Origin of the sequence: Geodermatophilus chilensis, from assembly GCF_002802985.1 — a bacterium.
In the GTDB taxonomy this organism is placed as follows: Bacteria; Actinomycetota; Actinomycetes; order Mycobacteriales; family Geodermatophilaceae; genus Geodermatophilus; species Geodermatophilus chilensis.
This window is the reverse complement of sequence record NZ_NVPT01000007.1, coordinates 1-55,890: the sequence shown is the minus strand read 5'-3', so window position 1 is coordinate 55,890 and position 55,890 is coordinate 1. Positions and strand designations below refer to the sequence as shown.

Genomic DNA, 55,890 nt, shown 5'->3' with positions numbered 1-55,890 from the left:
CAGTCGGTCGATGAACTCGACGAGCTCCTCGGGAAGCCGAACAGCGATCTGCGTGCTCACCGCGCCGACGGTACCGCCTTGGGATCAGAGGTGGTACCGCAGTGGGGGGCTCCGACGGCGGACGCCGGCGCGCCGCGGATGCCGCCCACCCGGCCGTTGGCACAATGGGGCGCACCACACTGCCGTTTGTTCCAACAGAAGGGGTGCCGTGCTCACTGTTGCCCAAGCCGCCGAGCGTCTCGGCGTCGAGCCGGAGCAGGTGCGTCGGCTGATCCGCGCGGGGAAGCTCGCGGCTCGCAGGGTCGGCCGGACGCTCGTGCTCGATGAGGACGCCGTCGACGGCCGGGCCCGTCTGCCTATCACGGCCGGTCGCGCGCTGGCCCCGCGAACGGCGTGGGCCGCGCTGTGGCAGCTGTCCGGGGAGGACGTCGACTGGTTAGCACCGGCGGACCGTTCCCACCTGGTGGCGCGGCTGCGCGGCTACGACGCCGACCGACTGGTCGCCGCGTGCCGAGACCGGGCCGAGCGGTACGAACTGCGCGTCCTGCCGGCCTACCGGCAACACGTGCTCGCCGCCGACGGCGTCGTCTCCTCCGGGCTGACGGCGGCCGCCGCGGTCGGCGCCGACATCGTCGCCACTGAGTCCGCCGACGAGGTGTACTGCGCGGCCGGCACACTGGCCGCCCTGAGCAGCGAGTTCGGCCTCTCCGAGCGCGGTCAGGCGAACCTTGTCGTGCGGGTGCCCCGGTACGACCCGCTGAACCTGAGCCACCGCGCGCACATGCCGCCCGCAGTCGTCGCGGTCGACCTGGCCGAGTCGGCCGAGGTCCGCACCCGGCGAGCCGGGCTCGACATGCTCGCCGCCGCGCTGGGCGGCCTGACCCGGTGACCGCGGCGGGCTCCTTCGAGCCGCGCGTCGAGTTGCCGGCGCTGGCCGGTCCGCTGGACACACTGTGGGACCTGATCGTCGACCTCGCCGGGCAGCTGCCGCCGACCGGCTGGGTGGTCGTCGGCGGGCAGATGGTGATGCTGCACGGGCTGGTGGCCGGCCGCGTCGCCACTCGGGCCAGTCAGGACGTCGACGTCCTCGCCGACCTCCTGACCGACGACGCCGGGCTAGCCCGCTGCGTTCGTGCGATGCGGGAGCTGGACCTGGAAGCGCAGCCGGACAACTCCGGCAAGGTGTACCGCTTCGTCCGGGTCCGCGACAACGCCCGCGCCGACGTCCTGGCCCCTGACCACACGCCGCCGCGGCGACGGTTGCGTACCGTCGGCGGGGACACCATCCGGATCGAGGGCGGCACCCAGGCCCTGCGGCGGGCGACGACGGTGCGGGTGGTCAAGGGCGACCGGGCGGGGCTGGTGCCGGTGCCGGACCTGCTCGGCGCCCTGGTGCTCAAGGCCGCGGCTTGGGCCAGCGACTCCCGCGACCGCGAGCGGCACAGCGGCGACGCCGCGTTCCTGGTCAGCCTGGTCGCCGATCCACTCGCCGAGCGGAACCGGTTCGCCGGTAGCGACCGCAAGCGGCTCCTGCGGCTGAACCAGGTGCTCGACGACCCGGACGCCGCCGAGTGGCGCCGCCTCGGGGAGGCTGCCGACGACGGCCACGCCACGTGGCGGCTGCTCCTGGGCTGAGTCCGGTCCCGGGCTCGCTCCGCGTCGTCGTGTCTCCGAGGCGCGGAGGGACTTCGCCGCGGTCCTCGACCAGGTCCGCTCGATGCATCAGCCGGTCTACCTGGGCCGCCGCGGCCGGCGGGTGGTGGCCGTCATCGCCGCAGACGACCTGGAGCGCCTGCAGGCCCTCGCCGAGGAACCTCGTCTCCCGGGGCGCGGCAACCGGTCGGCGGCGCCCGGGAGTGGCGGATGCGGACCGGCGAGCTCCGCATCATCTACGCCATCCCGAAGGAGGAGCCGATCGCACTCGTCGTCGAGGTCGGCCATCGGAGAGACGTCCACGAGCGGCGAGGACCCCCGGCGGTCGCCGCTCGGCGCCGGATGAGGGCGGACAGCGCAGGACGACGACCCCCACCCCGGCGGGCCGGTCGTCCACCGCCGACGGGCAGGAGGCGGCGCTGCCGGAGCCACTCCTCGGGCCCGCGAGGACGGCGGCGTCGTCACCGAGAACGTCGCGGACTCCCGTGCGTGTTTGGACCCGACGCACAGTGAGCACCGTTCCGCCACAGTGAGCCCAGTTGGAGGAGCCGTGACCCATCCGCGAACCGGGCTGCGGCGGCGCGTCACCGTCCTGGCGACCGCCTTCGTCCTCGCCGTCGCCGGCCTGACCGCCGGGCAGGCCGCGCGGGGGGTCCCGGCACCCGCGGGTGGCCAACTACCGCGTCTCGCGGTCAGCGGCACCTACGTCACCGGCATCTCCTCCGGCGGGTACATGGCCACCCAGCTCCAGGTGGCGTACTCCAGCCGGTTCGACGGCGCGGCCGTCGTCGCTGCCGGCCCCTACTGGTGCGCCATGGGGGACGTCGCCGTCGCGCTCTACGCCTGCGCCGACTCGACGCTGCCGCGTGACCTGTCGCTGCAGTACGCCAAGACCGCCGAGTACGAGCGCGACGGGAAGATCGACCCCACGGCGAACCTGGCCACCATGCCGACCTGGCTCTTCCACGGCAGCCAGGACCCGACGGTCAAGCGCCCGGTCGCCGACGACCTGGCCGCCTACTACCGCCACTACGGGACGCCGCTGACCTACCAGTCGGCCATCGCGGCCGGCCACGGCTGGATCAGCCCGCGCGGACCGGTCGCGTGCGACGCCACCGCAGCGCCCTACATCAACGACTGCTCGCCCTATGACGCGCAGGCCGAGTCGCTGTGGGTCATGTTCGGCTCGGTCAACGCCCCGAACACCGGCAAGCCCCGCGGCACGGTCACCGAGTTCTCCCAGGACCCCTACGCGGTCCCGGCCTCCCCGGGCGTCGGCGACGTCACCCGCACCGGTGCCGCCGCGATCGGCATGGGCTCCACCGGCTACCTGTACACGCCGCGTGACTGCGCCCGGCCGAACGCCGGCTGCACGGTCGTGGTGGCACTGCATGGCTGCCAGCAGACCGCCGAGCAGATCGGCCGCACCTTCGTCGACCGGTCCAACCTCAACGCCTACGCCGACACCAACCGCTTCGTCGTCCTCTACCCGCAGGCCCGCCCGGACGCCACGCTCGGCAACCCCAAGGGGTGCTGGGACTGGTGGGGCTACCTCGGCCCCGGGGACGTCGACTACGCGACCAAGCGCGGCCCGCAGATGGCCACCGTGATGAACATGGTCAGCGCCCTGAGCGGCTGAGTCCCGGCTGCGTGCCGGTCGCCACCCCGCCGCGGTCAGTCGGTGGTGGCGCGCTCGTTCAGCAGCGCGGAGGCGACGAGTGCGTCGTACTCGTCGAGCGGGAGGCCGAGCGCGCGGCGCACGCGCAGCCGGGCCATCAGCAGACCGGCGGCGTCCTCTGCCGCGCGGTCGTCCCCGTCCTCGATCTCGTTGAACGCCCGCCGTGCCCCCATGGTCAGCCAGCGGTGTGCCTCGCGGAGGTCGCCCGCCAGCTCGTGGTTCTCGCCGAGGAACAGGTAGACGTCCCCGTCGACCGGGCGCTCACGGCGCATCTCCTCGGCGATCCGGCGTGCGGCGTCGACGTCGCCCAGCTTCAGCAGCCCGCCGTGCAGGTAACAGCGGACGTCGGGCGGCACGTGCTGCCCGGCCGCGACGGCCCGGCGGAACACGGCCACTGCGGCCTCGACGTCCCCGGCCTCGGTGAGGTGCTCGCCGGCACTCACCAGCAGGGACGCGGGGGAGACGTCCCGGTCGCCCGGATGGGGTTCCTCCGCCCAGGCCGCGAGCCGTTCCGCCGCGGCACGGTGCTGCTCCGGCGTCCTGGCTCGGGTGAACAGCTCCTCGACGTCGTCGGGGGTGAGCGGTCTGCGCACGAGGAGCACCGTACGACCGGGCCGGCGCGCCACGGAACCGGCGCCGGCCGAGGACCCCGGACAGCGACCGACCGCCCACCTCACGGAGTCGCGGCCGTGCGAGGAGCCGCAGACCGGCACGACCACGACCCGAGGTCGTCGACGAGGCAACGACGAGGTCATGGACTCGTACGGGTACGAGCCGGGCTTCCGTCGTCCCACGTCGGGCGCGTGTGCGGCGGCAACCGAAACGCCGTCCCGCCGGACCCGCGCTGCGATGATCGGTGGGTGCGTTCCTCCGTCGCAGACCTGGTCGAGCGCCTGCGTTCCACGCGGTCGCTGCCGATGCTCCGGTTGATCGACGACGCGGCGCTCGAGGGCGCGCCGCCGGGGCTGCCAGAGGCCGGCGTCGTCGAGTCCTACCGCTGGCTGCTGGCGCGCGTCGGCGACGGCGTCCGGTTGACCCAGGCCGGTCACCTGCCGCCGGCCCTGGTCGCCGAGACGCTGCAGCACCTGGGCTGGGCCGACGACTGGATCGGCAAGCCCAACCGGGAGGACCAGACGCTCCCGGTGCTCGACCTGCGCGACTCGGCGCAACGGCTGGGCCTGCTCCGCAAGCACCGCGGCACGCTGCTGCCCACCGTCGCCGGGCGCCGGGTCGCCGACGACCCGGCCGGCCTCTGGCAGCACCTGGCCGCCCGGCTGCCGGTCGCCCGCAACGATCCCGAACGCGACGCCGGGCTGCTCTACCTGCTCACCGTCGCCGCGGCCCGGCCCGAGCCGGGCGAGCTGGTGGCCGCGGGCCTGTCGGTGCTGGGCTGGAGCGAGGGCGGTACCGGGCAGCCACCGACGGCGGGCCACGCGCTCGAGCTGGCCCAGCCGACCAGACGGTGCTCGACCGCCTCGGGCTGCTCGGGCGCCGGCGCTGGCCCGATCCCGTCCCGCCGCCGACGCCCGAGGCGGTCGCGCTGGCCCGCGCCGCGCTGCTCGCCCCGCCCGACGAGCAGCCTGCGCCGGCCGCCGTCCCTCGCCCGCCGACGACGCAGGGGGTGGACGGGCCGGCCGTGGAGCTGAACGTCACCCTGCGGCACACCCGGCCGCGGGTGTGGCGGCGGCTCGCCGTCCCCCCGTCCCTGACGCTGCGCGAGCTGCACGCGGTGCTGCAGACGGCGATGGGCTGGGAGGACTACCACCTGCACCTGTTCGAGATCGACGGCGTCTTCTACGGCGACGTCGAGGACTTCCCCGGTGAGCTGGGCGACGAGGAGACCACCACGGTGGGCGACGTGGCGGCCCGGGCCTCCCGGTTCCGTTACGAGTACGACTTCGGTGACGGCTGGGAGCACGACCTCCGCATCGGGCGCCGGCCGGTCCCGGCCGGTCCGGACCGGCCGCGCTGCCTGGGCGGTGCCCGCGCCTGCCCACCGGAGGACTGCGGCGGCGTCCCCGGCTACCAGCACCTGCTCGAGCTCCTCGCCGACCCCGCGGGCGCCGAGGACGAGGACGCCGAGCTGCTCGAGTGGCTGGGCGACTACGACCCCGACGCCTTCGACGCAACCGGGATCGACGAGCTGCTCGAGCTGTACGACCGGCACACCCGCCAGCGCCGCCGTCGCTGACCGGGACGGCTGCCGGTGGGGCCGGTCAGGACGGCGACCGCACAGGAAGACCCAGCTCGGTCGCTGCGGCGGCCAGCTCATGGTCGTAGGTGACGAAGTCGGTCAGTTCAGGCCGGAAGGGTTCGGCCGTGGCCAGGTGCACGGCGTCCAGCGAGCCCAGCTCGCGAACCCGGTATGCCTTCGCGCGGGCCAGGACGGCGCTGCTGAGGTCCACGAGGTAGAGGCCGCGCACCGCCTGCCCCGTCACATAGGGAACCCGCTGGTGATCCACCCCGGCGCGCAGCAGCGTGCGGCTGATCTCCAGAGCGGCCAGCTCGCTCGTCGCCAGTTCGATACCCGGGGGGAGCTGGCGACGCCAGCTCCGCAACACCTCCGACTCCGCCTCCCGCTTGACGAACTTCACCAGTGCGCTGGCGTCGAAGTAGATCAACGGTCGCGCTCGCGGCGCCGGTCGGCGACCAGCAGCTCCGCCAGGCTCTCGACCTCGGGAGCCAGGTCGGGGATCAGCTCCGGCATGTCCTGGTCGATCGGTGCGGTCGCCTCGCCGGAGGCCACGAGCTCGTGCAACGCGCCCGGCCGTTCGACCTCGGGCACCATGCGCAGGATCGGGCGACCCCGGTCGGTCACGACGACGGTCACGCCGGCACGGACCCGCGCCACCGCTCTCGACGGGTTCTGGTTCAGCTCTCGCAGCCCGATCGTCTCCACAGCGGAAATGTACCTACCCGACCTAGGTACATCAAGGTCGGCCCGCCGGCCGAGGTCCCGAGGCCCCGGCCGACCGTGGGGGCGGCTCAGCCCAGGCGGTCCCGCGCCGCGATGACCTCGGCCCGGGTGGCGGCCGTGAGGTAGTCGGGGGAGCCGAGGGGTGAGAACCCGTAGGCGAAGCCGGACGGATCGACGCCGAGCGCCAACAGGATCGGCTTGGCGCGCTGCGCGGGAGTGGTGGGCCCGACGCCGAACCACCTCGCCAGGTCCTTGACGGCGAGTCCGGTGTCCGAGAAGGCGTCGTTGGCCTTCACCACGATCCAGCAGATGGCCGAGGCCACGCTCTCGGCCTTGCCGCGGCGCACCAGCGCGGGATCGGCCGCCGCGACCGCGGCCAGCAGTCGGCGGGCCGCCGTCCGCAACTCGACACCGAGGAGCTCATCGCTGAAGCGGTCGACGAGCTCCAAGACCTCCGCCACCCGCTCCCGCGCCTGGTCCGGCACGCCGTCCCAGCGGAACCGTTCGTCCGGCAGCGGCGTGTCGTCGAGCCGGTCCAGCGCAGCCCCGCCTCCGACGGCCCGGCCCAACTCCTCCCGCATGAGGGCGGCGAACTCCGCCCTGGGGTCCCCCGGCAACGGCCATGGGCCCTCCGGGTCGAGGGCGCCGACCGCGGCCAGTAGTGCCTCCGGCCCCTGGGGCCGCGGCGTGCGAATCGTCTCTTGATACTCGGGCTCCAGCTCGTCGACGGCGGCCAGCGTCTCCTCGGTCAGCCCCGGGCGGATGCCGCGCTCCGCGTGGCTGAACCGGATCAACCCGCGCAGGACCGCCGGCGCCTTCGCCAGGTACGCGACGTCGGCGACGATCTTCCGGGGGATCCAGTCGGCCAGCAGGATTTCCACGGCCACCGGGCTCCAGCGCAGCGGATCACCGGGCCCGTAGTCGGTGCCGAACCACAGCAGCGTGTCCAGCAGGTCCCGGGAGTCGGGGTCGTCCAGCCCGTCGGCATGCGGGGAGGCGAGGAATCGCTCGGCGAGGGCCTGCCGGTCCGTGTCGCTCCACTGCGGCCGCACGTACCCGCGGCCGCCGGCCGGCAGCAGGCCGACGGCCCACTCCACCAGCGGCCGGCAGGCGGGCCACGTCTCGCTCTCCAGCGGCGGGAACACCATCGCGCCGTGCTCGACCGCCTCGGTGATCCGGGCCCGGACGTCGGCCGGATCGAGCTCGGTAAGCGTGACGTCGGGGTCGTCGGCCTCGCTTTGCAGCAGCTCGACCAGGTCCGGCAGCGCACCGGGGACCACGAAGCCGTCCTTGGCCACCGTGCCGAGGTTGTGGTCGACGTAGACCGCGACCGACAGCTCGGGGCCGCCGGGCAGCGTCACGCCCAGCACGAGGTTCTCGCCGTCCCTCAGCACGTGCGCCATCTCGACGACGCGGTCGTGCGGTCGCGCCCGGCCCAGCTCGGCGAGCCAGCGGGGGAGCACGTGCGCCCGGGCGGCGACCTCCCGCCGGACCCGGGCGCGCAGCACGTCGTCCCCGCTCAGCCCGGCGATCGCGGTCAGCAGTGCCGAGGTCTCCGGCACCGGGATCTCGAAGAACGTCTCGACGATCTCCTCGCGCGGGGGCAGCGAGGGTTCGTCCGGGAGGCCGAAGAGCCGGCGTTCCCGCGGATCGGTGGCGGTCAGGAAGGCGCTCGTCAGCGCAAGCAGGTCGAGGGGCTGCCCGGTGGCGAGTGCCCCGGCGACCTCGTCGATCAGGTCCGGGCTGCGTCGTTCCTGGCGACCGGTGGCACGCCGGGCGGCGGGCCGGCGCCGCGGTCCCTTCGGAGGCTTCCTGCGGTGGTGGCGCTTCGACACGGGGGCGACGCTAGTTGTCGCCTGCCGCCATCGTCAGGACTGTCCTGCGTTCATCCCGGCCGGGCCCCACGGAGCCGCACCCCCGCCCCCCAGCGGACCCGTGTCGGAGCGGTCGCCTGCCAGGGCAGCTCGCCCGCGTCCACAGCAGCGACCTCGCCCCAGCCCGGACCGACCCCGAAGCGGACCACGTCCTCGAGGTCCCCGGTGAGCACGACCGCCCGCGTGACGGTGAGCTCTCCGTCCTCATCGGCTTCGTGGTGCGCCGACACGGTGACGTCGATCCGGTCCCCGGGCACGGTCCCGCGCAGACGGTGCTCCTTGCCGAGCTTGCCCGCCGCCGCCTCGTCCAGCAGGGCGCCGTCCGCGCCGAGGACCTGGACGCGACAGGCGACGCCCTCGGTGATCCCCATGCCCTGCCCGGGGCCGTGCAGCACCCGCAGCGTGCCGCCGACCCCGCTCTCGGCGAACCGCCGGTCGTCACCAGGGGTGTAGTCGTACGGGTACTTCCCGGGCTTGCGTCGTCCCACGCCCGACGAGTGTGCCGCGCACTCGGCTGATGGTGGGACGGCGACCACGCACATGGTCATCGGGGACGTGGGCGCCGCCGACGTGGCCGACCGCCTGCTCGACGGGGACGTCGCGTAGGTCGGTGGGACGGCGTGGTCCCGGCCCGCGGTCCCTCGCTACCGTGCGGTGATGGGTTCCGCGGATGACATGCCGCCCACCATCCGGTGCACCGAGCCGGAGGCGCTGAGCAACGTCGCCGCCGTCCTGCACCTCTGCGCCACCGGACAGCTCCGGTGCAGTGCGACGACCCGCCGTCCGTCGGCCGCCACGGTGCAGGCCGTTGGCGAGATCCTCGTGGCCGGTGACTTCTACCCGGACGAGGCGATCGCCGCCTTCGCCTGGCCGCTGCTCCTGCAGGCCGGCGGGCTCGCGCAGCTGGAGGGGTCCCGGCTCGCGCTGACCACGAGAGGCCGGGCGGCGCTCCGCCGGCCGGCGCACGAGGTGATCCGCGAGCTCTGGCACCGCTGGCCGCGCAAGGCGCCGATCGACGAGTTCAGCCGGATCGAACAGGTCAAGGGGCAGAAGGCAGCTGCGGCGCTGAGCGCGGCCGGGCCCCGCCGGCAGGCCGTGGCGTCGGCACTCGAGCTCTGCCCACCAGGGGAGTGGATCGGGGTGGACGACCTCTTCCGGCAGATGCCCCGGGCGGGTCTGCATCCGACCGTGGCCCGGTCGGAGCGCGGACTGTGGAAGCTCTACCTTGTCGATCCGCAGTACGGCAGCCTCGGATATGACGGCTATCACAGCTGGCCGGTCCTGGAAGGCCGCTACACGCTCGCCGTGCTGTTCGAGTACGCCGCGACGCTCGGGTTGCTCGACGTCGAGTACGTGCCGCCGGCCGGCGCCCGCGACGACTTCCGGCACCAGTGGGGCGCCGACGACCTCGACGCCCTGAGCCGCTACGACGGCCTGCGAGCGGTGCGACTGACCGCGCTCGGCGCCTACGCCGCCGGGAGGACAACCGGCTACGAGCCGCCACCACCGGCGGTGCCCGACCGGGTGCTGCAGGTGCTGTCGAACCACGACGTGGTCGCCGTCGCCGACCTCGCCCCCGCCGACCGGATGGTCCTGGACACCTTCGCCGTCCGCAGCTCCGATCGGGTGTGGACCTTCTCGGCGGCCAGCCTGCTGGCCGCCGTCGACGCCGGCCGCACGCCCGGCGAGTTTGCGGCCTTCCTCGCCGCGCGGTCGGTGCACCCGGTACCGGCGGCCGCCCGCACGCTCTTCGCCGACGTCGAGGCCCGCGCGGAGCAGGTCCGCGACCTCGGCGTGCGCCGCGTTCTGGAGTGCGCCGATGCCAGCGTGGCCACGCTGCTGGAGCGGGACCGGTCGCTGCGCCGGCTGGTCACCAGGGTCGGCGAGCGCCACCTGCTGGTGGACCCGACCGCCGAGCCGAAGGCCCGGGCCGCGCTGCGCGCACTCGGCTACCCGCTCGGCTGACCGCGCCCACCGTCCCGGGTGGTCGGGTCGGCAGAGCGACCCGGTGACGGTCCGGGACCGGGGCTGCTTGACTCGGACCATGGGTGGGGGAGCCGGAGACGAGCTCGAGCGGATCCGTGAGCTGCGGCAGCGCGGGCTGACGCCGAAGCAGATCGCCCGTGCGGTCGGGCTGCCGCCGTCGCGGGTCACGCACCTGGTGCGGAAGATCGCCGCGGCGGAGTCCGTCGATCCCACCCAGCGGCCGGTCGTGGAGTGCTGGGTGAGCCCCGGCTGGAGTGCCGGGCTGACCGTCACCGGCCACCCCGAGTGGCCGGTGGAGCCGGCCGACGACGCAGGGTCGACCGGGCTGGTCGGCGTTCTCCTGGCCCGCGAGGCAGGGCGGGACCGGGTGAGCGTGTGTGCCTGGCTGGTCGACGTCTACTGCCTCGGGGTCAAGAACGACCTGGGCCCGGACGTCGTGTACCGGTCCGAGTTGCCGAGGATCGTGCACGACTTCTTCACCGTGTTTGGGCAGCGACCGGTGGCGGCGCCGCTGGAACTGGCGCAACACCTGGTGCTCGGCGCCGTGGAGTACGCCCACAGCCTGGGCTTCGAGCCCGCAGCGGAGGCTGACTTCGCCGACACGCGGGGGCATCTGGGCCCGTGGGAGGGGCCCGGCGCGATCGGCTTCGGTCGGGACGGCAAGCCCTTCTTCGTCGCCGGCCCGCACGACGACGCCGCTCGGGTCGTCCGGCAACTCGAGCGTTCGGTGGGTGTCGGCAACTTCCACTACATGATCGGCATGCCGGGGTAGTCGGAGCCGCTCCCTCCCGCCGCCGGATGCACGCAGTCCGCCGAGACGTCGGCACCACGGAGGCGCCGGCCACATCGACGTCGCGGCCGCCCGCTCGCGCCGCCCGCCACCCACCCCGAGCGGCCTGCCCCGAGCGCTGAGGTAGGTGGCTTGACCGACCTATCTGTACGACGGATAGTCGTACACATGGCAGTGATCCCGGGTGGCACCGAGGTCTGGCAGGCGCGCATCAGTCGGGACCTGGCAGCCCAACTGCAGGCGGATTCCGAGGTCCTCGGGCTCTCCGGTCGCACGGAGATCGTCAAGGCGGCGTTGCAGTTGCTGCACCAGCGGGCCGCTGAGGAGCGCATGGCGCGCAGCGTGGCCGAGTTCTACGGCGACGAGGAACCGCCCCTGCCCATCGGCGTGGTGGCGGAAGAGCCGGACGACGCGGACGCGTCCTGACCCGTGGTCCTGCCGGAACCGCTGCGCGGTGAGGTGTGGGACGTCGCATTCCCCGGTTTCGGCGCGCACCCGGCCGTCGTTCTCAGCGTCAACGCCCTGAACAGCAGGCTCGGCCACGTCGTCGTCCTACCGGTCACGGGGACCAGTGGGCCATCGCTCACGCACATCCCGCTGGGCGCCGACGCCGGTCTCACCCGATACGACGAGTCGTACGTCGACATCACCGGCGTCCAGGCGGTGGCTCGTGGCCGATGCCGGCGGCGCCGCGGGCTGCTGGCGCCGAGCGAGATGACCCGGATCGAAGGACAGTTGCGGGTCCATCTCGGACTGTGACCGCACTCCCGCCGTCCCACGGTGGGCAGGGTGCCGCGGATCCGGTCGGCCGGTCAGTCCCCGGGGACGACGACGGCGCGGCCGCGGACCGCCCCCTCGTGCAGCCGGCGGTAGACCTCGGGCGCGCCGGTGACGCCGTCCCCGAGCGCGTCGACGACCCCGGCGCCCTCGTGCCCGAGCGTCAGCGGCAGCCCGTAGGCGCACTCGTCGGCGAGCAGGTCCATGACCAACCAGTCCGAGTGGCACAGCCCGGCGGCGGTCACCCGCAGCCGGATCTGCCCCGGTCCCGGTTCCGGGGTCGGGACCTCCACCACCTCCGGCCCGCCGCCGATGGTCCGGTACTGCACTGCGCGCATGGGCTTCCCTCTCGTCACGGGCGTCGGCAGGTCGACGTGCCCCTACCCCGGTAGCCGCTCGGGCGCGCACCTCGGACATCCGGCCATCCCGGCGCATCCGCACACGCTGCTATCGGCCGTCCGCCGAGCTCGGCCATGCCCCACACGAGTGCCGTTGCAGTGCTGGAGCCTGTGTCACGTGGCGAGCCGGTTGTGACCGGTGACGGTGCAGGATGCGGCGAACAGCCGGGCAGGCGAACAGCCGGGCAGAGGGTTCGCGACCGGACCGCTGCTGAGGACGCCTGGACGCACCCTCCGTCCCCTATCCTCGCGTGGGTGCGGCAACCCGATCGCGCGGCCACTGCCTCACGGCGCCGGCGACGCCGATGGGAGATGGCCATAGCAACCACCGCCGCGGCCCTGGGAGTGAGCAGCCTGGTGGCCCTGGCAACAGCCGACGGCGAGCGCCCGACGAGCGCGGCTCCGACCACTGCGGCGACGACCAGCAGTGCGACCTCGACGCAGGCGTCGCGGTCAGTTCCATCCCCCGTCGAAGAGTCGGCGCCGGCCCCGCCGCAGACGGTGGCCGGCCTCATCGCGGACCTGACGGCGCGACCGGACGCTGCCGGGCCGGCCGGCCCGCTGCTGCGGGACGGGCTGCAGGGTCTCGTGTCGGGGGACGAGGGCGTGCGCCAGCGATCGGCCCTGCAGGTGCTGTCGGTCGTGATCAGTGGTGAGGCGCTCGACCCCCGGTACGCCACCGCCAGCCGGCTGGCCTTGTTCCGCACGATGACCGGCCGGGCACCGGCGCCCTCAGCGCCGGCCGGAGCCCCGTCGTGCCTCGAGATCCGGCAGGAGACGCCACCCCCGGTGGTGCAGGGATACGCGCGTCAGATCATCGACCAGCTCCCCGCCTGGCAGGCCGACGGGTTCCCGGCCGACGAGACCGCACGCCTGCAGGTGCTGATCACACCCGTAGCGGTGGGGCAGGGGACCCTCGACCTTCGTCCGTGCCCAGGCCAGTGAACAGGCCGGTTCTGCCTGGGCCCGGTTCCGGGGGCGGGATCTGCACCACCTCGGGCTGGCCGCCGATGGCCGGTACCGCATCGCACGCATCCATGCGGGTCCTCCGTCCGTGGGGGTCGGTAGGACGACGTCCTCGGTACCCCGGTGGCCGACTCCGAGCAGACGCATGGCGATCCCTGTGCAGCGCGGTCACGACTCTGTGCCCCCTGGCCAGCGCCGGGCGCGGGTGTGAGGATTCGGCGGTGCCGGGAGCCTCAAATGCGGCAATGGGGCGAACCAGGCCGGCGACATCGGTGGACGGACCCGAGATGGAGGTCGAAGACGGTGACGTCGGACGATGACTTCTGGATGTACGCGGGCCTTTGCATCCCACTGGTCTGCTGGCTCATCGTCTCGCCGTACGTCTTCTTCGAGCTCTTCGTCGCTCTGCTCGTCTCCGGGATCGTTCTGACAGCGGTGGGCGCAGTGCTCTGGTGGCGGCGTAGCACGGTACGACGGCGTGCCGCGGACGCCCGCCTGCGTGCGGCGGACGGCCAACTGGAACTCGCCCGCTGGGCACTGATGACGCACCTGACCGAGGCCGACGAGCGCTGGCTGGCCGAACGGCACTTCTGGGTCGTCCCGGTGCAGGTGGCTCTCCTGCGCGCGGGGCTCGGACCCAAGCCGGACTCCCGTGAGGTCGAGCTCCCCTCGCTCGAATGGCGCCAACGACGGCAGGTGCGAGCCCGGTCGCGGGCGGCCCGCGCGGACTTCGAGGGCATCCGGCGCGCGCAGGAGTTCGTCGAGTCCGAGTGGGCCGAGGCGAGCTGATCCCCTCTCCGGCTGACGTGCGGGCGCCCCGTGTCAGAGGTCGGCGAGTGTGCGGTCGGCGCGGGAGCTTCGCTGAGGCCGGCGCAGGTGGCAGGGTCGCTCCGGCTCTGCACCACGCACCACGGGGGAACGTTGCTCCACCTCTCCACGCCCGCCATCCACCCGACCGCGGGCTGACGCCGTGTACCGCGTCGACGGGCGGCTGGTCCTCAGCCCCAGTGACCTGACCCGGCACCAGGAGTGCCACCACCTCACTGCGCTCAACCTGCAGGTCGCCGAGCGCCGGCTCGACCCGCCGGCCGAGGGCGCCGGCGACCAGACCGTGCTCGTCGCCGACCTCGGCATCGCGCACGAGCTGCGCTACCTGGAATCGCTGGAGGAGCAGGGGCGCACCGTGGCGCGGCTGGCAGACCGCCGCGAGGCCGCCACGCTCGAGGCGATGCGCGCCGGCGTCGACGTCGTGCACCAGGCGACGCTCTTCGACGGCACCTGGGGCGGCCAGGCCGACTTCCTCCTGAAGACGGCCACGCCGTCGGACCTCGGCGACTGGTCCTACGAGGTCGCCGACGCCAAGCTCGCCCGCCGGATCAAGGTGCCGGCGCTGCTGCAGATGGCCACCTACGCCGACCGGCTCGCCACCCTGCAGGGCCGCGCGCCCGAGCGCATCTGTGTCGTCACCGGCGACGGCGAGACCCGCCCGTGGCGGCTGGTCGACGTCGCCGCCTACGCCCGCCGCGCCCGCGCCCGGCTCGAGGGCTTCATCGAGACCCCGACGCCCACCGCCCCGATCCCGGTCAGCCACTGCGACCAGTGCACCTGGGCCTCCCGCTGCTCCACCGAGCTGCGCGAGAGCGACGACCTCAGCCTCGTCGCCGGCATGCGCCGCGACCAGCGCGCCGCCCTCAACGGCGTCGGCATCGCCACCCTCGAGCAGCTCGCCGACGCACCCGACGACGTCCTCAAGGCCACCGGCATCAGCCGGGGGACCCGTGAGCGGCTGCGCGACCAGGCCCGCGAGCAGCTCCGCGGCCGCGCGGCCGGCCTCCCCACCCGCACGCTGCTTCCCCCGCAGACCGCCCAGGGACTGCTGCGCCTGCCCGAGCCCAGCCCCGGCGACCTCTACCTCGACTTCGAGGGCGACCCGCTCGCCGGCGACGGCGAGGGGCTCGAGTACCTCGCCGGCCTGGGCAACCGCGAAGGCTCCTTCACCGCCCTCTGGGCGCACGACGCCGCCGAGGAACGCCACATGGTCGAGGACCTCGTCGACCGCATCGTCGACGCGTGGCGGGAAGACCCCGGCATGCACGTCTACCACTACGCCGCCTACGAGGTCAGCGCGCTCAAGCGGCTCACCGGGCGGTACGGCGTCCGCGAGGCCGAGCTCGACCAGCTGCTGCGCGCCGAGCGGTTCGTCGACCTCTATCCCGTCGTCCGCCAGTCGATGCGGATCAGCAAGGAGTCCTACTCGATCAAGAAGGTCGAGGCCTTCTACGGGCGTGCGCACACCGGCGACGTCGCCGACGCGATGAGCAGCGTCGTCGAGTACGAGAAGTGGCTGATCGACCGCGACCCGGCCCGCCTGCAGTCGATCGAGGACTACAACAAGGACGACGTCGACTCCACCCGCGAGCTGCACGACTGGCTGGAGACCCAGCGGGCCGAGCTGGAGGCGCTGCACGGTCCGCAGCCGCGCCCGGCGGTGGCCGAGATCGCCGTCCCCGCGCCGCGGTCGGACGCCGAGGTCGCCGAGCTGGCGCTGGTCGAGCAGCTGCAGGACCGCGGGCACGGCCTCCTCGGCGACCTCGTGCAGTGGCACCGCCGCGAGGCCCGGCCCGGCTGGTGGGAGTTCTTCAGCCGCGGCGACCTGGACGACGACCAGCTCGTCGAGGACCGGACGGCGCTCGGCGGGCTGTCCGCCGCGGTCGAGATCGGCACCGAGAAGCGCAGCAAGCTCTACGAGTTCACCTTCCCGCCCCAGGACGCCAAGCTCTCGGTCGGCAAGCCTGCCTTCGACGTCGACAGCCGGGCGCGGGTCGGCGAGGTGCGGGCGCTGGACGCGGTCGCCGGGCGAGTGGTCGTGAAGAGCACCAAGGCGCCGGCGGGTCCGCGCGGGCTCGGCCCGGAGGGACCGCTCGACGACAAGCAGATGCGCGCGGCGATCGCGGCCACCGCGGACGCCGTCCTGGCCGGGCAGTCCTGTCTCGGGCAGCGGCTGCTCGACCGCGTCGTCCCCGCGGACACCCGCCGGCTGCCGGGGGAGCAGGCCGGCGACGCCGTCGTCCGGCTCGGCCTGGCGCTGGACGGTGAGGTGCTGGCCGTGCAGGGGCCGCCCGGCAGCGGCAAGACGCGGGCGGCGTCCCGGCTGATCCGCGCGCTGCTGGACGCCGGCAAGAAGGTCGGCGTCACGGCGCAGTCCCACGCGGTGATCGGCAACGTGCTGAGCGCCGTGGGCCGGCCGGCGCTGCAGAAGTGCGAGGAGTCCCAGGCGTGCGGGGCGCCGGGCGTGGAGTGGTCTCGCGATGCCGGTGATGTGGCCTCGCGACTGCTGGACGGTTCCGCGTCGCTCGTCGGGGGGACGTCGTGGTTCTGGTGCCGGGAGGACCTGGCCGAGGCGGTCGACGTCCTGGTGATCGACGAGGCGGGGCAGTTCTCGCTGGCCAACGCGGTGGCGGTGGCGCGGTCGGCTCGCTCGCTCGTGCTGCTCGGCGACCCGCAGCAGCTGGCGCAGCCGACGCAGGCCGTGCACCCGGGGGAGTCGGGGCTCTCGGCGCTGGAGCACCTGCTCGACGGGCACCCGACCGTGCCCGAGGACCGCGGTGTCTTCCTCGACCGCACCTACCGGATGCACCCGGCGCTGACCGCGTTCGTCTCCGACCTGGCGTACGAGGGCCGGCTGGAGTCGGCGGCCGGCCGCGACCGGATCGCCGTGGACGGCTGGGCCAGCGGGCTCGCCGTCCGGTTCGTCGAGCACGTGCAGCCGTCGATGGCGGCGTCCCCGGACGAGGCTTCCGCGGTGGCCGAGCTGTGGCACTCGCTGCAGGGCGTCGGCTGGGCCGACGCCGCGGGGGAGCGGTTCACGGTCGGGCCGGACGACGTCCTGGTGGTCGCGCCGTACAACAACCAGGTGGCGCTGATCCGGCGGGCGCTGCCGGACGGCGCGCGGGTCGGCACCGTCGACAAGTTCCAGGGGCAGGAGGCGCCGGTCGTCGTCTACTCGATGACGTCGACCTCGGCCGAGGACGCGCCCCGCGGGGTCTCGTTCCTCTACGACCTGCACCGGCTCAACGTGGCGGTGTCGCGGGCCAAGGCGCTGGCCGTCGTGGTGATGAGCGAGGAGCTGCTCGACGCCGCCGTCCGGACGCCGGAGCAGTTGCGTCAGGTGAACGCACTCTGCCGGCTCGTCGAGATGGCGACCGTCGTCGGCTGAGCCGAGTGATGCACTCTCGTCGAGGCCGCGAGACGCCGTCCCACTGCACTCCCGCGTAGCCGCACCCGCGGTACGGACGCTCGTCCCCTGCCCACAGTGCGGGGCAGGGGTTGACCGTGCGGAGGCCGACACCCTCCCGGCCGGACCTCAGCCCCTGCTCACACCTGTGGGCAGGGGCTGAGGTCGCCCGTAGGACCTCGGGTGGCGGGGCACGGCTCTCGTCGTCGTCCGGATCGTCCGGATCGCCGGGGGTGTCGCTGGCTGCTGGACGAGGATGCAGTGTCCGCGACGATGGGCACCGTCAGCTCAGAGCCAGGCCTCGATCGCGTCCAGCTGCTCGTGCGTCAGCCCGACGAACAGGTCCGGCGCGACCACCAGCACGTGCGGGTTCGCGGCCAGCCAGTCGCCGGTGTCGGCGGCCTGCACCGCCAGGTCGTCGTCGACCCACACGATCCGCCGGTCGGGCTCGGCCTCGGCGACCGCCTGCGCGGCGGTCAGCTTCCACCACCCCGACCGGCCGCCGAACACACCGGCGAACCCGGTCGGCGCCGAGTCGGCGCGGGCGTGGGTCACCAGGCCGCGGGGCAGTCCCATCGGCTCGGCGAGCAGCCGGTCGGCGTCCGTCGTCCAGGTGGTTAGCCACTGGATCTCCACCCGGCCGGACTCGTGCAGCTCCCGCAGCCGCGCCGTCACCGTTGGGTCCCAGGTCAGCACGTAGCCGTTGAACGTGCCCCGCTCCCAGCCGTCGGGCAGGTCCGCGCGCGCCGTGTTCAGCACGCCGTCCACGTCCAGCAGCAGGATCGGGACGTCGCCGGTCGAGGCCATGCGCCCTCTCTACACCCGTGCCCGGTCCCTCGGACCCCGTCGCCCGCGGAGGAGCCGCGCCCGCGGACGCACCCACCGCTGGGTCCGGCCGGCGCCGTCGCGCGACGAGACGTTCCACCGCTCGCCTCTGACCGAGTCCCGTGCCATGAGAACCCGACGTGGTACCACATCGATACCATGGCGACATGGCGATGACTCTGCGCACCGATGACGAGCTGGAGCGGGCGCTCACGGCACTGGCCGCTGCCGAAGGCATCTCTCGCCAGGAGGTCGTTCGCCGCGCCGTTCTCGAGCGCTACGAGCGGGAGGGTCACGCCGCCCGGGTCCGGGAGAGCTCGACGCGGCTCATCGACAAGTGGGGCGATGTGCTGCACCGCCTGGGCACCGTGTGAGCGAGGTCGAGTACCTCGACCTCGATGACCTGCTCCGCCTGATACGGGACCTCGGGACGGGCCCGGTGCGGGATGTCGGCTTGCTGGACTCTGCCGTCGCACGTCACCGATCGCACGTCTTCGGGCAGGAGGCCTACCCGACCCTCGCCCTGAAGGCCGCGGCGCTGCTCCACTCGCTGGTCAACAACCACCCACTCGTCGACGGCAACAAGCGACTGGGGTGGCTGGCCACCCTCGTGTTCCTGGACATCAACGCCCATGAACCGGACCTGGACGACGACGATGCCTTCCAGCTCGTCATGGACGTCGCCGCCGGAGCGATGGACGTCGAGGAGATCGCCGAACGGTTGCGCGCGGTGTCGCGCTGAAGCGCGAAGTGTCCGCGTCGAGCACAGTCGACCTCAGCCGGTCAGGAGCACCGGCGGAGTCCTGCCTGCTGCTTCGGCCCGGTCTTCAGTCCGGCGGCTGGCCACCGACCACACCGGCGACGACCGCGGCCGCCGCGTGACCTGTCCGGACGGCGTCCAGCACGGGGACCCCGGCGCGCCAGCCGGCCAGCACGCCGGCCACGAAGGCGTCCCCGCAGCCGGTCGTGTCCCGCAGCGCGCCCTGCGGCAGCGGCTCGACCGACACCTCCCACGCGCCTGCCCGCGTCAGCACGCGGGTCGGCCGGACGCCGGCGTGCACCAGCGCCAATCCCGGCGCCCACTGCGGCAGGTCGCCGTCCAGTCCGAGCACCGCGGCCTCGGCGGCGTTGCAGAACAGAACGTTGGATCGCAGGCCGGCGAGCAGTTCCACGTACGCCTCCGCACCGTGACGCCCGATCCGGGTCGCGGCGGCGACGTCCACGCTGACCGGCACGCCGGTGCCGTGCGCCATCGACGCCGCGGCGAGCACCGCCTCGGGAAAGCGCAGCAGGTCGTAGCCGTCCAGGTGGACGACGGCGGCATCGGTGAGCCACGCGGCGCGGACGTCGGCCGGCTCCAGCCCGCCCTCCCCGCGGTCGGTGAGCAGCGTCCGCTCGCCGTCCGGGTGCACCAGCACCGTCGACAGCGGCGCCCGGCCGCGGCGCACGACCGCCACCTCGACGCCGCGGTCGGCGAGCCCGGTCAACAGCCCGTCCGCGAGCGGGTCCGCACCCGCCCAGCCCGCGAACCGGGCCGGCGCGCCGAGGCGGGCCACACCGGCCGTCACGTTGGCCGGGGCGCCGCCCGCCGTCGTCGTCCGCCCCACCCGCTGCTGGCTCCCGACCACCAGCGGCGCGGACAGCTCGAGCAGCTGGTCGGCCACCAGCTTGCCCACCGCCACCACCGGTCCCCGCCCGGTAGGGCGATCCCACTGCGGACCGTGGAACTCGGACACGGGGACAGAGTGCCCCGGGTGTCGGGGTGGACTGCCGACGGAGGTGCTCTAGACGTCCGAGGCCGTCGACATGGCTGCGGTGTACTCGCCTGCGACCCGGACGCAGAAGTCGAGCAAGGGCCCCGCTCGATCGATGGTGAGCCAGCCCGGCGGCGTGCGGGCCTGCTTCTCCGACCCCTGGCGAGCGTCGGCCACACGGCCCCGTTGGGCGTGCCCGGCTCCGGCGTCCAGTCCGGCGCCAGCACCTCCGCGTACCGCTCGCGGTGCTCGTCGGCCACCGCCTCGAGTGCCATGGGGACGGCGGCCAGCGGGTTCCCGCCGTCGAGCGCCACGCGCAGGAGTTCGTGGAAGACCGCGCAGCCCTCGCCGGCGGCCGGGTCGCCGTGGGTGAGCGCCGAGATGCGGCGGGCGGCGTCCGTGGTGGCCGCGCGCCCCTCGCGGGCGAACCGGATCGCGGCGGGCGTGGTGCGCATCAGCGAGCCGTTGCCGGCGGCCCGTCCGGTGCGGCGGAAGTGCTCGGCCGCCGCGGTGTCCCACGGCAGGCCGGAGCCGAGGACGGCGCGGGTCTGGTTGCCGACGTCCGGCGGGTCCGCGGCCGCCCAGCGCAGGAAGCGGTCGAACAGGTCGGCCTGGTCGAGCCCGCCGCGCTCGACCAGGGACGTCGCGACGAGCAGCGCCATCTGGGTGTCGTCGGTGAACTCACCCGGCTCCCAGCCGAGCGCCCCGCCGCCGCACATCTCGGTGTGCGCGCCGCGGGCCGGGGTGGAGAAGCGGGCGGAGAACCGGCCGGGCGGGCCGAACTCGAACGGCGCGCCGAGCGCGTCGCCGACGGCCGACCCGACCAGTGCGCCGGCGGCGCGGTGCGAACGGTGCATGCGCGGGGTCACCCGAGCATCCTGCTGCGCCGTCCACACGCGCGTCAGGCGCTGACCTCCTCATGCGTGTTCACCCCGGGGATGCGGCGCACCGATCCCCAGCCGAAACGGGCCCACACGACCAGCAACGCAGCGCCGACGAGCGACCCGAGGGTGTCGCGGAACAGGTCGCCGTTGGTGTCGTCGTTGTCCTCCGACAGGGCCGTCCCGAACCAGGCGTCGGACCGCCACTCGAACAGTTCCCAGAGCGCCCCGATGGCGATGCCCAGCGCCGCGGTCACGACGCCGATGCCCACGTAGTGCTGGAGGTGTGTCTCGTCGCGGGGGTCCGGGACGACGTCCAACCGGGCCAGGGCGATGTAGACCACCGGGGCCGTGAGCATCGGCAGCGTGAAGTGCACCAGGTCGTCGAAGCGGAGGAACTGGTCGTACAGGCCGAGCGTCTCGCCGAACCCCTGCAGGGCCATGCCCAGGGTCAGGGCCAGGTCGTAGAGCCGCGGCAGGTTCACCAACCGTGCGACGAGCGTGACGCTCCCCAGCACGGCCAGGAGAGCCGCCGAGCCCCACCTGCCGTCGGCCGCGTACACCCCGGCTCCGACGAAGATGATCAGTCGCAGGATGTCGATGCCGTCCCTGATCACCGGCGTCCAGTCCCCCAGCAGCAGCGTGCGCCTGTCCACGTCGGCCCCGTACCCACCGGTGACCTGACGCTGCACACACGGCGGGGCCTGACGCTGCGTCACCGGGGTCGGTCGTCACCCACGCGAGCGGGGGACGACGGCGTCTCGAGCGCGCGCACCGCGCCGCTCTGGTGCTGTGCTGTCCCCAGCCGGTCGTCAGCGACCGGAGGCACCGCAGGACAGGAGCACCTCGTGACCGATCCGGAGCTCGAGCCGACCGCCGCGAGCACCAGCCGGACGGCCCGTTGCACCAGCCATGCCACCGGGCACGCCGTGCACCCCACCGCGTACTGCTCTGCGACAACAGCCCGGACGACGCGTGGTCCCCGGTCGTCGTCATGGGCGCCGTCGGGGACGTGCTCACCGTCGCCTGTGGCACGGAACTCCGGCGCTACCGCAACCACGACACCGTTCGCCTGCTGGACCTGGCCGGCACCACCGGACCCGACGCGCTGCTCAACGAGCGGTACGGACTGCTCTTCCTGCGCACCTGGCCGCAGGACGCCGCCTCGGTCTTCTCCCTGCAGCCGGCCGACGAGCCGCCGCACCCCTGCCGCCGCGGCTGACCCCATGGGGTGAGGCAGCCCCGCCACGACAGTTCCGGACGAGCAACCCCCCATTAGCGTCCGATCGCCTCCCGTCACCGGGCGTGACCGTCGACCGGTCGACGTCCACCCCGGGAGGTGGGGGACGCCGCACCACAGCCCGTCCCCACGTATGGACGACACGGGGGAGTGGAGCGTGGCCCTGACGGGTGCCCAGCGCATCGACCGTCGATACCGGACCCTCCGCATCCCGTGGAGCACCCGGCTGCGCCTGCGCTGGTACGCCCGCGCCGACCGCCGGGCCGGCCTGCCGGTCGGGGTCAGCGTCGCCTCGACGCCGGTCCTGGCCGAGCTCGTCGCCGAGTACGGCGAGGCCTGCGAGCGCGAGCGCACGGCCTGCCTCATCGACACCGGCTCCGCCGACGTCCGGCTCGGGCAGATCGACGCCGAGCTGTGCACCCTGCGCGCCACCCTCGAGCGCCAGGCCGAGGACGTCGAACGGATGGCGCAGCCGCCCGCGCCCGCGTGGCTCGCCCGCCGCTATCCCGGCGAGGAGAACCTGCCGGATTCCGCGACCCGCGAGCGCCGCGCCATCACCCATCAGCACTCCGTGGCCGCCACCCGCGCCGCGCAGGCCGAGACCCAGCGCCGGCTGGACGACGTCCTCGCCGAACAGGCCCATCTGCGCGCTGCCGTCCAGGCCCGCGCCGACGTGGCCCGCTCGCACGTCGTCCGCGCCCGGGAGCTGACCCACCGCAAGGCCGCCGTCTACCGACGCGCCCTGCTCCGCCGCCACCCGCAGCGCGAGGAGCTCGTCCGCCTCTGGGACACCGAGCTGTGCGATCTGCCGACCTGGGTCGCGCCCGGCATTCCGCTGCCCGCCCCCGCACCGTCTGGAGCCTCCGCATGAGCTGGACCTGGTCGCGCCGCCGCAAGCAGGGAGCGCCGGTCGACGTCCGCCTCCCCTTCCTCGCGCCGCGCAACAACCGGGACGACGTCGTCGCGCAGATCGCCGCGCTGGCCCAGGCCGGGTCGTTGGACGCCGGCAACGGTGACGTCCTCGACGGCTGGCTGGAGGGGCTGCGCACCAAGCGGCGCGCGCACGTCCTCGCCGAGCGCACCGAGCGGATCGCCGCCGCCCAGGCGGAAGTCAGCCGGCTGGAAGCGGCCGAGGTGGTGGCAGAGCAGCGTGCCGAGTCGGCTGCCGCGGAACTGCAGCACACCGAGCGCCTGATCGCCGTCCTCGAGAAGCGCATCGTCGAGCCCGCCGAGGCGGAGCCCGGTGAGCGACGGGAGCGGCGCAGCCGTCCCCGGCCGACCCTGGACCCGCTCGAGGGCCTCGATCGCCCCTGGTACAAGCGGATCGGTCTCTACCTGATGCTCGCGGTGGCGGCAGCCGGTGACGTCGCGACGTTCTACGTCGTCCTGGCCACGTCGTTCCGCGAGGCCGGCGAGCCGGTGGTTCTCGCCCTCACGGCTGCCTTCGCCGTCATCTCGGTGGGGCTCATGCACGGTGTCGGCCGGACCCTCAAGGATCTCCGGGAAGCACGCGGCGGCCTCGGCCGACCGGCTCTCCTGCTCATGATCGTGGGCTGGCTGGTGCTGGGGAGCGTCGCGTTCTACTTCCGGCTGGTCTCCGAGTCGAGTGCCGCCGACGTGACGTCGGCCTTCGGTGTCACCGACCCCGCTGCGGACTCGCAGCACGCACTGCTCTCCGCACTCCTCCTCGCCGGCCTGTACTTCGCCTCCGGGGTGTTCGCCTTCTACACCGGCTTCTCGGAGCACACGCCGCGGATGAGCACCTACGCGGCGCTGCGCAAGAAGCTGCTCAAGCAGCACGAGGTCGTGGCGCGGCGGACCGAGGTCGTCAGCAACATCCGGCATCGGTTGGCACAGGCCCGGGATGCGATCGACCAGGCGGACCGGTCGGCCGAGGACGCCCTCGCCACCACGGACGCGGAGATCGCCGAGCTCAAGGAGCTCGTCCGCGTCGAGGTCGCCGGCCACCTCGGTCTGCCCGAGGCGACCAACGGCCTCACGACGGGACGGCGGGTCGGTGGCCCGGAGGAGCCGCCGCAGCCGGGCGTCCCGGGGCCCCGTGTGGGGGACGGCGGTAGTCCGTCGCGCCCGACGCCGCGCGACCTCGGAGCGCTGATCCGGATCCCCCGCGACGCGTTCCCCCTCCTCGCGCCGAGGTCAGCCAACGGCCACGGCACCCCCAACGGCCACGGCACGCCCAACGGCGTCTACTGACCCGACCGACGCCCCGCGCGTCCGCACCCGCTCGATCGAGAGGCACGTCCTTGCGCACTTCCTCTGTCCCCGGCCGCCTGCTGGCCGCGACCGCATCGCTCGGCCTCGCCGTCGGGCTCGCGGGCTGCGGTGGGGGCGAGGCGGCGGCGGACCCCACCGGTGCCGCGGCCTTCGTGGTCGGCGCCCGCAGCAACATGCCGGCGCCGCAGCTCGGCGGCCGGGCGATGGGGGTGCTCGACCGCGCAGTCGCGAACCAGTCCTTGGCTGCCATCGTCGTCGCGGACGGGGAGCCGTCGGTCCTCGGCACGATGTCGCTCGTCGTAGAGGGAGGGACCAGTCAGGGCCGCGACGCGAGCCGCAACGACAACCGGCGGGCGGTGCTCGACGGGATCGCTGCGGCGCGGGCGGACGACCCGGAGGCGGACGTGCTGACGGGGCTCGACCTCGCCGCGCGCAGCATCCGGTCGGTGGAGACGCTGCCGCACGAGATCGCCGTCATCGACTCGGGTCTGTCGACGGTGGCGCCGCTCGACTTCACGCAGCCCGGCCTGCTGGAGGCCGATCCGCAGGAGGTCGCGGACACCCTGCAGAGGATCGGCGCGCTCCCCGACCTGGAGGGGATGGACGTGACCTTCCAGGGGCTGGGGGACACCGCGGCGCCGCAGGAGCCGCTGGGCATTGCGCAGCGCGACAACCTTGCAGCCATCTGGGAAGCAGTCATCGAGGCTGCCGGTGGCGAGATGGAGGTGGAGCACGCACCTCTCGAAGGCGATTCGCCCTCGGATGGCGGGAGGGCGGCGCTCCCTGAGGTCCGCATCGTCCCCATCCCCGACGGGCCGGCATGCTCCGGGCCCACTGTCGAACTCACGGGCAGCGACGTCGCCTTCCTCCCGGATTCTGCGGAGTTCGCGAACCCGGCCGCGGCGCGCGCCATCCTGGAGCCGATCGCCAAGCAACTGGTCGAGACCGGCGCCACCGCCACGCTGACCGGGACGACGGCCGACGTCGGACCGATCGAGGGACAGCGAGCGCGGGGCCTGAGCCGAGCGCAGGCGGTGCTCGACGAGCTCGTGGAGCTGGGTGTCCCGAGGGAGTCCCTGACCGCCTTCGGTCTCGGCAGTGAGTACTCCGAGTACGTCCCCGACCACGACGCGGACGGCAACCTGCTGCCCGGCCCGGCTGCTGAGAACCGCAAGGTGATCATCACGCTCGACAACGGGGCCACCTGGACTCTCTGCGAGTGACAGGCACGTCCCGACCAGCGGCCTGATGCGTCGGCGACCGGAGTGGCGGGAGGTCACGCAAGAGGCGGCGCCACACCAGTCCTGCCGGGTTCCAGGACTCGTACGTGCCACTGTCCTCGCGTCCAACCCGGGGTTGCGCGATGACGGACGACTGTTGTCGCACTCGCGGGCCTCGATCATCACCGCCCCATGGGGGAACACATGTCGCAGTCGACTCACGTGCCGGCCGACCCGCAGGGGTACGCCCCTCAGCCGCCGGCCCCGGCCAAGAAGCCCTTCTACAAGCGCGCCTGGTTCATCGTCCTTGCGGTGCTCGTCGTGATCGCCATCGCCACCCAGGGCGGCGGCGGCGATGGCGAGTCGACGACCGCGACCGGTGACGCGTCGCCCGGTGACGCGGCCGCTGCTCCGGCCGTGGACACACCCGCGGCCGAGGCGCCGGCTCCCGAGGCGCCTGGCATCGGCGAGCCCGCCGCGGACGGTGACTTCAACTTCGTCGTGAACGGTGTCGACTGCAGTGGCACCGAGATCGGCAACGAGTTCCTGAGCCAGAAGGCCCAGGGCCAGTTCTGCATCGTCGACCTGACCATCACCAACATCGGCGACCAGGCGCAGAGCTTCTTCGGCGACAACGCCACCCTGTTCAACGCGCAGGGCCAGCAGTTCTCGGCCGACGGCGAGGCTGCGATCTACCTGGAGAACTCGTCCTCGCTGTACGAGGAGATCAACCCCGGAAACACCCTGGCCAGCAAGGTCGTCTTCGACGTCCCCGCCGGCACGGTGCCGACCTCGATCGAGCTCCACGACTCCGCTTTCTCCGGGGGCGTCACCGTCTCCCTGCAGTAAGCACCGCCCGACTGAGGGCCTCCCGCTGACATGGCGGGAGGCCTTCAGCGCCTTCTACGAATCGCTCAACCCGGCCGAGGGCGTCCTCGCCTGCGGCTGACCGCCCGGCGAGATCGCCGATCTCGCACGCCTACAGCGTCGTAGCCGTGTGAGACCGGCGATCTCGCCGCAGAAGGGGGTCAGATGACCCGGCGGGCGCCCGAGAAGCTCGGCATGTAGTCCAGCGACGTGACCTGGACCGGCTTGCTGGCGTTCAGGGCGTGCACGATCTGGCCGTTGCCGATGTACATGGCCACGTGGGAGACCGGGCTGTAGAAGAACACGAGGTCACCGGGCCGCAGGTCGGCCTTCGACACCGGCGTGCCGAACGTCGCCTGGGCCTTCGAGGTACGCGGGAGCGAGACGCCGGCCGCCTTGTAGGCGAAGGTGGTCAGCCCCGAGCAGTCGAAGGAGTTGGGGCCGGTGGCGCCGTACACGTACCGGTCACCCACCTGGGCGAGTGCGGTGTCGACGGCGGTCTGCACGGCGCTGCTGGACGCGGCGGCCGAAGCGGCAGGGGCTGCGACGGTGTGCGCCGAGGCCGGTAGGGGGGAGAGAGCGATCCCGGCGCCGGCGATGGCGGCGACGGCGACACCACGGAACGAGCGACGAGCGAAGGACGTGCGGGCAGTCGTCATCGACGACGGTTCTCCTGTTCTCCACGACCGCCTACCGGGTTAGCTGACGGGTTCGGACGGGGGAGTCGCCCGGCGCGACGGATCGCGCTTCACCCCAGTGCTGCGGTGGGTCCCCGGCCTGCGCACCGGTCATCGACCGGTGCGCGGTTCGGCGGCGTCCGGCGGGTGTCACACGATTCGTGACGAAGGGCCCTTGCCGGACGGCGACCGACGTTAGGCGGCCCTGGAGGAGGTGCAAGGCAGGAACGGGGCGTTGCCCGACCCGCCCCGACCGCACCACGACACGCCGCGCTGACCACCGCAGACGCCGAGACGGCCCGATCCTCGGCAACCCGAACCCGCAGGTCGGCGCTTCACCATGAGTTTGACCGAGCCCCGGAGTGCCTGCACGGAAAGTGGCGGGACGACAGCACACGGCTGCTCCCAGCGAGGTGGTTGGGGCCACTCCTGCCCGGGCAGGACACAGCTCAACCGAACCGAGGAGGAACGCACCATGGCCGGCATGTTGAGGAAGGTCCTGGCGTCGGGGATCGCGGCGAAGGTCATCCAGGAGGCCCGCAAGCCGCACAACCAGGCCAAGATCAAGGAGTTCATCGCCAAGATGGGCGAGCAGAACAAGAAGCAGGGCGGCGGCCGGGGCTACGGCCGCGGTCCGGTGCGCTGAGCACCTCGCGCTGACGCGCTCCGGCGACCCCCGCTCGCACCGGGCGGGGGCCGCCGTCATGCTCGGGACCGTGCTGCGCATCGCCGTCCTCGACGACTTCCAGTCCGTGTCCGCTGAGTTCGCCGACTGGTCCCGCCTCCCCGAGGAGGCCGAGGTGGTCGCCTTCGCCGACCACCTCGACGACGAGGACGCCGTGGCTGAGCGGCTGGCCGGGTTCGACGTCGTCGTCGCCATGCGCGAGCGCACCCCGTTCCCGCGCAGCCTCCTCGAACGGCTCCCGCGGCTGCGGCTGCTGGTCACCACCGGCGCCCGCAACGCCGCCATCGACGTCGCCGCGGCCGCCGAGCGCGGCATCACGGTCTGCGGCACCGGCGCGCACCCGACCGGCACCGCCGAGCTCACCTGGGCGCTGATCCTGGCCGTGGCCCGGCACGTCCCCGAGGAGGACGCCGGGCTGCGCGCCGGCGGCTGGCAGCGCACCGTCGGCACCGACCTCGCCGGCGCCCGCCTCGGCGTCGTCGGCCTCGGCCGGCTCGGCACCCGCGTCGCCCGCATCGGCCAGGCCTTCGGCATGGACGTCGTCGCCTGGAGCCAGAACCTCACCGCCGAGCGCGCCGCCGAGGCCGGCGTCCGCCGCGTCGACCGCGACGAGCTGTTCGCCGGCGCCGACGTCGTCACCGTCCACCTGGTGCTCTCCGACCGCACCCGCGGACTGGTCGGCCGCGACGAGCTCGCCCGCATGAAGCCCGGCGCGATCCTGGTCAACACCTCGCGCGGCCCGATCGTCGACGAGGCCGCGCTGCTGGAAGCGCTGTCCGCGGGCCGCCTCGGCGGCGCCGGCCTCGACGTGTACGACCGCGAGCCGCTGCCGGCCGACTCGCCCCTGCGCACCGCGCCGCGCACCGTGCTCACCCCGCACCTCGGCTACGTCACCCGCGACACCTACCGCGTCTTCTACGGCGACGCCGTCGAGGACGTCGCCGCCTTCCTCCGCGGGGAGCCGGTGCGGGTCATCGCGCCCGCGTGACGCGCGCCGGAGGCGGGTACCCCTCCGGCCCCGGCACGAGGAGGCCTGCGATGACCGAGGGCAACATGACCGGCCGTCCCTACGGCGGCGCCAACGAGCGACCCGACGACGACGTCCTGCCCGGCGAACGCCCCGAGCCCGCTGAGGTCGGGCCACCCTCCCAGCAGGAGGAGCCGCGGGCCGCGCGGGACGGCGAGATGTCGACCAACCCGGGTGAGGCCGGCAGCGGGGTCCCGGACACCGACCACCCGCTCGGCGGCCGGAACAGCGGCTGACCCCGCGCGGGCTACGGCCGTCCGGCGTGCGGGACGTCGACCTCGGTCGCCACCAGCACCGCCTCGCGCGCCGGCGCCCGGTTGTGCTCGTAGAAGTCCGGCGCGCAGCACATCAGCAGCGTGCGGCCGTCGTCCCCGCCGAGCATGCAGGCGAAGACGCCGAGCCCCTCGGGCGCGGCGACCTCGTCGACGATCGCGCCGCCCTCGGCGACCCGCACCACCCGGCCGCCGACGGCGTCGGCCGCCCACACGTGCCCCTGGGCGTCCAGCGCGCACCCGTCCGGCGCCACCGTGAGCTGGCCGAGCACCTCCTCGGTGGTCCGGCCGGTGACCTCCGGGCCCAGCGGCGCCCACACCCGACGGTGGGTCAGCGCGCCGTCGGCGCCCAGGTCGAAGGCGGTGTAGCGGTTGCCGAGGGTCTCCCGACGAGGAGCGTGCCGCCGTCCGGGGTGATCACCATGCCGTTGGGGAACTGCAGCCCCTCCGCGGCGACCGACACCGTGCCGTCGGGGTCGATGCGCTTCAGCGACGCGGTTCCCGCGTCGCCGCCGCCCATGAGGTCGAAGCCGAAGTCGCCGACGAACACCTGCCCGGCCTCGGTGACCACCAGGTCGTTGAGGTGCCCGCCGCAGTGCTCGGTGAGGTCGGCGTGGGTGGACAGCGTCCCGTCGGCGTACCGCAGCACGCGGTGGTCCTTCATCGACACGACCACCAGCGACCCGTCGGGCAGCCAGCCCAGCCCCGAGGGCTGGCCCTCCACCTCGACGACGACGGTCTCCGCGCCGTCGGAGGTCACCCGGCTGACCGTGTGCCGGTAGAAGTCCGACACCCACCAGGTGCCCTCGTGCCAGCGCGGGCCCTCGAAGAACCCGCCACCCTCCAGAACCGTCCTGAGCTGCCGAGATGCCATGGCCCGCACACTAGGTGACGGCCGTCACGGCCTCGCGTGACGGCGCCCGCGCGGGTGCCCGGCCCCGTCCGCCTCAGGCGGCGTCGAGAGGGGAGCGGTCGGCCGCGCGGTCGACCAGGTGGGACAGGCCGGTCAGCCGCAGCAGCCGGACGGTGAACGGCGAGGCGGCGACGAGCCGCAGCGTGCAGCCGCGCTCCTCGGCCAACGTCGTGGCCCCGGCGAGCGCCCGCAGTCCCTCGGCGTCGCAGAAGGTGATGCCCGCGGCGTCGATGGTCCAGCTGCGGTGGCCGGTCACGCTGAGCGCGTGCAGCGCGTCGGAGAGCCGGTGGGCGACCAGGCGGTCGAGCTCGCCGACGGCGGTGATGCGGCCGCTCCGGAGGTCGATGGACAGCAGCAGCGGGCGCTCCGGCGGCCGCTGTGCGAGAACTCGTGCGGGCATGGTGATCCCCCTTGCGGGGCGCCGGGCGACAGCTGAGCCGCCGGACGGCGTCCCCACGGACAGGTAGGTCCGGGCCAGCTCTTCGACCCGGTTTGCAACGTTAACAGGACCGACCGGTTTCGGCTCGGGCACGGTGAGATGGCCCGCCGCCGGATCGTGTCGACGCGTCCGGCGGGGTGTCGGCGGGTCCGCGGGTGCCGGCTGCCGGCAGCTCGTGCGGGGACGCCGGCGGTGCTGCTGCGCGGGGGCTCCTACCTTGCCCACCATGCGGGGCAGGGGTAGAGCTCCCACGAGGACGGTCGGTCCCCTCGGATGTGACGGCCGGCGTCCGCGGGTGCGGGACAGCGGCCGGTGTGGTGCGGGTCAGGCCCGGTCGGTGCCGGGCCGGTCCGGCGCGCCGGCGCCCACGTGCTCACGCACCCGGCCCCGGCCCCCGGCAGGGTCCCGCCGCGAGCCTGCGAGCGGTGGGGGGCAAGGGGTCCTTCTCAGTCGCCCTTGACGTTGACCACCTGGCGCAGCGTGTGCCGCACCTCCACGAGGTCGGCGGCGTCGGCCATGACCTGGTCGATCGGCTTGTACACGTCGGGGTGCTCGTCGAGGAAGGCGTCCGAGCGGCCCCAGGCGATGCCCTTCATCCGCCGGTCGAGGTCAGCCCGGGTGAACATCCGCCGCGCGGCACCCCGCGAGTGGTTGCGCCCGGCCCCGTGCGGCGCCGACGTCAGCGACTCGACGTTCCCCCTGCCGACGACGACGTAGGACGCCGCGCCCATCGAGCCGGGGATCAGCCCCCACTGGCCGGCCCGCGCGGAGATCGCCCCCTTGCGCGACAGCCACACCTCGGTGCCGTAGTGCGTCTCCCGCTCGGTGTAGTTGTGGTGGCACTGCACGACCTGCGCGCGGTGCACCTCCTCGGTCAGGCCACGCCCACTCAGAAACTGCGACACCTGCTCGGCGAGGCGGTCCATCATCTCCTCGCGGTTGAGCGCGGCGAACCGCTGCGCCCAGTGCAGCGCCTCGACGTAGGCGTCGAACTCCGCCGTCCCCTCCTCGAGGTAGGCCAGGTCGCGGTCGGGCAGGTCCATGTCGCGGCACCGGTCCTGGGCCACCCGGATGTGCTTGGACGCCAGCCGGTTGCCCACGCCGCGCGAGCCGGAGTGCAGGAACAGCCACACCCGGTCGGCCTCGTCGAGGCAGACCTCGATGAAGTGGTTGCCCGAGCCCAGGGAGCCCAGCTGCAGCGGCCAGTTGTGTGCGACGCCGTCGGCCTGCGCGACGCCCGGCAGGTCGCGCAGCTCCGCGACGCGCGCCGCCGCGGTCTCGCGCAGCTTCTTGTTGTAGCGGCCGGCCGACAGCGGGATCGCCCGCGAGACCTGCTCGTGCAGCGTCGCCAGGTTCCGGCCCCGGACGTCGTCGCCGGTGAACTGGGTGCGCACGGCCATCATCCCGCAGCCGATGTCGACGCCGACCGCTGCCGGGATGATCGCCCGGTCGGTCGGGATCACCGAGCCGACGGTCGCGCCGAGGCCCAGGTGCGCGTCGGGCATCAGGGCGACGTGCGGGTGGATGAACGGCATCGAGGCGGTGCGCTCGGCCTGCAGGCGCGTGGTCGGCTCGAGGATCGACGCCCAGTTGAGCAGGCGGTCGCTGATCTTCTCCATATCCCTCTCGTTCCGGGCGGGTGGCGCGACAGTGGAGCAGGGCTGCTCCGCCGTCCGCACCCGGATTACCCGCGGGAGGAGGTCAGTCGTCGTCCTTCTTGTCGCGGCCGCGCCCGCGCTCGCCGTCCCGGCCGCGCTCCTTCTCCGCGGTCGACGCCTGCGGGGTCGGCGTGGGGGACGGCGCGGCGGTCGTCGGCGGGGGAGGAGGCGGCGGCGGGGCCACGGCGTGGGTGACCGTCACCGTCGTCCCGACCGGGAGCTCGCCGGTCGGCGCCAGCGCGAGCACCTGACCGGCGGGGACGTCGGCCCGCTCGACCGCGACGAGGCTGACCCGCAGGTCCAGCCCGGTCAGCCACGCCTGCACCGCGGCCACCTGCTGCCCGACGTGGTCGGCGGGGTCCACCCGCACGAAGGTGCCGGTCGGCGGCAGCGCGACGGTCGTCGGCGGCGCGGAGGTGGTGGGCGCGGGCGCGGCCGGCGCCGCGGTGGGGACGTCGCGGCTGCCCAGCACCAGCCCGGTGACCACGAACGCCGTGGCCACCAGTCCGACCAGCACCGGCACCACCAGCCGGCGCACCCGGCCGCGGTCGTCGGGCTCGTCGTCCTCGTCCTCGAGCGCGGGGAACACCGGGGGGACGGTGGCGGCCGCGACCGGGCTGACCGGCAGCGGGGCGGTGGTCGGCTGGGCCACGGGGACGGCGGGCAGCACGCGGGTCGCCGTCCGCTCGTCGTCCGGCTCCGGCGCGCGGCCGGCCGCGGCGTCGGCCACGGCCGTGACCAGCGCCCGGCCGTCCGGGATCCGCGCGGCCGGGTCGATCACCAGGGTCCGCTCGACCAGCTCGCGCACCGGCGCGGGGACGTCGGCCGGCAGCGGGGTGGGCGACTCCGAGGTCCGCCGCATCGCGACCTCGACCGGGTCGGGGCCGTCGAAGGGACGGCGCCCGGCCAGGCACTCGTAGGCGACCGTGCCCCACGCGTAGACGTCGACGGCGGGGGTGGCCTTCTGCCCCTGCACCAGCTCGGGCGCGAGGTACTGCGGGGTCCCGACGACGTGGCCGGTGCGGGTGACGGTGGCGTTCGCGGCCGACCAGGCGATGCCGAAGTCGGTCATCTTCACGGTGCCGTCCGGGCGGACCAGCAGGTTGGCCGGCTTGACGTCGCGGTGCACGACCCCGCCGGCGTGCGCGGCGGCCAGCCCAGCGGCGACCTGCCCCAGCAGGTCCAGCGTCCGCGCCGGGGTCAGCCGGCCCTCGCGCGCCAGCACCGCCGACAGCGGTTCGCCGTCCACCAGCTCCATGACCAGGTAGACCAGCCGGTCGCCGCCGGGGGCGGCCGGCTCGGCCTCGCCGTAGTCGTGCAGGACGGCGATGTTCGGGTGGGTGAGCCCGGCCGACAGCCGCGCCTCGGTGCGGAACCGGGTCAGGAACACCGGGTCGCCGGTGAACTCGGGCTTGAGTACCTTGACCGCGACCTCGCGGCCGAGCACCCGGTCCTGCGCGCGCCAGACCTCGCCCATGCCCCCGGTCGCGATCAGCGACCGGAGCTCGTAACGGTCCTGGAGGACGTCTCCCGTTGCCGCCATGCTCAGACGGGGTCGACCAGGCGCAGCGGCGGGTGCGGCCCCAGGCGCTTCTCCAGCGTGACCAGGTGCCGCCCGTCGGGCTCGTGCCGGAAGTCCAGCCGGTCGACCAGCGCCTGCATGAGCAGCAGTCCGCGGCCCCCGTCCAGCGGCGAGCGCTCGTCCTGCTGCGGCAGCGTGGCGGGGTCGAAGCCCTCGCCGTTGTCGACCACGCTGATCCGGCACAGCCGGTCGTCGATGGCCACCTCGACCTCGTACTGGGCCTGGTCCCCGCCGTGCTGGACGACGTTGGCGCAGGCCTCGGTGAGCGCCAGCGCGATCTCGTCGATCACCGCCCGCTCGATGCGCAGGTGCACCAGGGCCTGGCGGCACAGCCCGCGGATGAACGGGATGCTCCCGGTGTCCACCGGGAGGTGGACCGTGAAGGCGATGTCCACGCCGGGTACCCCCCTCCCGCCCGCAGGCATCTAGGCTGGTCAGGTTCTGTGTGCGTCGATGGGGGGACCGATCCGTGCAGTTCGAGGTCGAACGGACGACGGTCCTCGGGAGGCCGGCGCTGAGCGTACGCGGAGAGCTGGACCTGGCGACGGCCCCGCGCCTCGCGGAGGCCTTCGCGTCACAGCTGTCCCAGCAGCCGCAGTCGCTGGTCGTCGACCTGACCGACACGACGTTCCTCGACAGCTCGGGCGCCCGGCAGCTGGCGCGCATCGCCCGCAGCGCCGCCGACCAGGGGGTCGCCCTCGAGGTGGTCTGCCCGCGCGCCAACCGGCCGGTGCGGCTGGTGGTCGACCTGCTGGAGCTGCGGGCGGTGGTGCCGATCGTCGAGTCGCCCAGCCTGATGGAGAACGAGGTCGGTCCGTAGGGTCGGCCGGCGATGACGCTGACCGCGAGCACACGCCCGACGACAGCCGCGGGAGCATCGCAGTGAGGAACGAGCGAGGAGCGCACCGCGGCGCGGAGTCGGGCCAGAGCGCACAGCCCCCCGGCTCCGACGAGGCCCTGCAGCGCTGCGCCGACGAGCCGATCGCCGTCCCGGGCGCGATCCAGCCGCACGGCGCGCTGCTGGCCGTCACCGAGCCCGACCTCGCCGTCGTCGTCGCCTCGGCCAACGCCGCCGACGTCCTCGGCGGAACCCCGGCGTCCCTCGCCGACGTGCTCCCCGCGGCCGACCTCGACCGGCTGCGCGCCGGCCTCGCCGGCGACCTCGCTGAGGTCAACCCGCTGCGGGTGACCATCGGGGGCGCCGAGATCGACCTCGTCGTCCACCGCGCCGACGGGCTGCTGGTCACCGAGTGGGAGCCGCTCGCCGGCGCCGAGCAGGCGGACGCGGTCTGGCACTCCCGCCTGGCGCTGGTGCTGCAGCGGCTGTCGGCCAGCCGCACCCTCGAGGAGCTCACCGCCTCGCTGGCCCGCGACGTCCGGGCGCTCACCGGCTTCGACCGGGTCATGGTCTACTGCTTCGACCCCGAGTGGAACGGCGAGGTGGTCGCCGAGGACCGCCGCGCGGACCTCGAGCCCTTCCTCGGCCTGCGTTACCCGGCCAGCGACATCCCGGCCCAGGCCCGCGCCCTCTACGCGACCAACTGGCTGCGGCTGATCCCCGACGCGACCTACCGGCGGGTGCCGCTCGAGCCGGCCGCGAACCCGGTCACCGGGCGCCCGCTGGACCTCTCCGGCGCGATGCTGCGCAGCGTCTCCCCGGTCCACCTGGAGTACCTGGGCAACATGGGCGTGGTCGCCTCGATGTCGGTGTCGCTCATCGACCGCGGCCGGCTGTGGGGGCTCATCTCCTGCCACTCCTCCAGCGGCCCGCACCGCCCCTCCTACGCCGACCGGGTGGCCGCGGAGTTCCTCGGCCGCACCGCCTCGCTGCTGCTGCACACCACGGTCGAGGCCGGCGAGCAGGGGCAGGTGGTCGCCGTCGCCCAGCGGCAGGCCGAGCTGGTGGCCGCGCTCGGCCGCACCCCACGCAGGCCGGCGCAGGCGCTCACCGAGGGGACGCCGACCGTGCTGGACCTGCTGCCCGCCGCCGGCGCCGCCGTCCGCCTCGACGGCCGGCTGCACCTGCTCGGCAGCACCCCGCCGGCGGAGCGGGTGCCCGGGCTGGTCGCCGGGCTGCTCGCCCGGGGGCGCACCGCCACCGACGTGCTCGGCAGCGTCGTGCCCGGGGCCGCGGACGTCGCCGACACCGCCAGCGGCCTGCTCGCCGTCGAGCTCGGCGGCGGGCGCGGCGACTTCCTCGCCTGGTTCCGGCCGGAGACCCTGCGCGAGGTCACCTGGGGCGGCAACCCGCACACGCCCAAGACCGTCGAGACCGAGGCCGGGCCGCGGCTGTCCCCGCGCCGCTCGTTCGCCGCCTGGCGCGAGACGGTGCGGGGGACGGCGACGCCGTGGCGCGAGCACGAGGTCGAGGCCGCCCAGGCGCTGGCCGCGCACCTGACCGAGTCGGCGCTGCAGCGGGCCGGCGAGGACAACCGGCTGGCCGCGGCGCTGCAGCGCACCCTGCTGCTCGAGGAGCTGCCGAAGGTGCCCGGGGTCGCGCTGGCCGCCCGCTACCGGCCCAGCGCCGCGGACGTCGTCGGCGGCGACTGGTACGACCTGGTGCCGCTGCCCAGCGGCCGGCTGGCGATCGTGCTGGGCGACGTCGCCGGGCACGGGCTGGCCGCCGCCTCGGTCACCGCGCAGCTGCGGCACGCGCTGCGCGCCCACCTGCTGCGCGACCGCGGCCCGGGCGCCGCACTGCAGGGCCTGGGCGAGGTGATCGCCGCGCTGCTGCCGGGGGAGCTGGCCACCGCGGTCGTCGCCGAGCTGGACCCGGAGACGGGGGAGGTCGCGGTCGCCAGCGCCGGCCACCTGCCGGTGCTGCACGCCACGGCCGACGGGGTGCGGCTGCTGTCCGAGGGGCGGGGGCCGGCGCTGGGCCTGCTCGACGAGGTCCACTACGCCGAGACCCGGGTCCGGCTGGCCGCACCGGACCGGCTGCTGCTCTACAGCGACGGGCTGGTGGAGCGCCGCGACGTCCCGCTGCCCGACCGGCTGGACGCGCTGTGCGCCGCCGTCGCCGCCGGCGAGGAGCCGGAGGCGCTGCTCGACGAGGCGCTCGCCGCCCTGGACCCGGCCGACACCGACGACGTCACGCTGGTCGCCCTCGGCCGCACCTGAGCCGGCGCGGACCTGCGCGGCTCAGGTGCCGACGTAGGCCGCGAGGTGCTCGCCGGTGAGGGTGGAGCGGGCGGCGACGAGGTCGGCCGGTGTGCCCTCGAAGACGACCCGGCCGCCGTCGTGGCCGGCGCCGGGACCGAGGTCGACGATCCAGTCGGCGTGCGCCATGACCGCCTGGTGGTGCTCGATGACGACGACCGACCTGCCGGAGTCCACGAGCCGGTCGAGCAGGCCGAGCAGGTTCTCCACGTCGGCGAGGTGCAGGCCGGTGGTCGGCTCGTCGAGGACGTAGACGCTGCCCTTCTCGCCCATGTGGGTGGCCAGCTTGAGCCGCTGCCGCTCGCCCCCGGACAGCGTGGTGAGCGGCTGGCCTAGGCTGAGGTAGCCCAGCCCGACGTCGGCCAGGTGGGTGAGGACGCGGTGCGCCGCGGGTGTCCTCGCCTCGCCGGCGCCGAAGAACTCCCCGGCTTCCGCGACCGACATCGCGAGGACCTCGCTGATGTCCTTGCCGCCGAACCGGTACTCCAGCACCTCGGCCTGGAACCGCCTGCCCTCGCACTCCTCGCACGTGGTGGCGACGCCGGCCATCATCGCCAGGTCGGTGTAGACGACGCCGGCGCCGTTGCAGGTGGGGCAGGCACCCTCGGAGTTGGCGCTGAACAGGGCCGGCTTGACGCCGTTGGCCTTCGCGAAGGCCTTGCGGATCGGGTCGAGCAGCCCGGTGTAGGTCGCCGGGTTGCTCCGCCGCGAGCCCCGGATCGGGGTCTGGTCGACCGTCACCACCCCGTCGCGACCGGACACCGAGCCGTTGACGAGCGAGCTCTTGCCCGAGCCGGCCACCCCGGTGACGACGACCAGCACGCCGAGCGGGATGTCGACGTCGACGTCCTGCAGGTTGTGGGTGCGGGCGGCGCGTACCTCGAGCGCCCCGGTCGGGGTCCGGACCGACGGCTTCAGGGCGGCGCGGTCGTCCAGGTGCCGCCCGGTGAGCGTCCCGCTGGCCCGCAGCCCCTCGACGGTGCCCTCGAACACGACCTCGCCGCCCTCGGTGCCGGCGCGCGGGCCGAGGTCGACGACGTGGTCGGCGACCGCGATGGTCTCCGGCTCGTGCTCCACGACGAGTACCGTGTTGCCCTTGTCCCGCAGCCGCAGCAGCAGCTCGTTCACCCGCTGGACGTCGTGGGGGTGCAGGCCCGCGGTGGGCTCGTCGAAGACGTAGGTGACGTCGGTGAGCGAGGACCCGAGGTGGCGGACCATCTTCACGCGCTGCGCCTCGCCGCCCGACAGCGTGCCCGCCGGCCGGTCGAGCGAGAGGTAGCCCAGCCCGATCTCGGTGAACGAGTCGAGGGTCTCGCGCAGCGCCGCGAGCAGCGGTGCCACCGAGGGCTCGTCGAGCTCGCGGACCCACCCGGCGAGGTCGCTGATCTGCATCGCGGAGGCGTCGGCGATGCCGACGCCCCGGATCCTCGAGGACCGGGCCGCCTCGCTGAGCCGGGTGCCGTCGCACTCGGGGCAGGTGGTGAAGGTGACCGCGCGCTCCACGAAGGCGCGGACGTGCGGCTGCAGCGCCTCGACGTCCTTGGCCAGGAACGACTTCCGGATGGTCGGGACCAGCCCCGTGTACGTCAGGTTGATCCCGTCGATCTTGATCTTGGTCGGCTCCCGGTACAGCAGGTCCTGCAGCTCGCGCTTCGTGTACTCCCGGATGGGCTTGTCCGGGTCGAAGTAGCCGCAGCCGCGGAAGATGCGGCCGTACCAGCCCTCCATGCTGTAGCCGGGGACGGTGAGCGCGCCCTCGTTGAGCGACCGGCCGTCGTCGTACAGCGCGGACAGGTCGATGTCGGTGACCGAGCCCCGGCCCTCGCAGCGCGGGCACATGCCGCCGAGCCGGGTGAAGGTCGCCTTCTCGGCCCTCGTCCGCGCACCGCGCTCGACCGTGATGGCGCCGCTGGCCGTGACCGAGGGGGTGTTGAACGAGAACGCGCTGGGCGGGCCGATGTGCGGCCGCCCGAGCCGGCTGAAGAGGATGCGCAGCATCGCGCCGGTGTCGGTGGCGGTGCCGACCGTGGAGCGGGGGTCGGCACCCATCCGCTGCTGGTCGACGATGATCGCGGTCGTCAGCCCCTCGAGGACGTCGACCTCCGGCCGTGCCAGCGTCGGCATGAAGCCCTGCACGAAGGCGCTGTAGGTCTCGTTGATCAGCCGCTGCGACTCCGCGGCGACCGTGTCGAACACCAGCGAGCTCTTGCCCGAGCCGGAGACCCCCGTGAAGACCGTCAGCCGGCGCTTCGGGATCTCGACGCTGACGTCCTTGAGGTTGTTCTCGCGCGCACCGTGCACGCGGATCAGGTCGTGGCTGTCGGCGGCGTGCAGCGCCGGTGCCGGCGGGTCCGTCCTCGTGGCCGTGCTCATCGGGTCTCCACCTCTCCGGGCGGGGCCGCCCCGCGACCCCGTGGCGTCGCCTGGCACGAGCCGACCGCCCCGGGCAGGGTCCTCCTGCACCGGCGCGGTCGCGGCGACGGTCCGGTGTCTACCGGATCGGGGTGACAGCCGGGGTGGCGCGACGCCCGTTCGGCTGACGCCGGCCGGGTGGCGCCCGGCGCTGCCTACCGGGTGCGGCCGTTGCCCTCCGCGCAGCCCGGGACCGGCGGCTGGCGACGCGCACCCGCGTCGAACCGCTGCGTCCGGTCGGCGGTGTCCTCCTCACCGTCCGCGGCGTGCCGCCCGGCGGTGGGCAGGGTGAACTCGGCGGTCTCGTCCAGCAGGTGCTTGGCCACGATGAGCGTCCTTCCGTGCGTGGTCGACACCGAGGTTAGGAGCCCGGCCGGCGGCGTCTGGGGCAGGCGGGGAGGGCCGCGTCGGGTGGGACTCGTGGGGCGGACGGGGTCCGCCGTCACTCGCGGCGGCGGCGCCGGCGGGACGGGGCGTCGTCGGCGCCGCGGCTGCGGGCGAAGGAGCGGGCCAGCTCCGGCGGCCAGCCGTCGTCCACCAGCAGCAGCTCCAGCCGCCGGCCGAGCACCTGGTCCACGTCGCCGGCCGGCAGTTCCGAGCCGAACACCACCTCGCGCAGCGCCCAGCCGCGGCCGGCGCCGGCCCCGCTCGCGACGGCGACGGCCAGCTCCTCGACCCCGGCCACGTCCATGCGCAGCGCCGCCCACCGCAGCACCGGAGGCAGCGCCGAGACGGGGACGGCGTCGCCCAGCCGGGCCAGCCACCCGGGATCGGCGACGAGCAGGTGGCCGAGCAGCTCGCCGTGCGCCGCCGTCCACCCACCGGAGGACCGCCACTGCGCGACCAGCGCGTCGCCGACGACCTCGCGGCGGGTGGCCAGCAGCGCCAGCTCCCAGGTCTGTCCGGTGAGCCCGAACAGCGGCAGGTCGACGCCGAGGGCCAGCGCCTGCTCGACCAGCAGGCCGGCGGTGCGGTCGAGCCGGGCGATGCGGCGCCCGCGGCGCACCTCGCCGGCCACGGCCGCGCACAGGTCCGCCTGACCCACCCCGGCCACCTCGACGGCGTGCTCGGCCGGGCCCGCGGCGCCCTCGAACACCTCGTCCAGCAGCGCCGCCAGCACCCGGCCGCGCACCAGCTCGGCGACCGCCGGCCACCGGTCGACCGCCGCCCGCAGCGCCGTCTCGACGGGCGGGCTGTCCGCGGCGAGGTCGAGGGCGCCGGCCGCGTTGCCCCGGCGCGCCAGCCAGCGCGGTGCGGCCGACGACTCGAGCACGCTGGCCACCTGGTCGCCCGACAGCGCGGCGGCGTCCTGCTCGGCCCAGGCGTCGGCGAACAGCCACGCGTCCAGGCGGCGGACGTCGGCCAGCTCGTCGGGCGCGAGCTCGCCCTTGCTCGCCGCCTCCAGCAGCGTGCGGGCGCGCTCGGTGTCGTGCGCCCCGGCCGCCGTCGATGCGGGCGCGTCGGTGAGCCGCACGGCGACCGGCGCGGTGTCGCCGTCGTCCTCCCGGGTGCCGGCGGACAGCGAGACGCCGGCGGTCAGCGCGCGCGGCAGGACGGCGAAGAGCACATCGGCCACCTCGCGGCCCGACGCCGTCCGCACCGGCAGCGCGCAGCTGCCCGAGCCCGCGGCGAGGGTGGCCAGCAGCCCGGCCAGCGGCGGGGTGAGTGCGTCCACCTCGTCGGGGGTCAGTGCCGGCGCAGCCCGGTCGGCGAACGCCACCCGCAGCGGTGGCAGGTCGGCGGTGGGGGCGGCGTCCTCGGGGAGGTCGTCGAGGAACCGCCCGGCCCGGCGCAGCGCCAGCAGCTCACGCACGCCGAGCCGGCCGCTCTCGTCCCACAGCAGGTGCACCAGGTAGTTGCCCGGGCGGCCGAAGCCGTCGGCGCGGGCGGCCACCGCGCGGTGCAGCACCCGCCCCGCGCCGCGGGAGAGCACGCCGTAGGCCTCGCCGTCCTCGGGGCGGGAGCCCACCAGCGCGCCGAGCGCCTTGCGGGTGCGGCCGACCTCGGCCGGCCAGTCCGCCGAGTGCGCGTAGACGCCGAACCCCGGCCCCTCCAGCGTGCGGCTGGCCGAGGTGTAGAGCGCCTGCGGGCAGGCCCGGCCGCTCACCGCGACCACTGGCCGCGCGGGCCGGCGCCGTACTCCTCGGGGGCGCTGTCCTCGGGGTTCAGGCCCTCCGCGGAGAGGAAGCCAGAGCGGGCCAGCAGCACCAGCAGCGGGTCGAGCACGCCGACCGGGGCGATCCGCGGGTAACCGCCGTCCCGGGCGTCGGCGCCGGTGGCCGAGACCGCGTGCACGGTCGGCTGCGGCAGCCGGTGCAGCACCGCCGTCAGCAGGTTGGACCCGCCGCTGACCTCGAGGAAGTCGACCAGCCGGGAACTGTTCGTGCGCACGTCGGCGAACCAGTGCGCCAGGGGCATCGCGCGCAGGTCGGGGTCGCGCAGCGTCTCGACCGGGAAGTCCGGCACGCCGCGCAGCTTGTCGGCCTTGCTCAGCACGACCGCGGTGGCCACGTCGTCCACGTGCGCGTCGAGCGGCAGGCTGCGGGCGGCGCGCAGCACGTTGGCCAGGTTGACCACCATCTGGGTGTGCCGGGCCAGGCCCATCGAGTCCTCGCCGGGGTCGGCCACCGCGCGCAGCCGCGGGAAGACACCGGGGGAGAGGACGACGAGCAGGGACGTCGCCGCGTAGAGGAACCGGCCGTAGAGCCCCATGTCCTCGCTGCGGTACAGCTGCTCGCCGGAGGCGTCGAAGAACACCAGGTTGACCGCGCGCTCGGCGCCGTTCCGGCCGGTGCCGCGCAGCACCAGCATGAACGGGTCCGGGGAGCTGCCCTCGCCCAGCAGTGGCAGGGTCAGCGGCAGCTGCTGGCGCTGCACCAGCAGCCGGTAGCGGTGGTCGTCGAAGCGGGCGGCGGACTCCTCGTCCATCTCGACGGAGACGCCGAGCGAGGCCAGCGCGCCCTCGTGCAGCAGGTCGATGAGCACCGTCAGGTAGGTGCTCTTGGACGCGCCGGTCAGCCCCACCAGGCCGACCACGACCGTCGGCCGGTCGAGGTACTCCGGCGGCAGCCGGTGCCCGCGCGGGCAGGTGGGCACCACGTTGGCCGCGGCCGCGCCGGCGGCGTCCCGGGCGGTGGGCACCGGCAGCGGGTCGGTGCGCAGCGGGTCGAGCAGCCGCTGCCAGCGGGTGCGGCGCTCGACCGGCGGCCGGGTGGGCGCACCGGTGGCGTCGCGCCACACGGGCGCGGTCAGGGACTCCAGGCAGCGGGGGCAGACGCGGCGGCGCATCGTCAGCGGACGAACAGCGCGAAGAAGACGACGGTGGTGACGGCCAGGACGGCCAGCAGCACCCGCTGGCGCTCCCGGAACCGCTGGCGGCGCGCGTCGAGCCGCTGCTGGGCCAGTGCGCGCTCGTACAAGCCGGACACGGTGCTCCTCCTCGAGGGGTGGGGGCTCAGGAGACGACGGATCTCAGAAGACGACGTGGTACAGGACGGCGAGCAGCAGCCCGGCGACGACGCCGAGCAGCACCATCGCCACGGCGGCCACGGCGAAGCCGGTCCAGGTGTCGGCGACCGCCCGTTCCAGCCGGGCCAGCTCGTAGCGGGCCGCCTCGGTGACCGCGCCGAGGGAGCGCAGGTCGCGCATCGTCGTCCGCGGGTCGGGGATCTGCGAGGTCTCGCCCAGCCAGCGGGTGCGCTGCTCCACCTGGCGGGCCAGCTGGGCCACGGTCGGGCGGCGCTCGGGGTTGAACCGCAGCGCCTTCTCCACGCTGTCGAGCAGGTTGGCCGGCACCCCGGTCAGGTCCAGCCGGCCGGCCCGCAGCGCCAGGTAGTAGTCGGAGTCCGGCATCGTGTCGTCGGGGTCGACCGGGTGCACCGCGCCGGCCGCGTAGGCGATCACCATGCCCCAGCTGTAGACGTCGCTGGCCTCGGTGAGCACCGCCCCGGCCAGCTGCTCGGGGCTGGCGAACAGCTTCGTGCCGAGCGCCGCCATCCCGGTGGTCGCGGTGCCCGACGGCGGCTCGGGGCCGATGTAGCGGCTGATGCCGAAGTCGACCAGCCACACGTCGTCCCCGGAGATGATGATGTTCCCCGGCTTGACGTCCCGGTGGACGACGCCCGCGGCGTGCACGTCGCGCAGCGCGCGCAGCAGCCCGATGGCGACGCGGCGCAGCTCCTCGGCGTTCAGCCCGCCGGAGCGGTGCGCCATGAACTCGTCCAGCGGCGTCCCGGAGACGTACTGCTGCACGTAGTAGGGCGCCTCGGCCTCGAGGTCCTGGTCGACGATGCTGGCGACCCGGGAGCTCTTCACCCGGGCGGCGTTCTCCACCTCCCGGGCCAGCCGCTTGCGGGCCAGCTCCGGCGCCCCCTCGGGCAGCCGCTTGATGACGACCAGCGCGCCGTCCGCCCCGGCCGACCCGACGAAGACGTCGGCGCCCTGGCCGCCGCGCGGCAGCCGGCACAGCAGGTCGTAGGGACCGATGCGGTCCGGGTCGCCGGGCTCCAGCAGGCCGATCCGGCGGGTGCCGGCCAGGTCGGCGACCGCTCCGGCGGGGTTCAGCGCCTCGTCCACGGTGCTGCGTCCCTCCCTGTCGGCGGCAGGTGGAGACCCGACCGTAGAGGACCTCCCTGTGCACCGGCTGGGAGTCGCGCGCGGCTGCGGAACACCGGGCCGGGGCCGGCGCGTTCGCCCCGGGAGGCCAGAGGGAGTCGACGGGGGAGAGGTGTCATGGGCGGCGCGCGTACCGGGGTGCGACCCGGGTCCCCGGTGCCCGGGCACCCCGGCCGCCACCGCCGTCCCCCGCGGCGGACCGGCCGGTGGGTGCTGCTGGCCGGTGCGGTGGCGCTGCTGGTGCTGGTGGCGGCGGTCGTCGTCCCCCGGCTGGGCGGTGGGCCCGCCTCCGGGCCGTCCGCGGCACCGGTGGACACCGGTGACCTCACCGCTCCGGCCAAGCGCGACGTGGCCATGCAGCTGATCGCCAGCGCGGAGAACCCCACGCTGGACTGGCGCGGCCAGTACGGCTACATCGAGTGGGACGTCGAGGGCGTCCCGGCGGAGAACCGCGGCTACACCGCCGGCCTGGTCGGCTTCTGCAGCGGCTGCGGCGACATGACCCGGGTGGTCGAGCGCTACGCCGAGCTGGCACCCGGCAACGACCTGCAGCAGTACCTGCCCGCGATCCAGCGGCAGGCCGAGCTCGGTATCGGCGACGTGACGCAGGAGGGCCTGGGCGAGCCCTTCGTCGACGACTGGCGGGCCGCTGCCGGGGACCGGCTGTTCCGCCAGGCGCAGGACGACGTCCTCGCGGCGCAGTACTTCGACCCGGCGGTGGCGCAGGGGCTCGAGGACGGCGTCTCGGCGCTCGGCCAGTTCGTCTACTACGACGCCCTGGTGATGCACGGCCCCGGCGAGCAGGCCGGCGCGTTCGGCGGGATCCGGGCGGACGCGCTGGAGGAGGCCGCCCCGCCGTCCCGGGGCGGCGACGAGACGGCGTGGCTGCACGCCTTCCTCGACGCCCGGGTGGCGGCCATGCGCACCGAGCAGGCGCACCAGGACACCAGCCGGGTCGACACCGCGCAGCGGTCCTTCCTCGAGGCCGGCAACCTGCACCTGGTCCCGCCGCTGCGCTGGTCGGTCTACGGCGACCCCTACGCGATCGGCTGACCGCCCGCGGCGAGCAGTCCCGACTCCCGGCGGACCAGCCGGCCGGCCTCCAGCGCCCCGGTGAGCGCGGCCTGCAACAGCGGGGCCAGGGACGGCGTCCGGCGGCGGTAGCCGAAGACCTCGGCGGTGCGCACCAGCAGGTCGTCCTCGGCCAGCTCGCCGGCGGCCCGGCACAGCGCCGCCATGGCGTTGCCGACCTCCTCCGGCGCGACGTGCTCCAGCGGCCGGTCGGCGCCGGCGGTCTGCCGGCGGAAGCCGGTCCAGCCGGCGCGGTCCAGCGACTCGGGCCAGGCGAACTCGCCGTCGACGACGCCGTCGGGCAGCAGCCGCAGCAGCGCGTCGCGGCGGGCCTCGCTGACCCGGGACAGCCCGAAGGCGCCCGCGGCGATCCGCACCAGCCGGTCGCGGTGCACCGGACCCTCGGCCTTCAGCCCGGCGGCCAGCACGCGCCGGACCGTGCGGGCGGCCCGCGGGTCGTCCAGCGAGTCCAGCGCCTTGCGCTCCAGGCCGCCCTTCGGGTTCCAGGGCGTGAACGCCGTCTCGCCGTCCAGCAGCGGGGCGGCGGCCCTGCGCGGCGTCCGCCGGGCCGGCCGGGACGCCGGTGCGGGCGTCGGCTCCGGCTCCACGACGGCGTTTTCCGCGGAAATGGCCACCGTCTCGACGGCGGTCCCCGCGGGGACGGCCGGGGCCTGCTCGGCGTTTTCCGCGGAAATGGCCACCACGGGCTCCACGACGGCGGGCGGCGCGGACCGCAGGGGCACGATCGCGCGCACCTCGGGCGCCGGCGGCTCGGCGGGCGCGGGCACCGGGGGTCCCGGGACGGCGGTTTCCGCGGAAAACGCCGGACTCTCGACGACGGGCGCCGGCGGAGTGGCCGCGGGCACCGCCTCGACGGCGGCGACCAGCCGGTCGAGCACGGCCTCGCGGTCGCGCAGCCAGGTCGGCAGCCAGACCCGCTCGACGGCGGGCCAGCCGAGCATCCCCGACAGCACCTCGACCGGCAGGCCGTCGCGGTCGCCGACGGTCCGCCGCCGGGCCCACGCTGGGCCGTCGAGCAGCACGGCCATTCCCGGCTCGTCCGGCGTCTCGGTGCGCGCGACCGAGAGGTCGACGCGGAACTCCGAGAGGCCGACGTCGGTGCGCACGCTCAGCCCCCGGTCGCGCAGCGCCGCCGCGATCTCCTCGCGGTGCCGGTCCGGGACGGCGACCGGCCGGGCGTCCCGCGGCAGCGCGTCGGTGCCGAGTGCGGCCAGGTCCAGGTAGGCGCGCAGGTGCTTCACGCCGACCGAGGAGGTCTGCTCGGCGCGCAGCTGCGCGGGGTCGAACGAGGAGAGGACGACGACCTGCCGGCGGGCGCGGGTGACCGCCACGTTGAGCCGCCGCTCGCCGCCGACCCGGTTGAGCGGGCCGAAGTTCAACGGCAGCACGCCGCGGTCGTCGACGCTGAAGCCGGTGGAGAAGAGGATGATGTCGCGCTCGTCGCCCTGCACGTTCTCCAGGTTCTTGACGAACAGCCCCTCGCCGTCGGTGCGGTCCAGCGCCTCGACCAGCCGCTCGTCGCCGGCGTCGCGCAGCAGGCCCTCGATGTAGGACCGCTGCTGGGCGTTGAAGGTGACCACGCCGATCGAGGGCAGCGCGGACGGACCTGCACCGAGAGGCACGGCGTCGAAGCGGCGGAGCACCTCGGCGACGACCGCCTTGGCCTCCATCGGGTTGGTGCGCAGCAGCCGGCCGGCGCCGGTGCGGTGGAAGGTGCCGTTGACCCGGACCAGCGAGATGCCGCGGCCGTCGACGTCCGCCGACGGCCGGCCGTGCGTCGGCGCCGGGAACGAGGAGAGCCGGTTGTCGTAGTAGTTGGCGTTGCTGAACGCGATGAGCGACTCGTCCTGGCTGCGGTAGTGCCAGGACAGCCACTGCCGCGGCACCCGCGCCTGCACGCACTCGGAGAGGATCGACTCCTCGTCCTCGACCGAGGTGCCCAGCAGCTCGACCGCGTCGTCCTCCGCGGCCCCGTAGGTCGGCTCGGCGAACGACGTCGGCGGCATCTGCCGGCTGTCGCCCACGACGACCGCCGCCTTCGCCCGGCCCAGCGCGCCGACCGCGTCGGCCACCCGGATCTGCGAGGCCTCGTCGAAGACCACGAGGTCGAACAGGCCGGCCTCGGCGGGGAAGAACCGCGCCACGGAGTCCGGGCTGACCAGCACGCACGGCATCACGGTGGTGACCAGCCGGCCGTGGCGGGCCAGCAGCGCGCGCACGCCCAGCCCGCGGCGGGCCTTGGCCAGCTCCCGCCGCAGCGCGCCGACCTCGCCGTCGCCGCCGGCGGCGTCGAACGGCCGGGCGGCGAGCACCGAGGCGGGCAGCGCCGAGCGCAGGTGCGCGCGCACCGCGCGCGAGGCGTCGGTGAACCGGCTGATCGCCCGCTCGTGCGCGTCGGCGTCGAAGTCGTCGAGGCCGGCGGCGTCGCGGCGCTCGGCGACCGAGGCCCGCGCCAGACCGCGCTCGAAGGCCCGGACGGCGTCCTCGGCGGGCAGCTCGCCGGTGACCAGCAGCGCCCGCGCCTCGTGCAGGCCGGCGACGCGTAGCGGCTCCAGGGTGTCGACGAGGTCGGCCCAGCGGCGCAGCGACATCAGCCCGGTGTGCTCGACGCCGCGCTCGGGCCGGGTCATCTGCCAGCGCAGCACCAGGCCGTCGTCCCCGGCCCACTCGGCCAGCCGCCGCGGGTTGCTGCGGCACACCCGCAGCAGCGCGGTGACCGCGTCGCGCAGCTGGGCGACGGCGGTGCCGGCGGCCGGGTCGGGCCCCTCGCCCTGCACGACCCAGCGGCGCAGCGCGACGGCGAACTCGCTGGCGCTGTCGGTGGCGGCGCCGGCCCGCTCCAGCCACTCGACCTGGCCGACGAGCAGCTCGGGCTCGGCCAGCGGGTTCCAGGTGGGCGGCACGACGAGGCCGGGGATCACCGAGGCGCGGGCCACGATGCCCTGCGCGGCGGTCTGCAGCCGCCACAGCTGGGCGACGAGCTCGGGGACGTCGCCGAGGCTGACCTTCACGTCCGGCCGCAGCACCGGCGCCAGCCGGTCGCGGACGGCGCGCAGCCCGGCCCGGCGGGCCATGAACCGGCCGGCCTGCGCGGTCTGCGCGGCGACGTAGAGGTCGGCCAGCGGCAGCTCCAGGGCGGCCGGCGTGGCCCGCTCCATCCCCGGGTGGACGGCGCCGGAGAACGCGGCGACCTCGCCGAGCACGGTCGTCGTCGCCACGTTCCAGCGCTCGGTCGGCACCTCGTCGAGGACGTCGAGCGTCGTCGCCGGGCCGCCGAGCAGGTGGGCCAGCGCGTCGAGGTCCGCCGGCGTGCGGACCTCGCGCAGCACCCGGGCCAGGTGCGGCTCGGGAGGCAGGTCACGGACGGCCCGGTCGACGGCGGCCGCAGTCTGCTGGGCGGCGAGCAGGTCGACCTGCGCGGTGTCCACGAACGCCCAGGCGTGCCGCGGCGAGGGTCGCACCAGGTCGGCGATGTCCGGGAAGAGCGCGAGCGCGTGACGCACCGCGGTGAGCGTCTCGGTCGACGCGGCGGCCACGAACGCGGGGGAGACCGGCAGGGTCGGGACGCCGTCCCGCCGGGCCAGGGTCGCCGTCCGTGCCGTGTAGTACGACAGCCCGGCGGCGTTCTCGGCGTGCAGCCGCTCGGCGTAGCGGGCCAGGGTGCGGCGGGCCGAGCGGAGGTCCTCGGCGTCGGCGGTCATGCCCTCGTCGTCGACGGCGACCGCGTGCTCCAGCGCGGCCTGCACCTGGGCGCGCACCACCGAGGCCTTGGCGCCCTTGTCGTGCAGGTCGAGCGCGAACGGGCCCATGCCGACGGCCTCGAGCCGCCGCGCGACGACGTCCAGGGCCGCGCGCTTCTCGGCGACGAACAGCACCCGCTTGCCGTCGGCGACCGCGCGGGTGAGCAGGTTGGTGATGGTCTGGGACTTGCCGGTGCCGGGCGGGCCCTCGAGCACGAAGGTGCGCCCGGCGCCGGCCTCGGCGACCGCGCGCAGCTGCGTGGCGTCGGCGGGCACCGGGCAGCGGGCGGCCAGCTCGTCGAGGTCGGTGGCGCCCGCGGTGTCCGCGACCGGGTCGACGAAGGCCTCCGTGGGCCGGTGCACGAGGTGGTGCACCAGCGGGTTGGCGGTGAGATCGGCCCAGTGCTCGTCGAGGTCCTTCCAGAGCCGGTACTTGGCGAACTGGAGGACGGCGAGGTCGGCGGTCGCCTCGACCCGGTGCGGCAGCCCGGCGTCGGCCAGCGCCTGGCGCATCGCCTGCAGCGCCCGGTCCAGGTCGATGCCCGCGCCGTCCTCGCTCGGCTCGGTGAGCCCGGGGACGGCGAGGCCGTGCACCTGCCGCAGCTTCTCCAGCAGGCAGTAGTTCGGAGTGCTCGACCCGGTGTCGTCGAGCGCGAGCCGGTAGACGCCGTTGCGGCTGGTCGGGGTGAGCGTGACCGGCACCAGCACCAGCGGGGAGCGCAGCGGCCGCCCGTCGAGCTCCCACACCAGGCTGCCCAGGGCCAGGTAGAGGTTGTTGGCGCCGGTCTCCTCGCGCACCGTCTTGGCCTTGTAGGCCAGGTGGCGCAGCCGCGGCAGGTACCCGCCCTCGCTGACCGCGGCGTGCACCGCGCGGCGCTCCACCAGCACCTCGGCCAGCTGGGCGTCGGGCAGGTCGCGCGCGGTGGCCAGGCCGCGCTCGCGGTGCACGGCGGCGATCCGGTCGTCGGGCAGCAGCTGCACGGCGGTGCCCTCGTGCAGCAGGTCCTCGAGCACGGCCAGGTGCGAGGTCGGCACGGTCAGCGGCAGGCCGGCCCGCTCGCTGTAGTTGATCAGCCGGTTGCGCAGCGAGAGGTCCAGCAGGCTGTTCTTCCACTGCTGCACGCGGGCCGGGATCTCCGGGCGGCCCGACTGTGCCGACGCGACCGGCGTCCGCTCGACCGGCCGGGCCGCGACGCTGTGCACCGTCGGGCGGTACTCGACGACCTGCACCGCGCCGTCCCGGCCGCGGGTGCGGGCCGGCAGCGGCACGATGCCGTCGCGCCGGGCCCGGTGGACGTCGGTGACGCCGAGGACCCGGTCGAGGTCGCCGGCGCCGGCCAGCCAGGCGCTGTAGGCGGGGGCGTGCAGGTCGGCGCCGGCCGAGCCGCGGCTGGTGAGCAGCGTGGTCTCGACCAGCCGGACGAGGCCGAGGTCGACGAGGTTGACCAGCGGCGCGACGTCGGTGGTGGCGACGCTCTCGGCGCTGCGCTCCTCGCGCCAGTAGCCGAGGAAGGCGTGGCCCTCGGCCACCCACAGCAACGGCCGGATGCCGGCCTGCTCCAGCGCGGCGGCCAGGGTGACGACGGTGTCCAGGCAGGTGCCGACCCGCCCGTCGAGGACGTCGCCGGGGGTGCGCACCTTCTGCCCGACGTCGGCCCAGCCGGCCGGGGGCTCGGTGTAGCGGATGGCGCGGCGCTGCATCGCCTCGGTGAGCGCGGCGACGATCTCGTCCACCCGCTCGGGGCCGGACTGGTAGCCCTGCACCGACCCGCTGCCGGTGCGCGCCTCGAGCAGGTCGGCGGCCTCCCCGATGAGCGTGGTGACGCTCGGGTGGTTGGGCAGCACGTGCGCGGCGAGCATCTCCAGCGCCAGCGGCACGGGAGCGGCCAGCCACTGGTTGGCGGCCAGCACCTGCACCGGGACGGCGGTGCCGCCGACGTCCTCGCCGTCCACCAGCAGGTCGATCTCGATCGAGCCGGGCCGCTGCTCCTCGATCTGCAGCATCGCGGCGGGGTCCATGACCAGGCCGACGTCGCTGAGCACGGTGGTCTGGCCGGCGTCGAGGTCGACGAGCAGCTCCACCGGGCTGCCGATCGGGCCCTCGGCGTCGCGCACGCCGAGCCGCACGGTGGCCCCGTGCACCGCGGCGCCGTGGTTGGTGAACGCGAGGCGGGAGACGACCGGGACGCGGTTGTGCGCCAGCGCGTAGCTGAGCACCGGCGTGGAGGTCGCCTGGATCGCGACGGCCGGCCGGGTGCTGGGGTCGGAGGGCCGGACGTCCGTGGTGCTCATGGCGTCCTGTCTACCGGTCCGGACGGACCGGTCCCCTCAGGCCGCCGAGGCGTCTGGGGCGGCTGTGACCGGTGGGGCGGGACTGACTCCGGATCCGGCCGCGGGCACCTGCGGAGGGTCACGACGCCGCGCCCGCACGCCGATGACGGCCGCTGGTAATCCGGGTCCAATCAGTACCGGATTGCTGGTGCGGGCCGTGTGGCTCGTCTCCCTCGACTCTGGAGGAACCACGTGTCTCAGCCCTCGTACGACACATCGGGCCAATTCCCTACCGCGCCGCTACCTCCGACTCCGGGCAAGAGGCCCTTCCACAAGCGTCCGGTTGTGTGGGCGGTGGCCGCTGCGCTGGTGGTCGGCGTGGGCATCGGCAACGCCGGGGGCGAGACCGAGGAGGCGTCGTCGAGTGCGGCGGCAGCCTCCTCCTCGTCCGCGCCGAGCCCGGCCGACGGCACTCCCATCCCTGCTCCTGTGACGGTGACGGTCACCGAGACGCCAGCCCCGGTCACGTCATCGGCTCCGCCTCCGGCCACGGCGACCGCCCCCGTCGTCGATTTCGCCATGCCGGATCTGGTGGGGCTCGATCTGCAGACCGCGCAGAACACCATCCAGGCCGACGGTGTCTTCTTGAGCCGCTCCCACGACCTCCTGGGGATGCGCAACCAGGTCCTCGACTCCAACTGGGTGGTCTGCACGCAGAACATCCCGGTCGGTCAGCAGGTGACCGGGGACGCCGAGGGGCTGATCGACCTCGGCGTCGTGCAGCGCGAGGAGTCGTGCCCCTGAGCCAGCTGCAGTGATGTGCGGCTGGAGCGCGTCTCCTGGTTGAGATGCGCCCCCAGCCGCACATCACCGGCCAGGCCGTGCCCGGGGATCGCAATCTGGAGGTGGTGTCCGTGGGCCGTCCGTGGTCGGCTGTCGGCGGCCGGTGCGAGGGCCCGGCGGACCTGCGTGTGACACCAGGAGCGACGAAGGCATGAGCCTCACGGCCACCCCCGCGGACAGCGACACCGGCCGCGACCGGGCCCTGCGCGAGATCGAGGACCGCGTCCTCTGGCTGGCCACCGCGATCGTCGACCACGCCAACCGGGTGCGGCCCAACCCGGGCGGCCTCAAGGTCGGCGGGCACCAGGCGTCCAGCGCCTCGATGGTGACGATCATGACCTCGCTGTGGCTGGAGCAGCTGCAGGCGGAGGACCGGGTGTCGGTCAAGCCGCACGCCTCGCCGGTGCTGCACGCGCTGGAGTACCTGCTCGGCCAGCTCGACGGGCAGTACCTGACGACGCTGCGCGAGTTCGGCGGCCTGCAGAGCTACCCCAGCCGGCTCAAGGACCCGGTCCCGGCCGACTACTCGACCGGCAGCGTCGGCATCGGCGCGACCGCGCCGATCTGGGGCGCGATCGCCCGCCGCTACGTCAACACCCAGCTCGGCGCCGGCGGCACCGGCCGGCAGTGGTCGCTGGTCGGGGACGCCGAACTCGACGAGGGGGCGGTCTGGGAGGCCGTGCTCGACCCGATGGTCGCCGAGCTCGGCGAGGTGGTCTGGGTCGTCGACCTCAACCGGCAGTCGCTGGACCGCGTCGTCCCGATGATGGGCGCCACCCGGCTGCAGGGCATGTTCGCCGCGGCCGGCTGGCAGGTGCTCACCGTCAAGTACGGCCGGCTGCTCGAGGAGCTGTTCGCCCGGCCCGGCGGCGCGGCGCTGCGCGACCGGATCGACGCGATGTCCAACCCCGAGTACCAGCGGCTGCTGCGCCACGACCCCGCCGAGATGCGCCGGCTGCTGCCGGGGGAGGAGCCGGGGGCGGCCGGGATCGCCGCGCTGATCGCCGACCTGCCCGACGCCGACCTGCGCGCCGCGGTGCGCAACCTGGGCGGGCACGACCTCGCCGCGCTCCGGGCCGCCTTCGCGCAGATCGACGACACCCGCCCGACCGTCGTCCTCGCCTACACGCTCAAGGGGTACGGGCTGGCCACCGAGGGCCACCCGCAGAACCACTCCGCGCTGCTCACCGAGGCCCAGCTGCACGAGCTCGCCGCCCGGGTGGGCGCCGACCCCGCCGACCCCTGGGCCGGCCTGCCCGCCGACGGCGAGGCGGCCCGCCTGCTGGCCGACGCGGCGCAGCGGCTGCGCCGCCGCACGTACGAGGCGCAGGCCGCCCCGCCGGTGCCCACGGACCTGGGCCGCACGCCGTCGGGGACGGCGACCACGCAGGCGGCGCTGGGCCGCACGCTGCTCGACCTCAACCGGGCCGCCCCCGAGGTGGGCCGGCGGGTGGTCACCGTCAGCCCCGACGTCAGCTCCTCGACCAACCTCGGCGGCTGGGTCAACAAGGTGGGCGTGTGGTCGCACGAGGACCGGCGCAACTGGTTCGCCGACGACGCCGAGACGATCCTGCACTGGCGCGAGCGCCCCTCCGGCCAGCACATCGAGCTGGGCATCGCCGAGACCAACCTGGTCGGTGCGATCGGCGAGCTCGGGGCGACCTGGAGCCGCTGGGGGCAGCCGCTGCTGCCCATCGGGGTGCTCTACGACCCGTTCGTCGAGCGGGCGCTGGAGCCCTGGTCGTTCGGCATCTACGCGGGCGGCCAGTCGATCCTGGTCGGGACGCCGTCCGGCGTGACGCTGGCCCCGGAGGGCGGCGCCCACCAGTCGATCACCACGCCGTCCCTCGGGCTGGAGCAGCCCGGCTGCGTGAGCTTCGAGCCGGCGTTCGCGCTGGACACCGAGTGGTGCCTGCTCGCCGCGCTCTCCCGGCTGGGCCGGCCCGGTGGCTCCTCGGCCTACCTGCGGCTGTCCACCCGCCCGGTGGACCAGGCCCTGGCCGCCGTCCCGGCCGACCCGGCCGCCCGCGAGCGGCGGCGCCGGCAGGTCGTCGCCGGGGCCTACCCGCTGCGCCGGTCCGCCCGGCCGGTGGTGACCCTCGTGGCCATGGGCGCCGTGGTGCCCGAGGCGCTCGCGGCCGCCGAGCGCCTGGACGCGCTCGGGCTGGGGGCCGACGTGGTGTGCGTGACCAGCCCCGGCCTGCTGTTCCGGGCGCTGCAGGGCCGCCGCGGCCTCGACGAGGCCCCCGGCTGGGTGCTCGACAGCGTCTTCCCGGCCGAGCGGGCGGCGCCGGTGGTGACCGTCCTCGACGGGCACCCCCACACGCTGGCGTTCCTGGCCGGCGTCCGCGGCGTGCCGGCCACCCACCTGGGCGTCACGGTCTTCGGGCAGAGCGGTGACCTCGAGAGCGTCCATCGGCACCACGGCCTCGACGCCGACTCGATCGTCGGTGCCGCCCTGGACCTGGTCGACTGAGAGGCTTGCGGCATGGGGAACGCGCAGCGCCGGGAGTCGGGACTGGTCGTCGAGGAGCGGGGGCACGTCCGCGTGCTGACCCTGGACCGGCCCGAGCGCCGCAACGCGCTGTCCAGCGCGCTGCAGGCCGACCTGGTCGAGGAGCTGCTGCGCTGCGGGGAGGACGGCGACGTCCGCGCGGTCGTCCTCGCCGCCAACGGGCCGGCCTTCTGCGCCGGCTTCGACCTCGACGAGATCCGCGAGCTCGACCGCCGCGGCGAGCGCTTCCGCCCGCCCATGGACCGGCCCACCCGTGCCCTGTTCGAGGTGGTGACCGAGGTGCCGGTACCGGTCGTCGCGGCGATCGCCGGGGCCGCGGTGGCGGGCGGGTTCGAGCTGGCGCTGGCCTGCGACCTGCGGGTCGTCGCGCCGGGCGTCCGCATGGGGCTGCCCGAGGCCAAGATCGGCATGGGCGCCAACTTCGGCTCCGTCGTCCTCCCCAAGCGCATCCCGATGGGCATCGCCCTGGAACTGCTCTACACCGGCGAGTACGTGACCAGCGAGGTCGCCGAGCGGTGGGGGCTGGTCAACCGCCTCGTCCCGGCGGACGACGTCCTGCCGACCGCGCTCGGGCTGGCCGACGCGATCGCCGCCAACGCCCCGCTGTCGGTGCGCCGGATGAAGGCGACCGCGGTCAAGGGCCTGGAGCTGCCGCTGTGGCAGGCGCTGCGGCTGGACGTCGGCCCGAACCCGTACCTGTCCGAGGACCACAAGGAGGGCATCGCCGCGCAGCGCGAGAAGCGCGCGCCCCGCTGGACCGGGCGGTGAGCACCGCCCTCCGCGTCCCCGGCGTGCGCAACCCGCTGGCGTACGCGGAGGGCCTGCTGCTCGACGAGCGGATCGTCCCCGGGTCGGTCACCGCGCGCACGCCCGGCTGGACGAGCCGCACGTCGCCGACCTGAACCGGTGGGCCCGCGACGTCGCGACGGCCGAGCGGCGCCGGGTGCCGTCCTTCGACCCGGAGTCCGGAGGGACCGGCGCCCGGGTGCTGGTGCTCCCGCAGGACCCCTCCGAGGTCGCCGCACACGGCTCCCGGCTGATCAGCCGGCACGACGACGACCTGACCGCGTTCCACACGCACCGCACCTCTACCGACGTCGGGCTGCCGTACGCCGCGACCGTGCACTGGAACGTCGTCCCGTGGTGGGTCGCGGACCCGGCCGTCCCCGCGGTGGAGCGGCTGGGGCTGACCGCGGCCGCGCACCGCGCCCGGCCGCACCTCGGCGCCCTGCTGGACCTGCTGCCGCAGGCACGGGTCGTGGTCCTGCTCGGCCGGCATGCCCAGCGCGCCTGGGACGCCGTCGGCCTGCGCCCCGGCGACCGGGAGGTGTTGCGGGCGCCGCACCCCTCGCCCCAGGCGATCCACCAGACCGACCGGTCGACCGGCCGCCGCAACGGCGACCTGCTGAGGGCGGTCCTGGCCGACGCGGCCGCGCGCGTGGGCGGCTGAGCGGTACGGGGTCCGCCTCGAGAGCTCCCCCGCTCCGTGGGCCGGGGGAGGGGAGTGGGGCGGCTGGGACGGGAGGCGCGGCCGGGACGGTCCGTGCCCGGATCGGTGCACGCCGGTCGCGCGTCCGCCGGGGTGCGGCCGGGGAGCGTGGCGAGTCTCTGCGGGACCCCTGACAGCCGCACCCACGGGAGCGACCATGACCTCCACCGACCCGGGCACCGGCTCCGTCGGTCCCCGGCCCGACCC

56 protein-coding genes and 1 riboswitch (1 of these 57 only partly in view) are annotated in these 55,890 nt (G+C 74.7%); of the genes, 31 read left to right on the top strand and 25 right to left on the bottom strand.

All coding sequences use genetic code 11. From position 1 onward, the window contains the following. Positions 1-60, bottom strand: partial view of a ribbon-helix-helix domain-containing protein gene (locus CNO22_RS02255; RefSeq protein ID WP_100497732.1) — the 5' end (the start) only. 174 nt of this gene lie to the left of the window's left edge; only the first 60 of its 234 coding nucleotides appear in the window; the start codon lies at positions 58-60; its stop codon lies beyond the left edge, outside the window. A 148-nt stretch (positions 61-208) separates the two neighbouring features. Between CNO22_RS02255 and CNO22_RS27400 the strand changes: the two genes are divergently transcribed. The 4 genes from CNO22_RS27400 (at position 209) to CNO22_RS02230 (ending at position 3,292) form a co-directional block, all read left to right on the top strand. Further along, entirely contained in the window at positions 209-889 is a 681-nt protein-coding gene (locus tag CNO22_RS27400; protein ID WP_198588053.1) for a helix-turn-helix domain-containing protein, read from the top strand. Continuing rightward, a complete protein-coding gene (locus tag CNO22_RS02240) occupies positions 886-1,635 on the top strand; it encodes a hypothetical protein (protein WP_100497731.1) in 750 nt (249 codons plus the stop codon). Before CNO22_RS27400 ends, CNO22_RS02240 begins: the two co-directional genes overlap by 4 nt. Positions 1,636-1,717: 82 nt before the next feature. Then, complete coding sequence (locus CNO22_RS28740; RefSeq protein ID WP_232806733.1) at positions 1,718-1,999, top strand: type II toxin-antitoxin system Phd/YefM family antitoxin; 282 nt, start codon at positions 1,718-1,720, stop codon at positions 1,997-1,999. Positions 2,000-2,203: 204 nt separating this feature from the next. After that, positions 2,204-3,292, top strand: a complete 1,089-nt coding sequence (locus tag CNO22_RS02230) for an extracellular catalytic domain type 2 short-chain-length polyhydroxyalkanoate depolymerase (protein ID WP_198588052.1) — start codon at positions 2,204-2,206, stop codon at positions 3,290-3,292. 35 nt (positions 3,293-3,327) lie between these two features. On the opposite strand, the gene CNO22_RS02225 is transcribed toward CNO22_RS02230, so the two are convergent. Continuing rightward, positions 3,328-3,924: a tetratricopeptide repeat protein gene (locus CNO22_RS02225; RefSeq protein ID WP_232806732.1), complete on the bottom strand. Its 597-nt coding sequence runs from the start codon at positions 3,922-3,924 to the stop codon at positions 3,328-3,330. 267 nt (positions 3,925-4,191) lie between these two features. Here CNO22_RS02225 and CNO22_RS02220 point away from each other — a divergent pair, with 267 nt between their 5' ends. Continuing rightward, positions 4,192-4,977: a hypothetical protein gene (locus CNO22_RS02220; RefSeq protein WP_100497730.1), complete on the top strand. Its 786-nt coding sequence runs from the start codon at positions 4,192-4,194 to the stop codon at positions 4,975-4,977. After that, on the top strand, positions 4,968-5,522 hold the full coding sequence (locus CNO22_RS02215) for a plasmid pRiA4b ORF-3 family protein (protein WP_198588051.1): 555 nt from the start codon (positions 4,968-4,970) through the stop codon (positions 5,520-5,522). The genes CNO22_RS02220 and CNO22_RS02215 overlap by 10 nt, the downstream gene beginning before the upstream one ends. A gap of 25 nt (positions 5,523-5,547) precedes the next feature. Here the strand turns inward: CNO22_RS02215 and CNO22_RS02210 are convergent, their stop codons facing one another. From CNO22_RS02210 to CNO22_RS02195, 4 genes are all read right to left on the bottom strand, one after another. Then, positions 5,548-5,952: a type II toxin-antitoxin system VapC family toxin gene (locus CNO22_RS02210; RefSeq protein ID WP_100497728.1), complete on the bottom strand. Its 405-nt coding sequence runs from the start codon at positions 5,950-5,952 to the stop codon at positions 5,548-5,550. Further along, positions 5,949-6,230: a type II toxin-antitoxin system Phd/YefM family antitoxin gene (locus tag CNO22_RS02205; RefSeq protein WP_100497727.1), complete on the bottom strand. Its 282-nt coding sequence runs from the start codon at positions 6,228-6,230 to the stop codon at positions 5,949-5,951. The genes CNO22_RS02210 and CNO22_RS02205 overlap by 4 nt, the downstream gene beginning before the upstream one ends. A gap of 86 nt (positions 6,231-6,316) precedes the next feature. Continuing rightward, positions 6,317-8,083 (bottom strand): DUF6398 domain-containing protein, encoded by a 1,767-nt coding sequence (locus CNO22_RS02200; RefSeq protein ID WP_100497726.1) that lies wholly within the window; start codon positions 8,081-8,083, stop codon positions 6,317-6,319. Between the two features lie 50 nt (positions 8,084-8,133). After that, positions 8,134-8,610: a hypothetical protein gene (locus tag CNO22_RS02195; RefSeq protein ID WP_100497725.1), complete on the bottom strand. Its 477-nt coding sequence runs from the start codon at positions 8,608-8,610 to the stop codon at positions 8,134-8,136. Between the two features lie 169 nt (positions 8,611-8,779). Here CNO22_RS02195 and CNO22_RS02190 point away from each other — a divergent pair, with 169 nt between their 5' ends. The 4 genes from CNO22_RS02190 (at position 8,780) to CNO22_RS02175 (ending at position 11,657) form a co-directional block, all read left to right on the top strand. Beyond that, complete coding sequence (locus CNO22_RS02190) at positions 8,780-10,087, top strand: helicase-associated domain-containing protein (protein ID WP_100497724.1); 1,308 nt, start codon at positions 8,780-8,782, stop codon at positions 10,085-10,087. Between the two features lie 79 nt (positions 10,088-10,166). Further along, on the top strand, positions 10,167-10,880 hold the full coding sequence (locus CNO22_RS02185; RefSeq protein ID WP_198588050.1) for a helix-turn-helix domain-containing protein: 714 nt from the start codon (positions 10,167-10,169) through the stop codon (positions 10,878-10,880). Between the two features lie 186 nt (positions 10,881-11,066). After that, a complete protein-coding gene (locus CNO22_RS02180; protein WP_100497723.1) occupies positions 11,067-11,324 on the top strand; it encodes a hypothetical protein in 258 nt (85 codons plus the stop codon). 3 nt (positions 11,325-11,327) lie between these two features. Continuing rightward, a complete protein-coding gene (locus CNO22_RS02175) occupies positions 11,328-11,657 on the top strand; it encodes a type II toxin-antitoxin system PemK/MazF family toxin (protein ID WP_100497722.1) in 330 nt (109 codons plus the stop codon). Between the two features lie 53 nt (positions 11,658-11,710). Here CNO22_RS02175 and CNO22_RS02170 read toward each other — a convergent pair whose 3' ends face one another. After that, positions 11,711-12,013: an alcohol dehydrogenase catalytic domain-containing protein gene (locus CNO22_RS02170; protein ID WP_232806731.1), complete on the bottom strand. Its 303-nt coding sequence runs from the start codon at positions 12,011-12,013 to the stop codon at positions 11,711-11,713. A gap of 561 nt (positions 12,014-12,574) precedes the next feature. On the opposite strand from CNO22_RS02170, the gene CNO22_RS02165 reads away from it, so the two are divergent. The 3 genes from CNO22_RS02165 (at position 12,575) to CNO22_RS02155 (ending at position 17,255) form a co-directional block, all read left to right on the top strand. Beyond that, the gene (locus tag CNO22_RS02165) at positions 12,575-13,018 is read left to right on the top strand and encodes a hypothetical protein (protein WP_232806730.1); all 444 of its coding nucleotides are present in this window, start codon (positions 12,575-12,577) and stop codon (positions 13,016-13,018) included. A 324-nt stretch (positions 13,019-13,342) separates the two neighbouring features. Continuing rightward, entirely contained in the window at positions 13,343-13,828 is a 486-nt protein-coding gene (locus CNO22_RS02160) for a hypothetical protein (RefSeq protein WP_100497720.1), read from the top strand. A 181-nt stretch (positions 13,829-14,009) separates the two neighbouring features. After that, positions 14,010-17,255, top strand: a complete 3,246-nt coding sequence (locus CNO22_RS02155; RefSeq protein WP_100497719.1) for a TM0106 family RecB-like putative nuclease — start codon at positions 14,010-14,012, stop codon at positions 17,253-17,255. 306 nt (positions 17,256-17,561) lie between these two features. Here CNO22_RS02155 and CNO22_RS02150 read toward each other — a convergent pair whose 3' ends face one another. Further along, positions 17,562-18,080, bottom strand: a complete 519-nt coding sequence (locus tag CNO22_RS02150) for an HAD domain-containing protein (RefSeq protein ID WP_100497718.1) — start codon at positions 18,078-18,080, stop codon at positions 17,562-17,564. A 185-nt stretch (positions 18,081-18,265) separates the two neighbouring features. Here CNO22_RS02150 and CNO22_RS02145 point away from each other — a divergent pair, with 185 nt between their 5' ends. Both CNO22_RS02145 and CNO22_RS02140 read left to right on the top strand, forming a co-directional pair. Beyond that, complete coding sequence (locus CNO22_RS02145) at positions 18,266-18,472, top strand: ribbon-helix-helix domain-containing protein (protein ID WP_100497717.1); 207 nt, start codon at positions 18,266-18,268, stop codon at positions 18,470-18,472. Further along, positions 18,469-18,840: a type II toxin-antitoxin system death-on-curing family toxin gene (locus CNO22_RS02140; protein ID WP_100497716.1), complete on the top strand. Its 372-nt coding sequence runs from the start codon at positions 18,469-18,471 to the stop codon at positions 18,838-18,840. The genes CNO22_RS02145 and CNO22_RS02140 overlap by 4 nt, the downstream gene beginning before the upstream one ends. An 85-nt stretch (positions 18,841-18,925) precedes the next feature. On the opposite strand, the gene CNO22_RS02135 is transcribed toward CNO22_RS02140, so the two are convergent. Genes CNO22_RS02135 through CNO22_RS02125 form a run of 3 tightly spaced genes read right to left on the bottom strand, consistent with a single transcriptional unit; the run spans position 18,926 to position 21,389 of the window. Continuing rightward, complete coding sequence (locus CNO22_RS02135) at positions 18,926-19,774, bottom strand: carbohydrate kinase family protein (protein WP_157936754.1); 849 nt, start codon at positions 19,772-19,774, stop codon at positions 18,926-18,928. After that, positions 19,663-20,721, bottom strand: a complete 1,059-nt coding sequence (locus tag CNO22_RS02130; RefSeq protein ID WP_232806729.1) for an ADP-ribosylglycohydrolase family protein — start codon at positions 20,719-20,721, stop codon at positions 19,663-19,665. The genes CNO22_RS02135 and CNO22_RS02130 overlap by 112 nt, the downstream gene beginning before the upstream one ends. Before the next feature lie 32 nt (positions 20,722-20,753). Beyond that, on the bottom strand, positions 20,754-21,389 hold the full coding sequence (locus tag CNO22_RS02125) for a hypothetical protein (RefSeq protein ID WP_157936753.1): 636 nt from the start codon (positions 21,387-21,389) through the stop codon (positions 20,754-20,756). Between the two features lie 338 nt (positions 21,390-21,727). Here CNO22_RS02125 and CNO22_RS02120 point away from each other — a divergent pair, with 338 nt between their 5' ends. The 5 genes from CNO22_RS02120 to CNO22_RS02100 all read left to right on the top strand — a co-directional run bounded on the left by CNO22_RS02120 (position 21,728) and on the right by CNO22_RS02100 (position 26,277). Continuing rightward, positions 21,728-21,955 carry a hypothetical protein gene (locus CNO22_RS02120; RefSeq protein ID WP_100497713.1) on the top strand — a complete coding sequence of 76 codons (228 nt, stop codon included), beginning with the start codon at positions 21,728-21,730 and terminating at the stop codon, positions 21,953-21,955. Between the two features lie 175 nt (positions 21,956-22,130). Next, on the top strand, positions 22,131-22,844 hold the full coding sequence (locus CNO22_RS02115; protein ID WP_157936752.1) for a hypothetical protein: 714 nt from the start codon (positions 22,131-22,133) through the stop codon (positions 22,842-22,844). Next, on the top strand, positions 22,841-24,187 hold the full coding sequence (locus CNO22_RS02110; protein ID WP_100497711.1) for a hypothetical protein: 1,347 nt from the start codon (positions 22,841-22,843) through the stop codon (positions 24,185-24,187). Before CNO22_RS02115 ends, CNO22_RS02110 begins: the two co-directional genes overlap by 4 nt. Positions 24,188-24,360: 173 nt before the next feature. Further along, entirely contained in the window at positions 24,361-25,431 is a 1,071-nt protein-coding gene (locus tag CNO22_RS02105; RefSeq protein ID WP_198588049.1) for an OmpA family protein, read from the top strand. A gap of 201 nt (positions 25,432-25,632) precedes the next feature. Then, positions 25,633-26,277, top strand: a complete 645-nt coding sequence (locus CNO22_RS02100; protein ID WP_100497709.1) for a DUF4352 domain-containing protein — start codon at positions 25,633-25,635, stop codon at positions 26,275-26,277. A 179-nt stretch (positions 26,278-26,456) separates the two neighbouring features. On the opposite strand, the gene CNO22_RS02095 is transcribed toward CNO22_RS02100, so the two are convergent. Continuing rightward, positions 26,457-26,954 (bottom strand): C40 family peptidase, encoded by a 498-nt coding sequence (locus CNO22_RS02095; protein ID WP_100497708.1) that lies wholly within the window; start codon positions 26,952-26,954, stop codon positions 26,457-26,459. Positions 26,955-26,966: 12 nt separating this feature from the next. Continuing rightward, positions 26,967-27,118, bottom strand: a riboswitch (cyclic di-AMP (ydaO/yuaA leader). A gap of 338 nt (positions 27,119-27,456) precedes the next feature. Between CNO22_RS02095 and CNO22_RS28090 the strand changes: the two genes are divergently transcribed. The 3 genes from CNO22_RS28090 (at position 27,457) to CNO22_RS02085 (ending at position 28,920) form a co-directional block, all read left to right on the top strand. After that, complete coding sequence (locus CNO22_RS28090) at positions 27,457-27,618, top strand: hypothetical protein (protein WP_198588055.1); 162 nt, start codon at positions 27,457-27,459, stop codon at positions 27,616-27,618. Between the two features lie 70 nt (positions 27,619-27,688). Then, a complete protein-coding gene (locus CNO22_RS02090) occupies positions 27,689-28,645 on the top strand; it encodes a D-2-hydroxyacid dehydrogenase family protein (protein ID WP_198588048.1) in 957 nt (318 codons plus the stop codon). 50 nt (positions 28,646-28,695) lie between these two features. Beyond that, positions 28,696-28,920: a hypothetical protein gene (locus tag CNO22_RS02085; protein WP_100497707.1), complete on the top strand. Its 225-nt coding sequence runs from the start codon at positions 28,696-28,698 to the stop codon at positions 28,918-28,920. Positions 28,921-28,931: 11 nt separating this feature from the next. Here the strand turns inward: CNO22_RS02085 and CNO22_RS29600 are convergent, their stop codons facing one another. The 6 genes from CNO22_RS29600 to CNO22_RS02060 form a co-directional block, all read right to left on the bottom strand. Beyond that, positions 28,932-29,291: an SMP-30/gluconolactonase/LRE family protein gene (locus CNO22_RS29600; RefSeq protein ID WP_269799564.1), complete on the bottom strand. Its 360-nt coding sequence runs from the start codon at positions 29,289-29,291 to the stop codon at positions 28,932-28,934. Then, positions 29,288-29,830 carry an SMP-30/gluconolactonase/LRE family protein gene (locus tag CNO22_RS29595; protein ID WP_269799563.1) on the bottom strand — a complete coding sequence of 181 codons (543 nt, stop codon included), beginning with the start codon at positions 29,828-29,830 and terminating at the stop codon, positions 29,288-29,290. Before CNO22_RS29595 ends, CNO22_RS29600 begins: the two co-directional genes overlap by 4 nt. Positions 29,831-29,903: 73 nt before the next feature. After that, positions 29,904-30,269 carry an STAS domain-containing protein gene (locus CNO22_RS27390; RefSeq protein WP_157936750.1) on the bottom strand — a complete coding sequence of 122 codons (366 nt, stop codon included), beginning with the start codon at positions 30,267-30,269 and terminating at the stop codon, positions 29,904-29,906. 485 nt (positions 30,270-30,754) lie between these two features. Beyond that, the gene (locus CNO22_RS02070) at positions 30,755-31,927 is read right to left on the bottom strand and encodes an RtcB family protein (protein WP_100497705.1); all 1,173 of its coding nucleotides are present in this window, start codon (positions 31,925-31,927) and stop codon (positions 30,755-30,757) included. A gap of 82 nt (positions 31,928-32,009) precedes the next feature. After that, positions 32,010-33,509, bottom strand: a complete 1,500-nt coding sequence (locus CNO22_RS02065) for a serine/threonine-protein kinase (RefSeq protein ID WP_100497704.1) — start codon at positions 33,507-33,509, stop codon at positions 32,010-32,012. Positions 33,510-33,511: 2 nt separating this feature from the next. Next, a complete protein-coding gene (locus CNO22_RS02060) occupies positions 33,512-33,943 on the bottom strand; it encodes an ATP-binding protein (protein ID WP_157936749.1) in 432 nt (143 codons plus the stop codon). A 74-nt stretch (positions 33,944-34,017) separates the two neighbouring features. Between CNO22_RS02060 and CNO22_RS28085 the strand changes: the two genes are divergently transcribed. Continuing rightward, positions 34,018-34,368, top strand: a complete 351-nt coding sequence (locus tag CNO22_RS28085) for an STAS domain-containing protein (protein ID WP_198588047.1) — start codon at positions 34,018-34,020, stop codon at positions 34,366-34,368. Between the two features lie 62 nt (positions 34,369-34,430). After that, positions 34,431-36,668: a SpoIIE family protein phosphatase gene (locus CNO22_RS02055; RefSeq protein WP_198588046.1), complete on the top strand. Its 2,238-nt coding sequence runs from the start codon at positions 34,431-34,433 to the stop codon at positions 36,666-36,668. A gap of 21 nt (positions 36,669-36,689) precedes the next feature. Here CNO22_RS02055 and CNO22_RS02050 read toward each other — a convergent pair whose 3' ends face one another. The 6 genes from CNO22_RS02050 to CNO22_RS27370 all read right to left on the bottom strand — a co-directional run bounded on the left by CNO22_RS02050 (position 36,690) and on the right by CNO22_RS27370 (position 43,694). After that, positions 36,690-39,080, bottom strand: coding sequence for an ATP-binding cassette domain-containing protein (locus CNO22_RS02050; RefSeq protein ID WP_100497701.1), 2,391 nt, complete (start codon positions 39,078-39,080; stop codon positions 36,690-36,692). Positions 39,081-39,274: 194 nt separating this feature from the next. Then, positions 39,275-39,445 carry a hypothetical protein gene (locus CNO22_RS27385; RefSeq protein ID WP_157936748.1) on the bottom strand — a complete coding sequence of 57 codons (171 nt, stop codon included), beginning with the start codon at positions 39,443-39,445 and terminating at the stop codon, positions 39,275-39,277. Between the two features lie 116 nt (positions 39,446-39,561). Beyond that, positions 39,562-41,226 (bottom strand): GAP1-N2 domain-containing protein, encoded by a 1,665-nt coding sequence (locus CNO22_RS27380; protein WP_157936747.1) that lies wholly within the window; start codon positions 41,224-41,226, stop codon positions 39,562-39,564. Further along, the gene (locus CNO22_RS02040; RefSeq protein ID WP_100497700.1) at positions 41,223-42,407 is read right to left on the bottom strand and encodes a TRAFAC clade GTPase domain-containing protein; all 1,185 of its coding nucleotides are present in this window, start codon (positions 42,405-42,407) and stop codon (positions 41,223-41,225) included. Before CNO22_RS02040 ends, CNO22_RS27380 begins: the two co-directional genes overlap by 4 nt. Before the next feature lie 2 nt (positions 42,408-42,409). After that, a complete protein-coding gene (locus CNO22_RS27375) occupies positions 42,410-42,547 on the bottom strand; it encodes a hypothetical protein (protein ID WP_157936746.1) in 138 nt (45 codons plus the stop codon). A 43-nt stretch (positions 42,548-42,590) separates the two neighbouring features. Beyond that, complete coding sequence (locus CNO22_RS27370; RefSeq protein ID WP_157936745.1) at positions 42,591-43,694, bottom strand: serine/threonine-protein kinase; 1,104 nt, start codon at positions 43,692-43,694, stop codon at positions 42,591-42,593. A 156-nt stretch (positions 43,695-43,850) separates the two neighbouring features. Between CNO22_RS27370 and CNO22_RS27365 the strand changes: the two genes are divergently transcribed. Continuing rightward, positions 43,851-44,786, top strand: a complete 936-nt coding sequence (locus CNO22_RS27365) for a chitosanase (protein WP_157936744.1) — start codon at positions 43,851-43,853, stop codon at positions 44,784-44,786. Here the strand turns inward: CNO22_RS27365 and CNO22_RS02030 are convergent. Next, positions 44,771-50,857 carry a DUF4011 domain-containing protein gene (locus tag CNO22_RS02030; protein WP_100497698.1) on the bottom strand — a complete coding sequence of 2,029 codons (6,087 nt, stop codon included), beginning with the start codon at positions 50,855-50,857 and terminating at the stop codon, positions 44,771-44,773. The two genes, CNO22_RS27365 and CNO22_RS02030, sit on opposite strands and share 16 nt — an antisense overlap. A gap of 333 nt (positions 50,858-51,190) precedes the next feature. Between CNO22_RS02030 and CNO22_RS02025 the strand changes: the two genes are divergently transcribed. The 5 genes from CNO22_RS02025 (at position 51,191) to CNO22_RS02010 (ending at position 55,644) form a co-directional block, all read left to right on the top strand. Next, positions 51,191-51,640, top strand: coding sequence for a hypothetical protein (locus CNO22_RS02025; RefSeq protein WP_100497697.1), 450 nt, complete (start codon positions 51,191-51,193; stop codon positions 51,638-51,640). 190 nt (positions 51,641-51,830) lie between these two features. Further along, complete coding sequence (locus CNO22_RS02020; protein ID WP_100497696.1) at positions 51,831-54,155, top strand: transketolase-like TK C-terminal-containing protein; 2,325 nt, start codon at positions 51,831-51,833, stop codon at positions 54,153-54,155. Positions 54,156-54,167: 12 nt separating this feature from the next. Further along, positions 54,168-54,962, top strand: a complete 795-nt coding sequence (locus CNO22_RS02015; RefSeq protein WP_100497695.1) for an enoyl-CoA hydratase/isomerase family protein — start codon at positions 54,168-54,170, stop codon at positions 54,960-54,962. Next, positions 54,959-55,096 carry a hypothetical protein gene (locus tag CNO22_RS27360; protein ID WP_157936743.1) on the top strand — a complete coding sequence of 46 codons (138 nt, stop codon included), beginning with the start codon at positions 54,959-54,961 and terminating at the stop codon, positions 55,094-55,096. The genes CNO22_RS02015 and CNO22_RS27360 overlap by 4 nt, the downstream gene beginning before the upstream one ends. Before the next feature lie 41 nt (positions 55,097-55,137). Continuing rightward, positions 55,138-55,644, top strand: a complete 507-nt coding sequence (locus CNO22_RS02010; RefSeq protein ID WP_157936742.1) for a uracil-DNA glycosylase family protein — start codon at positions 55,138-55,140, stop codon at positions 55,642-55,644. Positions 55,645-55,890: the final 246 nt, after the last annotated feature.

Bases quoted from the DNA above. Each gene is read 5' to 3' on its own strand.
- CNO22_RS28740 (WP_232806733.1), top strand. From the start codon at position 1,718: ATGCATCAGCCGGTCTACCTGGGCCGCCGCGGCCGGCGGGTGGTGGCC.
- CNO22_RS02190 (WP_100497724.1), top strand. From the start codon at position 8,780: ATGGGTTCCGCGGATGACATGCCGCCCACCATCCGGTGCACCGAGCCG.
- CNO22_RS02185 (WP_198588050.1), top strand. From the start codon at position 10,167: ATGGGTGGGGGAGCCGGAGACGAGCTCGAGCGGATCCGTGAGCTGCGG.
- CNO22_RS02180 (WP_100497723.1), top strand. From the start codon at position 11,067: ATGGCAGTGATCCCGGGTGGCACCGAGGTCTGGCAGGCGCGCATCAGT.
- CNO22_RS02170 (WP_232806731.1), bottom strand. From the start codon at position 12,013: ATGCGCGCAGTGCAGTACCGGACCATCGGCGGCGGGCCGGAGGTGGTG.
- CNO22_RS02150 (WP_100497718.1), bottom strand. From the start codon at position 18,080: ATGGCCTCGACCGGCGACGTCCCGATCCTGCTGCTGGACGTGGACGGC.
- CNO22_RS02145 (WP_100497717.1), top strand. From the start codon at position 18,266: ATGGCGATGACTCTGCGCACCGATGACGAGCTGGAGCGGGCGCTCACG.
- CNO22_RS02120 (WP_100497713.1), top strand. From the start codon at position 21,728: ATGGGCGCCGTCGGGGACGTGCTCACCGTCGCCTGTGGCACGGAACTC.
- CNO22_RS02110 (WP_100497711.1), top strand. From the start codon at position 22,841: ATGAGCTGGACCTGGTCGCGCCGCCGCAAGCAGGGAGCGCCGGTCGAC.
- CNO22_RS02100 (WP_100497709.1), top strand. From the start codon at position 25,633: ATGTCGCAGTCGACTCACGTGCCGGCCGACCCGCAGGGGTACGCCCCT.
- CNO22_RS02095 (WP_100497708.1), bottom strand. From the start codon at position 26,954: ATGACGACTGCCCGCACGTCCTTCGCTCGTCGCTCGTTCCGTGGTGTC.
- CNO22_RS28090 (WP_198588055.1), top strand. From the start codon at position 27,457: ATGTTGAGGAAGGTCCTGGCGTCGGGGATCGCGGCGAAGGTCATCCAG.
- CNO22_RS02085 (WP_100497707.1), top strand. From the start codon at position 28,696: ATGACCGAGGGCAACATGACCGGCCGTCCCTACGGCGGCGCCAACGAG.
- CNO22_RS29595 (WP_269799563.1), bottom strand. From the start codon at position 29,830: ATGGCATCTCGGCAGCTCAGGACGGTTCTGGAGGGTGGCGGGTTCTTC.
- CNO22_RS27390 (WP_157936750.1), bottom strand. From the start codon at position 30,269: ATGCCCGCACGAGTTCTCGCACAGCGGCCGCCGGAGCGCCCGCTGCTG.
- CNO22_RS02070 (WP_100497705.1), bottom strand. From the start codon at position 31,927: ATGGAGAAGATCAGCGACCGCCTGCTCAACTGGGCGTCGATCCTCGAG.
- CNO22_RS02065 (WP_100497704.1), bottom strand. From the start codon at position 33,509: ATGGCGGCAACGGGAGACGTCCTCCAGGACCGTTACGAGCTCCGGTCG.
- CNO22_RS02050 (WP_100497701.1), bottom strand. From the start codon at position 39,080: ATGAGCACGGCCACGAGGACGGACCCGCCGGCACCGGCGCTGCACGCC.
- CNO22_RS02040 (WP_100497700.1), bottom strand. From the start codon at position 42,407: ATGCGCCGCCGCGTCTGCCCCCGCTGCCTGGAGTCCCTGACCGCGCCC.
- CNO22_RS27365 (WP_157936744.1), top strand. From the start codon at position 43,851: ATGGGCGGCGCGCGTACCGGGGTGCGACCCGGGTCCCCGGTGCCCGGG.
- CNO22_RS02030 (WP_100497698.1), bottom strand. From the start codon at position 50,857: ATGAGCACCACGGACGTCCGGCCCTCCGACCCCAGCACCCGGCCGGCC.
- CNO22_RS02020 (WP_100497696.1), top strand. From the start codon at position 51,831: ATGAGCCTCACGGCCACCCCCGCGGACAGCGACACCGGCCGCGACCGG.
- CNO22_RS02015 (WP_100497695.1), top strand. From the start codon at position 54,168: ATGGGGAACGCGCAGCGCCGGGAGTCGGGACTGGTCGTCGAGGAGCGG.